We start from the raw sequence: 57,671 nt of genomic DNA on the forward strand, positions 1-57,671 counted from the left end.
GAAATGTTTTTTTTCTGTTGTATCGGTTAAAGCGGGTAAGTTTTGAGTTTGGGCAAAAGCAGAAGAAACAGCAAAGCTCATAGAACAAGCCAAAAAAAGTAGGGAAAGTTTTTTCATTGAAATAATAAAAGAGGTAGAATGAAATCAGATAAATGATAATCATTATTAATATAAAAAACTAGCAATATGCCGCAGAATGGTGCTTTTAAAAAAAGAAAATGTAGAAAAATAACATAGAGTCAATGCTTTGTTTTTTAAAATAATTAAAATAATGCAGTCGACAAGCTTTAATTCATTACCCAAATATTATGCTACTCAAAGTATCAACACTGCTGCTGTTACCTGCATTACTGATCCAAGGTTACCGTGTGAAAAAAAATACCCCACGTTTAGCAGAACCGGTGGGAGAGCGCTGTGGAATGATTGGTCAGGGTAATCGGCCATTATCGCTATTAATACTAGGTGATTCAGCAGCAGCAGGTGTCGGCGTCGAGCATCAGTCGGATGCGTTATTGGGACAATTACTTAAAATTTTATCGCCTGATTATCAAGTTCACTATTGCCTTGAAGCCACAACGGGACATAACAGCCAGCAAATCATCAATGCTTTGGACAATGTCACTACGCAGAACTTTAATGTCGTGATCAGCTCTGTTGGTGTCAATGATGTCACAGCTTTAAAACAGCCAGACCAATGGTTGAAGCTCCAGCAGCGTTTATATCAAGCTGTCGAGGAAAAGTTTCATCCACAGCTATTGATCATTTCAGGTGTGCCACCAATGGATGCGTTTCCAGCTTTACCGTTTCCATTGTCATGGTTGTTTGGACAATATTCACAAAAGATGAATGCGCTGTTAAAAAATTATGTTAACACTCAAGCGAATATGCGGTTAATTGAATACGATTTACAAGAATGTCGTGAGAAAAACTTACAAATGGCCAAAGATGGCTTTCACCCGAGTAAAGAAATTTATCAGTTATGGGCTGAAAAAATAGCTAAACAAATCACTGAACAATTTTCATAGACATTTTATGATTCAACCACTGGGCGAAGTTAAATTTATATGAGCAAAGACATTTCCGACGCGAATCCGCAAATCGAAACGCATCCTTTAGCACCATTTTTGCCATCAAATGGGAAACTATTGATGCTAGGGAGTTTTCCGCCACCTAAAACACGCTGGAAGATGGATTTTTATTATCCAAATTTCCAAAATGACATGTGGAAAATCTTTGGCCTATGTTTTTTTCAGGATAAAAATCATTTTCTCAATCTAGATAGCAAGACTTTTAAAGAACAGCGCATTCGAGATTTTTTAAATCAAAAAGGCATAGGCATTTTTGATACGGCCTATCAAGTGATTCGTTTGAAAGGCAATGCATCAGACAAGTTTTTACAGCTCCATCAGCCAACCGATATTGCGAAGCTGCTTCAAAAAATGCCGAATTGCCACAGTATTATGACGACGGGAGACAAGGCGACTGATACTTTGATGCTCTCGATGCCAGAAAATACTGAAAAACCACACATTGGGCATGCTGTTCGTACCGAATTTGCAGGCAGAGATTTGACTTTATACCGCATGCCATCATCATCTAGGGCTTATCCACTGGCACTGGAAAAAAAAGCCGAAGCCTACCAAAGCTTATTTAAAGATATAGGCTTCCTTTAAGTAAGTTTTCGGATTTATGAAATGCCTTGAATAAAATTTCTTATTTAAACAGGCAAACATTCAATGATTAAAAGGTGGCATCTTATGGATAAACATCAACTCCTTAGCCATCATATTCAACATAATCCCAAAGGTTCAAACGCGCTTTAATTTCTTTGCGAATATGAGGCAGCATAGGTAGTAAAGTGCCATCGATCCATAAACTCAGTGTCTGAGATGAAACTTTTTTGTTTGCATCATCTACAATTTGCGCACCTCTCACGATCACCAAAGTTTCTTCGCTAGCTGCAGTTTCAATGCCTTTAAATAAAAGCTGTAATTCATGACCTGTATCTTGAATTAACCATTCCAACTCAATTTGGATATTGTGATTAGATTTAAGCACAGCTTGGCCTTCAATCATGTCATTGTCAGATAAGCAGTCATGCTCAACCCGAACTTTCGACAAAAACCATTCTTGATGTCCAAGTTCAGGAAGTGTCGTAAAAGGCGTTAAAATATCACTTAAATTAAATTGGCGGCTTAAATCAAAAAATTGCATTAGAAAACTTTAGGAGGAGATAAAACAAAATAAGAGGTGGATGTTAAAGCATCATCAAGTGTGAGTAAAACCTTTGCTTTTATTGAGATATTTTATGTATAAATAGCATTCAGTCTATCTAAATTAAGTCTAAGAAAATGAATTGCGAAAATAATATTCACATAAATGATGTGCACAGCCCCATAGACTTAAAAGATCCAATCGAAGCTAAACAATGGGCTGCTGAAGTCAATCTTAAACGTCCATGGCGTTATGACATCTTTCAAATGTATGTTGACTCTATTTTGGCTTTCAACCCGAATGCGCACGTGCTTGAACTCGGTTCAGGCCCAGGCTATTTGGCTGAGTTTTTAATCAATCATTGTCCAAATATTCACTACACTGCATTTGATTTTTCCGAAGCTATGCATGACTTGGCAAAAGAAAAACTAAGTGCAGCGCAACGCTTAAAATGTAATTTTATAACAGGGGATTTCAAACAATCTAATTGGGAAGAGTCACTTCAGTTTAATCAAAACAGCACCTTTGATGTGATTATTATTCATCAGGCCTTACATGAATTGAGACATAAGGCGTATGCAGCAGAGTTTCATAGGACTGTAAAAACGTTGTTAAATACACAAGGCGTGTATTTTGTATGTGATCATTTATATGCACCACATGCACAGCAAAATCATGAGTTGTATATGTCAGTTGAGGAACATTTAGCCGCGCTGAAAGCAGCCAAATATGGGCAAGTGGAATTTCTTGGCGAAATCAATGGCTTGGTTGTTTTCAAAAGCCAGCACTCATATTAACGAGACTGACTAAGACCGTTTTTGACTTGATCGAACTTATCAGATTATTTCAATAAATAGCCTCGACGAGGGCAATTCAATCATTTATCAGTACGTTGTCATTACATCATCCATTCAATAGGGAGATATGACACTGCTTTTATGCTAAATCTTTGGAATCGTGTTGTTTCAGGTTCATGAGTATAGGTTTTGATTTTTCCATTTTTTTGATGCTCTAACCAAATGATTTCGCCTTTTTCATCCAGTTTTAATTCATATGCAATTTGCGGTAAATACTGGTTTAATGCCGCCGAAATATCGTTTTGTAATCGATCAGATTTAACGACTAGACCAACTTCCGAATTTAAATTTGCGGAACGTGGATCAAAGTTAAACGATCCAATAAACACCATTCCGTCGATATCGAAAAATTTTGCATGCAAACTAGAGGCATTTTTGCCTTTCGCAGGGATGATATTTCCAGTCATGACTTCATACCATGTGCGTTTAGAGCGTTCTATATAGGGTTTAAATTCATATAATTTCACGCCATTTTCGAGTAAGTCTTTGCGATATTTTTGATAAAACGCATGAACGACAGCGACGTCATTGGCTAAAAATGAGTTGGTTAAGACGCGGACTTCTACATTTTTACCTGCAAGGCCTGTCAGAAAGTCAGTCCCTTGTTGCGTGGGAACAAAATAAGCTGAAACCAATTCCATGCGTTCCTTGGGCTGTCCCATTAAGGTCGAAAATTGGTTATAAATTAATTCTTGCTCTTTAGCCTCACCACGAATTTTATTCGGACTATCCGCAATGAAATGTGCTTCGGCCCAGTTCACCGGTCTAAGTTTAAGCTGAGCCGCCAGTTGTTGCTGTGCATAGTTAATGCGCTGTTGATCTTTAGTCAACGTTGTAGAGTTTTCTTGGTACGTTTGTCTTAATTGATTTAAGTCTTCTTTTGTACCTGCACTAATCCATTGCTGAACAGAATAACTTAAATCATCATTCCAAAAGTTCAAAAACACTTGATTGGCTTGTTGAATGGCTTCCCCATAGAAAAGGATATCCAAATCTGTAAATTGAAAACTTTCACTGGCATCAAAATATTCATTACTGATGTTACGACCACCAGTTACGCCTATAAAACCATCGGCAACAATTAATTTATTATGCATACGATGGTTAATATGCTTTAAGCGAAATGCATAATCAATGACACGTAATTTTCTGAATTTATAGGGATTAAACAGTTTGATTGAAATGTTGGGATGAGCTGAAAGGGATTGTAAGGTCGGATCGAGTTTCGTCCCGTTTTGATCATCAATTAGTAGCCTTACTTTTACCCCACGGTCAGCGGCATGCAGTAATTCTTGAAACATCAGATGCCCAATAGCATCATTTTCCCAAATATAATATTGCAAATCGATGGTGTATTTTGCGTTTCGAATCAAATGCAGGCGAGATGCAATACTTAAGAAGGCATCATCTAAGGCTAAATAAGCCGTTTGTTTTTGTTGTAATTTTTCTAAATCCGTAGCAGACGTAATCCATTTTTCTGCATGTGATTGTATAGGGACATCTTTTTTTGACTGATTGCTAGGTAAGCTGCATCCAGTTAATAGGTTGATCGAAACAGTTAAACCGACAGTACAACTTATTTCACGTAATTGTATCATTCGAATAGCATTAATCATTCCTTGAAAAATTCATCATAACATCATGTTTTAAGGTTGTATCTAGGCTTAAAAAGAGGTTACTGTAACTCATCTGTTAATATAAGCCATACAGGATGTTTTTAGACATGAAATCACGTGCAGCCGTTGCTTTTGGACCGGGTCAGCCTTTAGAAATTGTTGAAATTGATGTGGCACCACCTAAAGCAGGTGAGGTTTTAGTCAAAATTAGCCATACAGGTGTGTGTCATACAGATGCATTTACATTGTCAGGTGATGATCCTGAAGGCGTATTTCCAGCAATTTTAGGGCATGAAGGTGCAGGTGTTGTGGTTGAAGTCGGTGAAGGTGTGACTTCAGTGCAACCAGGGGATCATGTTATACCGCTTTATACCGCAGAATGTGGTGAATGTTTATTCTGTAAATCGGGTAAAACGAATCTTTGTGTATCTGTACGAGCAACACAAGGGAAAGGTTTAATGCCGGATGGCACAACACGTTTTTCGTATAATGGTCAGCCGATTTATCACTATATGGGCTGTTCAACATTCTCTGAATATACTGTGGTTGCAGAAGTGTCTTTGGCAAAAATTAACCCTGAAGCGAACCATGAACATGTATGTTTGTTGGGTTGCGGCGTAACTACTGGTTTAGGTGCAGTTAAAAACACCGCTAAAGTTCAGGAAGGTGACTCAGTTGCAGTCTTTGGTTTAGGTGGTATTGGTTTGGCTGTGGTACAAGGTGCTAAAAAAGCCAAAGCAGGTCGTATCATTGCCGTAGATACCAATCCTGACAAATTCAAACTGGCTGAAGAATTTGGCGCTACAGATTTTGTTAATCCAAAAGATTATGAACGTCCTGTACAGGAAGTGATTGTAGAAATGACGGGCTGGGGCGTCGACCATTCATTTGAATGTATTGGCAATACCAATGTGATGCGCTCTGCTTTGGAATGTGCTCACCGTGGTTGGGGTCAATCTGTGATTATTGGTGTGGCAGGTGCAGGTCAAGAAATTTCAACCCGTCCATTCCAATTGGTTACTGGTCGTACTTGGAAAGGCACTGCATTCGGTGGTGTTAAAGGTCGTTCACAATTACCGGGTATGGTAGAAGAAGCCATGTCAGGTGAGATCAAACTTGAACCATTCGTGACCCATACCATGGGGTTGGATAAAATCAATGAAGCGTTTGATTTAATGCATGAAGGTAAATCAATTCGCTCTGTTGTGCATTTTGAAGACTAAACATTGATTTAAATATTATTGATTTATCTACTAATCATTAAATATTAATGCGTTAATTTTCACTGTTTTAAAAACTAGGCTTTGGCCTAGTTTTTTTTATTTGTGTTGTTACGACAAATCAGAACTTCAAATTTGGATTTGCAAAAAGTGACAGATTGTTAGACATAAAATGATAAAAAATGCCAAATGATAGATTTTGTCCCGAATTCACATGGTGGGGAATTAGCACTAAACTTAATGTAAGCATAATTTAAAAAACAAATGTATATTAATGCATTATCCGAGGCAAAAAATGACAACTACAAGTTACAAGCCTGAGTGGATTCGGGAAGATTTTATTGATTTTATTGCAGAAAAATTTGATGTAATTTGGGCCTACAAACGTGTAAAAGCACAATTAGTCAAATCACGTTGTGTGGGGATCGGGTTTTATGAACTGAGTTTTTTAGCGAATCACAACTTTAAAGCAGCAAACTATCGACCAGGCCAATGTATTCTAGTGACAGTGGTCAAAGATGGTGTACGTCATCAACGTAGCTATAGCATCGTCGAAATCAATACATCAGGTCATGTGGTCATCGCAGTCAAACAACAAGGCAAAGTGTCCAACTACCTGACGCAATTAAAAACAGGTGATGTTGTTGAATTATCGCAACCGCAAGGTGAGTTTGGCCTAAAGCTAAATTCGGATCGACCAATTTTACTGCTTGCTTCAGGTAGTGGTATTACCTCAATCATGGCTTTGTTTAAACAAGCGATTCAGCTTGGGCGTACGGTTGACCTGATTTACTTCAATCGAGATGATGCGTATTTGGATGAATTGATTCAACTAGCGAAGCAATCAAACCATGCACACTTACATGCGATTAATACGCTGAAAACCAAATTGCATATCACACCAGAGGTGCTAAATCACATGGTCCCTGATTTTAAGCAGCGATATTGCTATGCCTGTGGTGCAGCGCCAATGATGCAAAGCATTGAGCAACTGTATCGTGAGTTCAAGCTTTCAGAGTATTTAAATACTGAATATTTTCAAATGATTGCTGATGATTCAGTACCTGCTCAACCTGTCACTTTTAGTTTAGCCCAGCAAGATTTTTTGGCAGAGGGTAATTTACTAGAAAGTGCTGAAAAAGCTGGTTTAAAACCTGCGCATGGCTGTCGGATGGGTATTTGTAATACCTGTTCGTGTACCAAATTACAGGGTTCAGTGAAAAACTTACTCACTGGCGAAATTGATCATGCGAATAACACACAAATCAAATTATGTGTCTCTCAGGCAATTTCACCTGTACGCATTCAACTCTAACCCAAGCCGCATAAAAACAAATCAGGGGTATCATCATGAATCAATCGATATATATTAGTTCGAATAGTAAGTCACGTTATTTATCACCCGAACAAACTGCTGAATTTGGCGAAAAAGTTGAGCAAATACGACGTGAAATCATGCAGAGTGTAGGTGAAAAAGATGCAGCGTATATTTATAAAATTCGCAATTTTGTCCGTTATAGCGAGATCGCATCTCGTGGCATGTTGATGTTTGCAGGTTGGATTCCACCAGTGTGGTTACTGGGTACGGGTTTATTGGGTATTTCTAAAATCGTAGAGAACATGGAACTCGGACACAATGTGATGCATGGTCAGTTTGATTGGTTAAATGACCCAAGCTTAAATGGTGCTAATTATGATTGGGATACCATCGCCACGGGCCAAGACTGGAAATATACCCATAACTATGTGCATCACACCTATACCAATATTGTGGGGATGGACCATGATGTCGGTTATGGCTTAATCCGTGTGAGTGAATCGCAAAAGTGGGAGCCACGTTTCCTTTTTAATATTCCACTGGCTGCCCAACTCATGGTTTTCTTTGAGTGGTATGTCGGTATCCAACGTTTACATTTAGAAGATGTTATTGCGTATAAAACCAAAACTTGGAAAGATGTATGGCATGAAGCAGCCGATGTGCGTCAGAAAATTAAGCGCCAAGTGATTAAAGATTATGTATTTTTCCCGCTTATTGCAGGTCCCAATGCGATTCCTGTATTTGCAGGAAATGCTGTAGCCAACGTGATTCGTAGCTTATGGGCTTCCGCTGTCATCTTTAATGGCCATTTTACTGAAGATGCGGAAAACTTTGAGATGGACAATACCGAAAATGAAACTCGAGCAGAGTGGTATCTCCGTCAAATTCGTGGCTCCAGTAATTTTAGTGGAACACAATGGTTGCATATACTCAGTGGTAATTTGAGTCACCAAATTGAACACCATTTATTCCCTGATATGCCTGCAAACCGCTATGCAGAAGCCGCACCTAAAATTAAAGCACTTTGTGAGGAATATGGTATTCACTACAATGAAGCCAGTTTTATCAAACAGTTTGCCAGCGTTTGGGTTCGCCTCGCGAAATGCTCAGTGCCGAATGACTGGAGAGCCGAGCTCAAGGAACGCTCAGCATCACTTCAGCAGCATGTTAAACAAAAAATCATGAAGAAAATCGGGCGTTAAAATACAGTATTGTTTAGCAATATTGCCCTTAATGCTTCCAATGGATGATTTCTAAAGCATTAAATTCGCCAAAGTAGCGTTCATCTACTTTGGCTTTTTTTAGATATATCTAGCGAGCGAGAGTTATTCAACTAATTGCACGCTATTCTGAATGCCACAAGATTCTACAAAATATGCATCATGTGAAACGAGGATCACCGCACCTGTATAATGCTGAATGGCTTGAGCCAATAACATTCTAGACTCTATATCTAAGTGATTTTCAGGTTCATCTAACAATAAAAGCTCAATATTCGGTGTTAAATAATTTAAGCCTAACAAGGTCACTTTTAAACGCTCACCACCACTTAAACAGTGAAATGGCAGTTCCGCTTTTTGACCACGGATTCTAAGTTGACCGAGTTGATTACGCCATTCCGTTGACGAAACCTCAGGATTAAACTTTGCCAAATTGTCCAAAACACTCAGTTCAGGTGATAAATTACTCAAGTTTTGATCTAAATACAGGGTATGCACAGACAAAAACGTTTCATGGCTAGACTGTGATGTGGTCTGACTCAGATACTTTAGAAATGTAGATTTACCAATACCATTTTTTCCTTTTAAATGAATTTTTTCACCTGCCTGTAAGGCCAAGTCAAAAGGCTGGTGCTGAGATATTTTGCTATGAAAATGTTTAACTCTTAAGATTTCTCCAGTTTTTTCAGCGCGATGTTGAAAAACAAATTGCTGCTCTTTGACATGCTCAAGTTGTTGCTGTGATTGAAGCAGTTGGGTTCTCTTTTCTTCCAATTGCTTCTGCTGTTGTGTTTGAACTGTTGCGAGGTTTTGACCGGCTTGTTCCTTTTTGAAATCAAGTAACACTTTGGCTTGGGTGCTTGACTTGCGTAGGACACGCCCTTGTTGTTCTCGTTTTTGCGCTTTCATCTGTGTTTCGTGTTGTTGTAATTTGAGTTGTTTTAACTCACGCTGCTGCTGTAAAGCATTACGCTGTAAGGCTTTATTTTGCAGATCATTTTGTTGAACATAGTCTTCATAGTTGCCAGTAACATGTGTGAGTCCAAACTCATTTAAAGCATAGATATGCTTTACATGTTGCAGCAATTCTCGATCATGACTGACAACAAATGCACCGGCAGGATGGTTTTTTAAACGATCGATGAGCCAGAAACGTGAAGATGCATCTAAATGGTTACTTGGTTCATCCAAAAGTAAATAATGGTCAGTTTTTAAAAATAATGCACACAAAGCCAATTTGGTTTTTTGACCTTCACTCAGCTGAGCGACTGGGAAATTTAAATCTGTTGGAAGTGAAGCCTGCTTAAGTTGTTGCTGCCATAGTGCAGGACGGTGCCATTGGTTTTCAGTCAGCTCAAAGTCTTCAAAACTGGCATTGCCTATTTCGATACGTTGAAATGCGCTATATAAATCTTCCACACCGAGTGCAGAAGCAATCGTGTCAGCTTCTAGTCGAGAAAATTGTGATAAATAGGCATGTGGTACATTCCATGAAATTTCACCTTCATAGGGGAGATCTTTCAGATTTTGCTCATATAAGATTTTAAGGATGCAAGATTTTCCTAAACCATTGCGACCAACACATGCCGAAAGTTGTTGTTGATTGAGGTTAAATTTCAGGTTTTTAAAAAGTGTTTTGGATGGAAATTCCAAGCTTAATTTGGAAATTGTACAAGCCGTTTGAGTCATAGATGCACCTTGCGATAGCAAAGATGCGCAATACAAATAACTAATTTTACTTTATAAAAAAGACAATATTTGAGAAAATGCAGTCGAAGTCATTAGCCATGTGTTTGCACATCAAAAAAATGGATTTGATGATGAAAAAAACAGGGCTTACTTCATTGGCAAATACTCGAATTAAAAATAAATGGAAAAAATCTTAAGACAGCCTAATGTTGTGCAGTCTAATAAATGTTTATTTATTAATCAATACATCAAATTTTAAAAATAGGTCGCAGTAATTGACAGTAGAGTTATTTAATACAACAAAATAGCAAAAAACTATTGTCAAACCGATGAATACAGCGTATTTTAATTTTCAGACAGATACTTTTTGATGAAATCAAGATGTTAAAGCAACCTTTAATCTTAAACGCATATTATTACTTTTGGCAGTTTAGATAATTGCCTGAACGCGTTCGGGCATGAAAAAGGTTGCCCACCAAGTTTATACCTGATCGGCAACCCTGATCAGGTTTTTTTATGTCTTGATTTTTATAATATTTTTGGAGAAATCTCATGTTTACAGTAAATAATTCATATTTTAGCAACGGTTATTGGTTTTACTTTAGTCAGTCTATGTCTAAAGCCCTGAAGTCCCAAAGTCCCATAACGCTCAGATAAAAGATCGGACTGTTTATACGTACAGTCCAAAGGAATAGAACCAATGAATGCGCTAAATACAGCTTTACAACAAACTCAAAATTCAGAAATTCAGAAATCTACACAGTCAAAAGAAACGCTTTTGAGCTTGCCACATCAACTGAAACAACAATTACCTTTATCAGTTCATGCTGCAGAACAAATTGCTGCACATCGTGCAACGATTCAAAATATTTTGACGGGTCAAGACCCGCGTCTAATGATTATTACAGGTCCATGTTCAATCCATGATCCGATTGCTGCTTTGGAATATGCTGAAAAATTAAAACAATTACAGGCACAGGTTTCAGATCAAATTTTTCTTGTGATGCGCGCATATATTGAGAAACCACGTACTACAGTGGGCTGGAAAGGCTATATGTATGACCCAAGTTTAGATGGATCATCTAATATGCAGTTGGGCTTAGAAAAATCACGTGAGCTGTACTTACAAATTATTGAAATGGGTTTGCCGATCGCCTCTGAAATTTTAAGCCCAATGGCGACGGGTTATTTTGATGACCTTTTGGCTTGGGGTGCAATCGGTGCGCGTACCAGCGAATCACAAATTCATCGTGAAATCTCGAGTCATATGCCATACAGTATTGGTTTCAAAAACGGAACAGATGGCTCAATCCAAATTGCTCTAGATGCCATTCAATCTGCGTCCCATCCACACCAGTTCTTAGGTATGAGTCAAGCCGGCTTACCGTGTATTTTAGAATCTGTTGGCAACCCACAAGCACATTTGATTTTACGTGGCTCCAATACAGGTCCAAATTATAGTTTGGCTGAAATAGACAAAATTCGTAGTAAAGTAAAAGGCGATTTACCGGCTTTAGTGATCGATTGTAGTCATGGCAATAGCCATAAAGACCCAATGAAGCAACCTGAAGTATTACGCACAATTGTAGCAGAGCGTGAGCATACTCAAGTGCGTGGCGTGATGTTGGAAAGTCATTTGGTGGATGGTAATCAAAAAATTAGTTGTGACATGACTTATGGTCAATCTGTAACAGATGGATGCTTAGGTTGGGACAAAACCATTGATTTGATTCAACAGGTTGCGAATGAACTTCGTGCATCACAAATCAAACGTAGTGCTTAACAATCAAAAGCATACTCACTCTGAATTGATGTAGCCCAAAGCCTTAGAATATTGATTGTTCTAAGGCTTTTATTTTGAAAAATCCTTTGTTGTTTACTGTGATATAAAAATTGAAAAATGGCATATTTACTAAAATATATACTGATAATTCAGTATTTTATGTTTGAGTGAGTCACACTTTTTATGCACAATAATGTCTAAGCCCAATACAGCGCCAGAAATAATGACAATCTGTGCTTGGGTGTTTGAAATTTTATATTGGGGAAGTTGATGTACACTGCTGAATTGTTGGAAGAAGCACGCCGTTTTATGTTCCACATGTTAACAAAAGTGGTTGAATATGGTGGTTCTGATTTATTTATTACGGCAGATTTTCCACCAAGTATTAAACATCAAGGTATGATGAAACCCTTTGGGCAGCAAGCGCTTGATGCTGAGAAAACAAAGCTTTTCGCCTATAGTTTGATGAATGAGAAGCAGCGCAAAGAATTTGAGAAAGAATTAGAATGTAACTTTGCGATTAGTGTGCCAAACGTTTCGCGTTTTCGTGTCAATGTATTTCAGCAACAGTTACATGTAGGTATGGTCATTCGTACCATTACCGCAGAAATTCCAAATTTTGAAAAACTTAAATTACCGGCTTCGCTTAAGCACGTGATTATGGAAAAACGTGGTTTGGTTTTAGTGGTTGGTGGTACAGGTTCGGGGAAATCAACCTCTTTAGCGGCGCTGATTGATTATCGAAATGAAAATAGTGCAGGCCATATCATCACTGTTGAAGACCCAGTGGAATATGTGCATAAACATAAAAAATCTATGATTACGCATCGTGAAGTTGGTGTAGATAGTCATTCGTGGCATAACGCTTTGAAAAATACACTACGACAAGCGCCAGATGTGATTTTAATCGGTGAAATTCGTGACACCGAGACTATGGAACATGCGATTGCCTTTGCTGAAACAGGGCATTTATGTTTAGGTACGCTACATTCAAATAATGCCAATCAAACCCTAGATCGAATCATTAACTTCTTCCCAGAAGAGCGAAGAAATCAATTGCTTATGGATTTATCGAGCAATATGAAAGCGATTGTTTCGCAGCGTTTAATCCGGACTGAAGATGGTAAAGGACGCCGTGCAGCCGTTGAAATCATGTTAAACACGCCGCTTATTTCAGATTTGATTTTGAAAGGTGAGTTTCATGAATTAAAAGCGATCATGGCAAAATCTCGTGAACTTGGGATGCAAACTTTCGACCAAGCTTTATTTGATTTATATAATGACGGCGCAATTTCTTATGAAGAGGCCTTAAGAAATGCTGATTCAACCAATGAACTACGTTTGCAAATTAAACTAAAAAGTTCACGTGCAAATGGTACTTCAGCGGCTGCGCAATCGTTTAGTATGGTTGAAGAAAAGAAAGAAGAACCTGAAAGCACCGAAGCTTCGGAAGAAATATAAGCTGCATATTCATGCAAATGGTATATAAGCCAATTTAGCTATCAAATTGAAATAAAAAAATCAGCCTGAGGGCTGATTTTTTAGATATTAGAAATATTTACAGACCAGCTTCGTATTGTTCGCTGGTCAATAAAGCATCTACATCAGCCATATTGTCTGGTTTAATTTTATAAATCCAACCTTTGCTATAAGGTGCATCGTTTACAAAATCAGGATCATCTTCAAGGTCTGGATTGACTTCAACAACCACACCAGAAATCGGTGCATGAATATCAGAAGCGGTTTTTACCGACTCGACCACACCCGCTTGTTCACCAGCAGTGATATGTTGGCCCACATCTGGTGCTTCAACATAAACTAAATCACCCAATGCGTCTTGTGCATGATCAGAAATGCCTGTAACAACAAGGTCACCTTCAATTCGCACCCATTCATGTGTACTTGCGTACTTTAAATCTGAAGGATGATTCATTGATAACTCCTTAAATCCATTAAATTCATTTTTGGCATGAGTTATACATGCTTTTTAGGTAAAACAAAAGACTTATAAGTACGGATCTTTACGCCAATTGCTTGGGCTACGACCACTCCAACGCTTAAAAGCACGGCTAAAATTGGCGACATCGCTATAGCCCAATTCATCAGCAATTTGCTCTAAGGTAAAATCAGTCCGTGATAGAAGCGAAGTAGCATGACGGTAGCGAACTTCGTCAACCAATGTTGAAAATGAAGTCCCTTCGGCAGCAAGTTGGCGTTTAAGGGTTCGATCGGACATGTGTAGCCGTTCAGCAACACTTTCAATACTTAAATAGTGCTGCTCAGAGTTGGTTAAAATGTCACGAACGCGCATGGCAATACGGTGGCGTTCGCCCAAAGCAGAAAGTTCAGCTTCACATTGATTAATCGCGATTTGACTGGCAATCGGGTCTGCATGGACCAATTTATTGGTTAAATATTGCTTATCAAAACTAAGTAAGAGATGTGGCTGATCAAATCTAAATTGGTGTCGTGGATATTTGGCAATAAACCGCTCAAAACCTTCAGGTTGAGGGAAATCAAAATCAATTTCTCCCGCAGAATAATCCACACCAGTAATTGCTTTGCCCATGCTGATCATGCCAAAAATTAAGGCAATAGAAATCTCAGTACGTAAAGGCTCAATCGTAACGTCGGTTTGTAGTTGAACAGTAGCTTTGGTTCCAAAAGTTGAGAAAAAAAGCTGTAAAAAGGGCATGCGTAACTGAATAAAACGGTTTGCCAAGACTAAGGCATCAGTTATGTCCTTCGCCGTCATGATGGCATAGCCAATAAAACCATGAATTGAGATGCGCATTTGGTTGCCCAAATGAAAACCTAAAGTGGGCTCACCAGTTAATCGTAGTGCGTGCTCTACCAATTGATTGGCGATGGGTGTTGGAATACGGAAATCTGGTTCAGCCAATTGTTCGCTGTTTAATCCGAAGGGACTAAATAATGTTTCTGCAGTGTAGCCCCATCGAGAGACCACATCTAAAAGGAGCAATCCATACACTCCGGGAATACCCTGATCCTGACGGGAATTAATTGTTTTCATAGCGTTCCGTTGCAATGCGGGTTTTTCTTCTGTTCAAGGTTATATTGGCATGATTCCGTGTTGTATCCCACAAAAATTGTTGGACAAACTGACTAGGCTCAACTATTTATAGCGGCCTACCTTAGCGTTGTAAAGTAGGCCGTTAAGGATTAATTCGGTTTAAAATCTTTGGAAAAGACCACAATTTTGGTCGTAGACATATAAAGAACGTCATTGTGCTGATTGAGCGCTTGCGTAACATAGGTCACAATGCCGCGGTCTGTCTTACTTTTCGACGGAGTAATTGCAGATATTTCAACTTCTACACGAATTTTATCCCCCGGACGTGTTGGGCGCGGCCAACGCAGACTTGATTCAGAGCCAATTAAGCCATAAGCCACAAGGAAACATTCAGTCCATAAGCGCATTGTTACAGCAGCAGTATGCCAACCACTTGCCGCTAGCCCTTGAAAGATCGGGTGCTGTTGGGCTTTGACTTCATCTGTATGAAATTCCTGAGGATCAAAAGCGTTGGCAAATTGCTTGATTTCTTCAACAGTCATTTCATATTCACGACTGCTAAAGTGATCACCAACTTTAAGGTCTTCCAGATACAGCATTTTCATCTTCCTTTGATTCTACTTTATGTTGTTCTATTAAAAATCCACCGGTTTGACGCTGCCACAAGTGTGCATAAATACCATTCAAAGCGACAAGCTCTTCATGGGTGCCTTGCTCAGCAATACGTCCTTGATCCAAGACAATCAATCGATCCATTTGCGCAATTGTTGACAGTCGATGCGCAATGGCAATCACAGTTTTGCCTTGCATCAAATCATCTAAACTCGATTGAATCGCAGCTTCGACTTCTGAATCGAGCGCACTTGTGGCTTCATCTAAAATTAAAATTGGTGCGTCTTTTAAAAATACTCGAGCAATTGCAATACGTTGACGCTGACCGCCAGATAATTTAACACCACGTTCACCAACAAATGCGTCATAGCCACGTTGACCACGTAAATCGATCAATTGAGGAATGAATTCATCAGCTTTCGCTTTGCGTACTGCATCATACATTTCTTCATCAGTCGCATTCGGACGGCCATATTTAATATTTTCTTCAACCGTGCGATGCAATAACGAGGTGTCTTGGGTCACCAAAGCAATATTTTTTCTCAAGCTATCTTGAGTAATATCTTCTATATTTTGGCCATCAATCGAAATACGACCATGATTGATATCATAAAAGTGGAGTAAAAGTTGAATTAATGTCGATTTTCCGGCACCTGAACGCCCGACTATACCGATTTTTTCACCTGGTCGAATGGTTAAATTAAATTGATTGATGACCTTTTTATCATTATAAGCAAAACTGACATCTTCAAATTTAATTTCGCCTTGCTGTACTTTTAAGTCGGTTGCATCAGCTTTATCTTGAATCTGAATTGGGCGGCCCATAGTTTTCATCCCATCTTGAATGGTCCCGACATTTTCAAATAGGGCAGATGTTTGCCACATCATAAACTCGGAAATACTACTGAGTTTTAAAATCATGGCGGTCGCTGCTGCAATGACCCCAAGCTCAGCTTGACCATCCATCCAGAGCCAAACGGCTGTTCCAAGTACGCCACCATATAAAACAATGATCAGCAAATTCGTCGCGATGTTGTATTTTGCAGCAAGTCGCATTTGCTTATACACCGTCACCATAAATTCTTTCATTGAGGCTTTGGCATATTGGCTTTCACGGCCCGCATGGGCAAATAATTTCACTGTTTGAATATTGGTGTAGGCATCGGTGACACGACCAGTCATTACTGCGCGTGCATTGGCTTGTTCATTTGAAATTTTGCTTAATTTTGGGATGAAATAGCATGCAGAACCAATAAATAAAGCCAGCCAAAGTAATAATGGAACAATCAACAGTGGCGATATAGCACCCAAAATCACGGTGATCGAAATCAGGTAAATGAAGACATAGGCCAACATGTCACCAAGAATAATCCAAAACTCACGTACAGCCAGTGAAGTTTGCATGACTTTGGCAGATAAACGACCTGCAAAGTCGTTGTGGAAGAAATCTAAACTTTGTTTCAGTAATAAGTTATGAAATCTCCAACGTAGGCGCATTGGAAAGGTGCTATATAGAATCTGATGTTTAATAATGGTTTGAAGGCAAGAAAAGAAGATATTTGCCAATAAAATAAAGCTTAAAATGGTCAGATTCGTCTGGTGCTGCTGTAAAAAGGTTTCAGGTTGAGACTTACTGATCCAATTGACTAATTCGCCAATTTTGGAATAAAGCAGTGCTTCAAAACTCGCTACACCTGCTGTACAGAGTACCAATAACAATAGGTATTTTTTTACACCCGTCGCAGCTTGCCATACAAAGGGGAAAAATTTTGTCGGCAATGGTTTATTCAAGTCCTGTTCAGGATAAGCGTCAACTAAATTTTCAAACCATTTAAGCATGCAGATAACCTGAGAATTTTGCTGTAATTAATCTTTCTTTCTTCAGCTCTGAGTGTAATGGATTCGCTGGTTTTTCTCCATTTTGATTTGTTTATTTACTTAAAAGCTTGGCTGCAAAAGTTCATAGAATTAAAATGTACAACCCGATTACGACCTTGGCGTTTTGCTTCGTATAGAGCAATATCGGCTTGTTTAATTAACTGATCAAGTTTGGCGTGGTTAGGGTCAATTTTGGAAACACCAATGGAGATCGAAAATTTCACCAATTGACCATCTATATAAAACTGGTATTGTTCCATTTTATGTCTTAACCGTTCAGCAATTTTTAATGCATCTTCTGGGACGGTATAAGGCAAAAGTACAATAAATTCTTCACCCCCAAAACGTGCCAACATATCGTAAAAACGCATTTCTTTACGCGCAATTTCAGCAATTTGGCATAACACTTGGTCGCCGACATCATGTCCATATCGATCATTAATCGCTTTAAAATGATCGACATCAAAAATCAAAAGACTGGTACAGACGGTCATTGGGGTTTCTTGGATTTTTTTATTGGCGGCATGTACAAATTGGCGACGATTGCTTAACTGGGTTAATTCATCCGTATGGGCAATTTTGCGCAGGGTATGAAAGTTCCAGTCATCTAGCAGCGCTCTCAGAAAGGTTTTACGAGAGTTTAGCGTAGAGTTCCAGCAGATATACATACTGAACAACAGCACTGGAATATAAACCAATAAAAATATCGTAAAATCACCAAAATCATTAATACGCCAAGCACCAAAAAGTATCGCTGCCGAGATCATGGCAGAGGTCATGATCGAAGGGCGAAAATGTACATGTATACTCAAATTACCTAATACAATCAAAATAATGGCGGCATATTGATAGCTATGAACCAGTTCATTTTGCGACTGAAGTAATATCTCAAACCAGAGGATTGCAGAAAGGCAAGTCGCGAGTGGTAAAATCAAATCGAGCAATTTAATCTGTCTGATATATTTAAACAGAACATAATTCAGACCAAATGCAGCAATAATGGCAATGATACGGATCACACCTGACAGTACTTCTATGTCAGGCAGAACATAGCGATCTGCCCAAAAATAGATTAAAAATGCCAATTGGGCGAAGTAGTTGACCTGCTTTAAATAGTCTTTTTGGTTGTAGTACAAAAATTTGTAATAAGCATTTTTAAACTGTGCCGGAATACGTGCAATCGGGTCGGATAAAGCACGCTCAATACGGACACGATTCTCTAAGTCACATGCTTCTGCCTGTATGAGCGTATGTTTGGCAGAAGTGCGATTCATTGATTCTATGAGTAATTGTGATTCGTTTTTAACTGATTTCCGAGAAGGTTGATTGGGGCCTTCCATGATCAAGTTCCTATTTTAGAAGCGTTTTTATGCAACTGTTAACAAATAGTATCTAAAAATGTCTACATTTGTATAGTATTTGTTCTGGTTTTTTTAATTATTTTAGCTGTTTCAGATGAATTATATGTTTAAGGAAATATTGCTCTGGGCATTTATCTGGTTCGCTCTCATTCCTTGCAACGCATGATCAATAATCATTTGTGATAGTTGAGTAGGTTTTAAACGAAAGTCCCATATATATTCAACAGCCATTGTGACTTTTTTAATTTACAGAATTTCTACTTCGAATATACATGGGAAGACGAACGTTTAGGCCTTAGATTTTATCGGCATTTGGTTGGATGAGGGCTTTAAAATCGGCACTAGAAGGGGCTTGATAGATTTTAAGTCCAAACTCAGGTGTGATTGCGATCAGATGGTCAAAGATATCCGATTGAATCGCTTCATAATCTTTCCATGCAATAGTTTTACTAAAAGCATAAATCTCTAAAGGAATGCCTTCACTCGTGGGTTGTAACTGACGCACCAAAATCGTTTGGTGTTGGGCAATGCCTGAATGCTGTTGTAAGTAGAATTCTACATAGGCACGAAAGGTCCCAAGATTGGTTAAACGGCGCTGATTATATTGCGACTGATTTGAAAGTTGCTGATTAAACTGAGCAAGCTCTTCATGCTTATGATCAAGATATTGATCTAATAATAAAAATTCTTTGAGTTTATTTTGCTCATCCTGAGTCATGAAATGAATAGAGCTTTGATCGATATAAAGTGAGCGTTTGATACGACGAACACCTGACTGAGCCATACCACGCCAGTTTTTAAAGGTGTCAGTCACCAGTTTATTGGTTGGAATCGTGGTAAAGGTCTTATCAAAGTTCTGCACGGTAATGGTATGTAATGACATATCAATGACATCACCATCTGCATTAAGCGAAGGCATCTCAATCCAGTCACCAATTCGCACCATATCATAAGAAGAAATTTGTACCGAAGCCACCAGTGACAAAATGGTGTTCTGAAAAACCAACATGAGCACGGCCGCCATAGCACCAAAGCCTGCGAGTAATGTAAATACATCTTTTTTCAGAAAAGTACCTAAGATCATTAGGCCACACACCAAAAAAATAATCAATTTGACCAACTGCAAATAGCCTTTAATCGGTTTGTTTCTAGATTTTGGATTACGTTGATAAATCAGATTAAAAATATTTAGTAATTCAGAAATGGCTAAAGCAATGGTCAGGAAGATAAAGGCCTGACAAGCCATTTGAACGATTGAGATAAACTTCACAGATAAATGTGGGACTGTGGTTATGCCATTTAAGATTACAATTGCTGGAACAATGTTAGCAAAGCGTTTAATCACACTATGTTCTGACAAAATTTGACTATGGCTAAAGGCCATTTTAGAAACGAGCTTACGAATTCCACGCACCACGATTTGCTTGGCGATAAAATTTGCAATGATGGCAAAAATAATAATGAGACTGAGCGATGTCAGCATTTCTAACCAAGGGTATTGATCTGACCAATCTTGAATATTTTTAATGAACTGAAATTTTTCCAAAATTATCCTACTCTTATTGAAGTAAATGAAAGGCTTAATGATCAAACTATTGTAATTATTATGATTATATAAGCAATTTTATACTCGTAAACTTTACGGAGTTACGACATGTATAGTCCATAATGTTACTTATTTTGTGCTAAAAATGATTTTTTGAAGGTATAACCTAATTGATGAACTAAAATAAATAAATGTTGAGCTAAAAAAAGCCCCCTAATTAGGAGCTTCATTAGCGATATGAAATGCTTACCACATTAAATCATCAGGAATTACATAAGCTGCATATGGATCTTCTTCATCCGTGGTTTGCTCATTCACTTCAGAATTATTCACAATAATAAAGCCTTCCATTTTCGCATTAATACGGTCGGCTAATTCTTTTGGTAAAAAAGCATAGTTGCTATTTTCACGTGCAATAACAAGACTACCCGCAACAAGGGCATTATAAATTTGCTGATTGATATAAAGCTTTTTGATCTTGGCATCATCGATAAATTGATAGGTCGATTCGCCATCGGTATCACGAATTTTATGCTGATTAATCATTTGCATGATGGCAGCTTTTAATTCTTTTTCTTGCAACACTGCTTTACGATCTTGCTCTAAAGCATGATCTTTAGCCATTTTCTGCTGCTGATCTTGCTCAATTTTCGCCTTGATTTCAGCATCTTTACTTTCACCGGTACGTTTTTCATGTACGGCTTGTTTAGACAATTTTTTTGCCTTTTTATTATCGACCAGACCTGCTTTAAGCAGTTGCGCCTGTAATGCATTTTTAACCATAGTACGTTCCAACTAATCGTGTATATGTCGATAATGAAAATAGATGATCCAATATACTGCGCTCATGACTAAACTGAGTGCGGCAGGAATCAGGAATGCGTTTAATTTTAAATAAGGATAAAGCCAACTGGCAAGTATGCCACCGATGATAAATCCCGCTAAAATTAATAAATGTAAGACCACACGTTTAGACTCAACCGAAAGTCCACGAGCTTTATAACCCAAAGCCAAACCTAAGTCCGTCAAAACACCAGAGAGGTGTGTGGTACGAATAATGGTGCCTTTATAGTGGCTGACCATTGCATTTTGTACACCCATCGCCACGCATGCCCAAAGCAAAGCATAACGTGGAAAATAGGGTAATAGTAGCCAACACAGGACAATAAAAAAAGCCACCAAGCTTAATGGGACGCCATAACGTCTGGTTAAGCTAAAATGACTATTTCCAAGAATAAGCCCACTATAAAATGAGCCAATCACATAACAGAGCAAGACTAAAATCAAATAAATAATCGTAGTTGGCTGCCATGCAATGAAGGCCATGGCTAACATACTGACATTACCGGTCATATGAGATACCGACTGGTGCAAGATGGTCACCAGTCCAAGTACATTAATCATTCCTGCATTCACTGCGAGAAAAAAAGCACCCAGTTGTATCCAAAGCGGTAAAGTCTGAAAAGGCATGGCCTCGCCTTAAAAAGTATCCAATATCAGGATATTATCTTAAACCACGGTCGACTGCAGCTGTAAATAATACGTCAGTCGAAGAGTTTAAGGCTGTTTCAGTTGAATCTTGAAGTACGCTAATGACCATACCAATGGCTACAACTTGCATCGCGATATCACTTGAAATACCAAACAGGCCACAAGCCACTGGAATAAGCAGCAATGAACCACCAGCAACACCTGAAGCACCACATGCAGAAACGGTAGCAACGACTGATAAAATCAACATGGTGCTGAAATCAACAGAAATGCCCAAAGTATGAACTGCTGCTAGAGTGAGGACTGTAATTGTGACTGATGCACCTGCCATATTGACAGTTGCACCTAAAGGAATTGCTACGCTTGCAGTTGACTCTGGTACACCAAGACGCTTTGCAAGGTCTAAGTTAACTGGAATGTTTGCAGCTGAACTACGTGTAAAGAATGCAGTGATACCACTTTCGCGTAGACATTGGAAAACCAATGGGAACGGATTTGAGCGGGTCATAAATGCCACCATTAGTGGATTGACGACCAAGGCAACAAAGAACATGGTACCAATTAAGACCGCAAGTAAGTGTGCATAACTAACAAGCGTTTTTAGACCTGAGTCGGCAAATGTAACAGCAACCAAACCAAAGATACCGACAGGTGCAAAGTTAATCACTAAACGGATTACTTTATTCACTGCATCAGCAGCATCGGATAAGAAAACTTTAGTGGTATCTGATGCATGGCGAAATGCAATACCCAAGGCAACAGCCCAAGCTAAGATCCCAATGAAATTTGCTTCAGAAATTGCTGTAACAGGGTTTGCGACAAAACTTAATAATAAGTTTTTCAAGATTTCAGCAAGACTGCCTGGCGGCACAAGGTTTTCTGCAGCAACATCAAGAATTAATGTACTAGGGAATAAAAGGCTTGCTACTACTGAACTTAAAGCAGCAAGGAACATACCAATAGCGTACATCAACATAATCGGTTTAATGTAAGAATTACTGCTACCCACTTTGAAATTTGCAATGGATGACAGTACAAGTACAAAGACCAGTATCGGTGCTACGGATTTCAATGCCTTAATGAATAAATCACCAAGCAAACTTAAATAGGGTGCAACGCCTGGAGCAACAAAAGCAACCAATACACCTAAAATAATGGCGATAATAATTCGGGTTACTAAACTCAAGCGTGTAAATGCTGAAAACATAGGAGAGCCTTGTCAGAATTACAATGACAAAATGATGAAAATTAGCCCTGTATTTTATACGAAAATGTGGAATGCTTAAAAAATAATTTAATTTAAAAATAAACCTTTGTTTTTTATAATATATTTTTGTGTATTAAAATGTAAACCCTTCAAAACTCACTGTTTATCAAATTCGCATTGATTAAACAGTGAGCTAATAGGCCTTTAAATTTGGTACTCAGAACTGGCTGTCGCAAGCTCTGTAACGGCTTGATAGTGGGTGAGAAAAATTTGACCACTCAAATGCGTGAGTAATTTTGAGTGCTGCAATTTGTCCATGACAGGGCCTTTGACCTCGGAAAAATGCAGTCGAATATCTAATTTTGATAATTCAGCATTTAAATCTTCCAACATTTCCAAGGCACTGAGGTCAATTGAGCTGACGCTTGAGCAATTGATAACAACATGCTCTAGGTCAATATTTTGACTGACTTCATTGATCAGGAAACCTTTAAGCGTATTGGCATTTAAAAACGAGATATTTTCATCTATACGGAGCGAGAGAATATGTGGTGCGGTATAGACATGATGGCGCTGTACATTGCGGAAGTGCTGTGTGCCCTCGACTAAACCGATCACCGCAATATGTGGACGACTGATGCGCCATAACAACAGAATAAAGGTAGAAATGATGCCAATAATGAGACCTGTAGAAATATCGATACACACCACACCGAAAAAGGTCACCCACATCGCAATCCCGTCAGCTTTTGAATAACGCCATGTATCCACAAAAGGTTTAAAGTCGACTAATTTCCAAATGGAAACAATAATTGTGGCCGCCAAGATCACTAAAGGTAAGTCTTGGAAAAAACCAGTGAAGTAGAGACTGACAACGATAATCAGCAATGACGACAACACGCCAGCCATCGGGGTTTTTGCACCTGCATCTGCATTAACCACTGTACGAGATAAGCTACCTGTCACAGGAAAGGCAGAGCTAACACCTGCGCTTAGATTGGCTAAACCTAAAGCGATCAACTCTTGGTTACTATTGAGTTGGCTGCGTTGTTGTAAGGCAGTGGCTTGGGCGATAGACAGTGACTCAACAAAACTGATCATGGCAATCATTGTTGCACCGGGCAGTAAGGTTTGTACCAGTTCCCAGTTCCAATGTGGAAAGCTTAAGGGTGGAAATCCTGAAGGAATTTCACCGACGGTTTTAATCCCGACATTTTGCAGGTCAAATAACATCACCGATGCAATCGAGATCACCACGAGTATCAGTGGCAGTGCTTTACTTAGAAAGGCAGTAGAGCCGAATCGAGATTGAATTGATTGAGTGGCCAACATTTTTGGTACATAGATTAAAAACAGTACGGCCAGCACACCAAAAATGAGTGAAGCGAAGTGAGTCAAACTCAGGTATTCCCACAGACTTAAAACAAACTCAGGGATGTTATTGGCTTTTAGTGGGACATCGACGAGAAACTTAAACTGACCAAGTGCAATGAGCAGTGCCGAAGCAATAATAAAGCTTTTAATGACAGGATGACTGATCAACTGAATTAAAAAACCGAAACGGAGTACACCTAGCAGCAGAGAAATCAGCCCGACCATTAAGGCCAAAAGTGTCGCTGCTTCAATATAAACAGGCGAACCGACTTCAAATAGCGGATTGAGCGTGGCGAAGGTCATCATCGAAATGATTGCCACAGGGCCTATCGATAAGGTTGAGCTTCCACCAATGAGGGCGTAGACAATCATCGGTAAAATACTGGCATATAAACCCATGATTGGAGGTAAACCTGCCAGCATAGAATAGGCCATACCTTGAGGGACTAACATGGCAATCACGATCAGCGAAGCAAGTACATCAGATTTAAATTTCACTGGGCTGTAGTGCTGTAACCACTGCCAAGCAGGAAATTTCTGTAAGAAATGAGGTTTTAAATCTGACATAAACTTATCTAAATCACAATTTCATATATATTATGCATAAAAAATGCTAAGAAGTCTTGTACAATAAATTTTGACCGTTCAATATCGCTGCTTATTTACGGGATATTTAAGAAGCCATCATTTTAAATGAATTAATGAAAAGTATGAGCTGATTTAAAGCTTTGGATATTCGATATAAATATAGATATTTTGAAGAAGTTTGGAGGGTAAATTGAGATATTGAATTGCTGCCCATTGCGATGATTCATCTATAGTGGTGCAAGAACAGCATGTCTGGCTTGAAATTTTAAAATAACTGAATGTTATTTATAAGATTGGTTGCAATACAATTGGTAAAGAGTATTGAGAACTTGAACTAAATTTGCATCTTTAATTGAATAATAAATTTGCTTACCATCACGACGCGTAGTCACAACATCACTTTTACGTAACATCATCAGTTGTTGTGAGAGGGTTGGCTGTTTAATATCAGTGATTTCTTCAATCTGAGACACATTCAATTCTTGCTGTGCTAGATGACATAAAATTAGTAGACGATCCGTATTTGCCAGCGACTTTAAAACGCCCACGACTAATTCGGCAGAATCACGCATAGTAGTGATTTCCAGATCGGTATTCATTGGATATGTCCATACGATTAACAACAGCTCAAGTATACGGATATCACGGCTTAATACATTGAATAAATAAGACAATTTCTATGGTTTTTTATGAAATCAAATATCATTAATTTTTATAAGTTTAAATTTAGTTAATCAGTTAAATTTATTGCTTGATTTTAGTGCAAGCTTTCACAAAATGCACATAAATATAAGACATTAGCTTAAAACATCATGCACACTTTGAAAATAATTGTATCATCTAAAGATCGTATTCAATAAATACACAAGGGATAAATAGTCATGACAACAGATTCAGCTTTTCCAGCAACGAGTAATTTAGGTATCGCAGTATATAGTAATAACGCTGAAGCGATTGGTAATACACCTTTAGTTCGTATTAATCGTGCGATTCAGTCAGAAGCAACGGTCTTGGCTAAAGTTGAAAGCCGTAACCCAGCATTTTCAGTGAAATGTCGTGTAGGTGCAGCTCTCATTGCAGATGCAGAAGAAAAAGGCTTATTAAAACCGGGTATGCATATTGTAGAACCTACAAGTGGTAATACAGGGATTGCTTTAGCATTTGTTGCAGCAGCGAAAGGTTATGCAATTACATTAACCATGCCAGCAAGTATGAGTATCGAACGCCGTAAGGTGTTGAAGTCTTTTGGTGCAAATCTCGTATTGACTGAACCTGCTAAAGGCATGAGAGGTGCGGTCGAAGAAGCACAGCGCCTCGTTGCCGAACATCCTGAAACGTATTATTTACCACAACAGTTTGAAAACCCTGCAAACCCTAAAATTCATGAATTGACCACTGGCCCAGAAATTTGGGAAGCAACTGGTGGTAAAGTGGATATTTTAGTATCGGGTGTAGGTACAGGTGGTACGATTTCTGGCATTTCAAGTTATTTTGAAAAAGTGAAAAATCAGCCGCTTTATTCTGTTGCGGTAGAACCGGCTGAATCTCCGATTATCGCCCAAGCGAAAAAAGGCGAAACACTGACTCCTGGGCCGCATAAAATTCAGGGGATTGGCGCTAACTTTATTCCGGGTAACTTAGATCTAGACCTTGTTGATGAAGTGATCGGTATTGAAAGTGCTGAAGCAATTGAGTGGGCACGTAAAACGGCTACTCATGACGGTATTTTAGTGGGTATCTCTAGCGGTGCTGCTATGGCTGCGGCGGCAAAACTTGCTGCACGTCCTGAGAATGCAGGCAAAACCATTGTGGTCATTTTACCGGATGGTGGTGAACGTTACCTTTCTTCCGTTTTATTTGAAGATATTAGTGCTGACTAATAATTCTGACATGAAAAAAAGCCCGTTCAATTGAATGGGCTTTTTTATTGATGATTTTGCTATTTGTACGTGTCTTAAGCCGCGTCTTGATCATCGTTTTTGGGATTTTGTTGTTTAATTTTTCGTTTAGGCGGTTCATGTCCTAACTTTCGAGCGATGTATTTAAACAGGAAGCCTAAGAGTATGCATATCGTGACAGCAGGGATAACCACTTGAGTGAGCCAAACATCAATATGATCTTGACTCCAACTTAAAATTAAAAATAAAAAAGCACACAAATATGCGCAGTTAAAGCAAATGTTCGACAGTTTGTACATGCGAAAGAGAGTAATTCGTTTGGTGGTCACGAATCTCTATCTTACTGAATAATGAGGAAAGGTGTAGTTTTAATATCAGAAAAATAAACTAATTGAATAATCATTATTCAATATTATTGATTATGTTTTTAAATCTTCGCAATTCTTTATACCTTAAAGAAAAGCCTTGCTGTGAGTCAGAAAAACTTGACCTTCCCATTGTGGTAAAGTTTAAGCTATAGCCTAAAACAAGCACATATGATTGGGATGTTGCCATGACAGATTCGACAGAACGCAAACTTTTTGATGGCACACTTGCTATTGAAGGGATGACCTGTGCTTCTTGTGTGGCACGGGTGGAAAAAGCCTTAAAAAAAGTCGATGGCATCACTGATGCTCAAGTGAATTTAGCCACTGAAACAGCACATGTTCAGAGTGATAAAAATGTGGATTATTCTGCTGTAATTCAGGCCGTTGAAAAGGCAGGTTTTGGCGTTGCACAAAAGCAGCTTGAACTTGAAATTGAAGGGATGACTTGCGCATCGTGTGTTGCACGTGTTGAAAAAGCCTTAAAGATAGTTCCAGAAGTCATCGATGCAAAAGTGAATTTGGCAACTGAAAAAGCCACGATTACGGCATTGGCATCTGTTGAAAATTCTGCATTGGCGAAGTCTGTAGAAAAAGCAGGTTTTCATATTGTACAGCCCAATATTGAATTAAATATTGATGGAATGACCTGTGCTTCATGTGTGGCACGGGTTGAAAAAGCCTTAAACGCTGTAGACGGTGTCAATAAAGCAACGGTAAATTTAGCCAGTGAAAAAGCCTTTGTTCAGGCTCACGCTTCAAAAACACAAGAATTGATCGCGGCAGTTAAAAAAGCGGGATACAGTGCTAGCATTGCTACGCAGCAACAACCGACAATGGCAGAAAAAAAAGCCGACGAAGCTCGGTTACTCAAACGTGATTTAATCATCGCATTGGTACTCGCTGTTCCTGTTTTTATCTTGGAGATGGGATCACACATGATTCCAGCTTTTCATCATTTTATTGCGCATAATTTAGGGACACAAAATAGTTGGTATATTCAGTTTATATTAACCACTTTGGTGTTAATCCTACCCGGAAGACGCTTTTATCAGCACGGCATACCAGCACTTGCGCGACTTGCCCCGGATATGAATTCTTTGGTCGCAGTCGGGACTTTATCTGCTTATAGTTTTTCTTGTGTTGCAACATTTGCTCCGCAATTATTACCGCAAGGTACGGTTCATGTGTACTTTGAAGCAGCCGCAGTAATTGTGGCGTTGATTCTGTTGGGGCGTTATATGGAGGCGAAAGCCAAAGGTAAAACATCGCAAGCTATTCAATACTTAGTCGGCATGCAACCTAAAACTGCACGTGTAGAGCAATCTGGTAGCTATATAGATTTGCCGATTAGTGATGTTGAAACAGGTATGTTGATTGAAATACGGCCTGGTGAACGTTGCCCAGTCGATGGTGCTGTAGTGTCTGGGAACAGTTATATTGATGAATCCATGATCAGTGGAGAGCCGATTCCTGTCGAGAAAAAAGCCGGTGATCAAGTTGTCGGTGGAACGATTAACCAAAATGGGGCCTTGAAAATACAAGCCACTGCGGTAGGTCAAGATACTGTTTTGGCACAAATTATCCATATGGTCGAACAGGCTCAGGGTTCAAAATTACCGATTCAAGCTTTGGTGGATAAAGTCACGTTGTGGTTTGTACCGGTGGTGATGGCGTTGGCCTTGATCACCTTTTTAGTTTGGTATGTAGTTGGACCTGAACCGAGTTTAACCTATGCCTTAGTCAATGCTGTAGCAGTACTGATCATCGCATGCCCATGTGCAATGGGTTTGGCAACGCCAACATCTATCATGGTCGGTACAGGGCGAGGTGCAGAACTTGGAGTTTTGTTCCGTAAAGGTGAAGCCTTACAACAACTCAAAAATACACAAGTGGTTGCAGTTGATAAAACAGGGACATTGACGGAAGGTAAACCGAAACTAACTGATTTTGAAGTCACTGAAGCTTTTGATAAAGATCGCGTATTTCAGTTATTGGCCTCTGTAGAGCAGAAATCTGAGCATCCGATTGCCTATGCCATCGTTCACGCTGCAAAAGAGATGCAAGTGCAACTTTTAGAGGTTGAACAGTTTGACTCCGTGACTGGTGCTGGGATTCAGGCGGTTGTTGAAGGACAAAGCATTTATATTGGTGCAGATCATTTGATGCATAAACTCGGTTTAGAAACACAAGTCTTTTCAGCATTTGCAGAACGCATGGGCAATGAAGGGAAAACCCCGCTCTATGTCTCGATCGATCAACAGCTTGCTGCCATTGTTGCTGTAGCCGACCCGATCAAAGCCACAACCTTCGCAGCCATTCAAGCTTTGCATGATTTAGGGCTGAAAGTTGCCATGATTACAGGCGATAACCGACATACTGCTTCTGCCATAGCACGACAGTTGAAAATTGATCATGTGATCGCTGAAGTGATGCCAGATCAAAAAGTGCAATCTGTACAACAGTTGCAAAAAGAACATGGTGTTGTTTGTTTTGTCGGCGATGGTATTAATGATGCGCCTGCACTTGCGCAAGCAGATGTGGGCATGGCGATTGGTACAGGGACAGATGTGGCGATAGAGGCTGCGGACGTTGTGCTCATGTCGGGTAATTTACAAATGGTGCCGACAGCAATCGCACTGAGCACAGCGACGATGAATAATATTCGCCAAAACCTATTTTGGGCATTTATTTACAATGCAGCATTGATTCCTGTCGCTGCAGGTGTGTTATATCCATTCTTTGGCATATTGCTTTCACCTATGTTCGCAGCAGGTGCAATGGCACTTTCATCGGTGTTTGTTGTGTCGAATGCCTTACGTTTAAAAGCATTTAAAGGGCCAGTTTTTCAGGAGTCTTGAGATGAATATTGGACAAGCAGCAAAAGCTTCGGGCATTTCTGCAAAAATGATCCGCTATTATGAATCGATTGGGCTGTTAAATAATGCGCAGCGCACTGATGCAGGCTATCGAATTTATTCAGAAGCCGATATTAAAACCTTGAGTTTCTTAAGACATGCGCGCGATTTGGGTTTTTCTTCTGAACAAATGAAAGATTTACTTGGGCTTTGGAAAAATCAAAGTCGGCAAAGTGTAGAAGTTAAAGCATTGGCGTTAAAACATATCCAGACCTTAAATCAAAAAATCGCAGACTTACAGGCCATGGTTGAGATCTTGCAACAGTCTGTCGATGGGTGTGCCGGTAATGATCAAGCCGACTGTACGATTTTAAATCAAATCGAAACGGGCATGGCTGAGTGCTGCCATACAGCAAAGATTTAAACCCGCTTGACCTTACAATCGTGGCAAGGTTTATAGTGTTGTTATTAGAAAAGAAGGATGAACAGCATGAAATTTCGTATTGATAATATGACATGTGGTGGTTGCGCACGTAGCGTGACAGCAACGATTAAAGACTTAGATGAAAATGCAACGGTCACTATTGATGTAGCCACTAAATTAGTTGAGGTTGAATCCAGTGCTAGTGCAGAGCAATTGATTAGCGCTTTAACCGAAGATGGTTTCCCACCTGTGATTGCATAACTTAGATATTGTGCAATATATAAAAAAGCCGAAAAGTTGTTCGGCTTTTTTATTTCTCAATCAATTTTATACGGCTGAAATTTTATCTGGCGTCATCAGCGCCTGATTAATATATAGCTTGATTAAACGTTCACGTGAACCGATTGATTTTTGATAATGCGTCGAATTAAGGAGTAGGGATGCACCATAAGTGACCGTCCAAATATAGGATAAATAATCACGTATCGACATTGCGCTTTCAAGTGATTTTAAATAATCACTGGTCATGTCCTTAATTTCAATAATACGTTCTTCACGGACACGATAGAGCTCTTCAAATAACTCTTTTAATTTACGTTCATTATTGGTTAGACGTTCTTCAATGACATGTAATAATATAGTTCGATTAGAATTCAACATATTATAAAGCATATATTGTGAAACATAAGTTTTAATATCATGATTATATTTTTTTGAAATTTCTAATAATCGTTTTTCATTTAAGATAATCAGTTCTAAATATAATTGGTTTTTACTTTTAAAATGTTTATAAATCGTGCCTTTGGCAATATCTAGTTCACAAGCTAACTCACTTAAGGTGATGTCTTGATTATTATCTAATAGCAGGGTTTCTGCCATGGCTAAAATTTTTTCCTTGCGAAGGAGAAAATTTTGTTGGCGTACTGAACTCATGATAACTGTTCCATAAACATCTTGAGGGTGAACAAGCCTAGCTTAAGCTAAATCTTGTGAATCTTACATTCCACTATGGTCTCAAATATTACATAAATTGGTTTAAAAATAAACACATTAGTAGAGTGCGTAAAACATATAGAATTCATAGCATAAAATTAATGTCAATAAAACTGAACCCTTGAGGTCATTTTTTTGAAATAAAATTCCATTTTTATTTTTTTTAATTTATTGTCTTTTCGCTTTTACAACAAAAGCAGCATTTAACAAAACGGTCTTGGTTGTTATGTTATTAATCCAACCTAAATTAAACATGATTATAGGTACTATTATGTTTGGTTTTAATCAATTACCAATTATAAATTTAGTCAATTCAATAAATTTATTTAATTGTAATAAAATAATGCTGCTCAAAATATCAGGTGGTTATTTTCCACTTGTCGGTAAAAACACATTATCTATATCCATTTTAGATATCTATCTGAAAAAACAGATCTTTAAAAAATCCACACAAAATTGATTTGATGATTTTGTGCGGGAGCGTGCAACTTTAAAAAAGTACTTTGTCAAAGACGCTGACAAAGCCTGTAGAAAAGGAAAGTACAATGCCAATATACAATGCGCCGTTAAAGGACATGGACTTCATCTTAAATGATGTATTCAATGCAGATGAGTTCTGGCAGTCAAATGAAAACTTAGCTCATATTGATATGGCGACTGCAAATGCCATTTTAGAAGAAATGGCTAAGTTTTCTAAAAACGTTATTCTAGACTTGAACCGTACTGCAGATGAAGAAGGTGGTGCGCAGTTTAGTAATGGTGTTGTTACTACGCCTACAGGGTTTAAAGACGCTTTTAAACAATTCGCTGAAGGTGGTTGGGTTGGTTTAGGCGCTTCTGAAGAATGGGGCGGCCAAAACATGCCGAAAATGTTGACAGTACTTGCTGACGAAATGATTTGGAGTACCAATCCATCATTTATGTTGTATCCACTACTGACTGTGGGTGCAGGTATGGCGATTAATGACCGTGCTTCGCAAGAGCAAAAAGAAACCTATCTTCCAAAATTTTATACGGGTGAATGGTCAGGCACTATGTGTTTAACTGAACCACATTCAGGGACTGATTTGGGGATCATTAAAACCAAAGCAGAGCCGAATGAAGATGGTTCATTTAATATTACAGGCACGAAAATTTTCATCACCAGTGGTGAACATGATCTGTGTGAAAACATCATCCATCTTGTGTTAGCAAAAACGCCAAATGCACCTGCGGGTTCACGTGGTATTTCATTGTTTATCGTTCCAAAATTCCATGTCAATGCCGATGGCTCAGTCGGTGAACGTAATGCTGTTTCAGCGGGTTCAATTGAACACAAGATGGGTATTAAAGGTTCTGCAACGTGTGTTATGAACTTTGATGGTGCCAAAGGTTATATCGTTGGTAAAGAAAACGAAGGTCTTGCGGCGATGTTTGTCATGATGAACTATGAACGTTTATCGATGGGTATCCAAGGGATTGGCGCTGCAGAATTTGCTTACCAAAATGCTGCACAGTATGCGACTGATCGTCTACAAGGTCGTTCTGCGACAGGTGTGAAATCTCCTGAAAAACCAGCAGACTCTATTTTAGTACATGGTGATGTACGTCGTATGTTGTTGAATGTACGCGCCAACAACGAAGCATCTCGTGCATTTGCTGTGTATGTTGGCCAGCAACTGGATATTACAAAATATTCAACTGACGAAGCTGCTGTGAAAAAAGCCAATGACCGCGTGGCTTTATTGACACCTATTGCAAAAGCCTACCTAACAGATACAGCCCTACAAGCTACTTTAGAAGCGCAAATGTGTTTTGGTGGTCATGGCTATATCCGTGAATGGGGTATGGAGCAATGCATTCGTGACTTACGTATTTCACAGATTTACGAAGGCACAAATGGCGTACAAGCGATTGATTTAATTGGACGTAAAACCACGAAATGTAATGGTGCATTTATTGCCGAATACATTACTGAAATTCGTGACTTTGCTGCAACCATGGCTGATTCAAAAGTTAAATCTGCAGCATTGCAAGTTTCTGACGAAGTTGAAGCATTAACGCAATTCATTATTGAACAATCTAAGACCACCCCAGACTTTAGCAGTTCGGTGGCAGTCGATTACCTGCACGCTGTTGGTTTACTCAGCTTTGTGTATATGTTTGCGCGTATTAGCAAAGCTGCTGCTGCAAAACCAGAGAGCTTCTTCCAAAACAAACTGGTACTCGCAGATTTCTATGTTGAGAAAGTTCTACCTGACCTTGCTGCCCGTGCTCAACGCATTAAAGCAGGTTCTGAACTTATCATGCAGCTATCTGAAGAATACTTCACCGCTCAATCTTAAGGTTTCATCGAAACCACTGTGAAAAACATTAAGATGGAAAATCTGAGGAACCAGTCATGGTTCCTTGGGGTTAAAAGATTTAAAACAGGATGAAATAAGAAATGATTGTTATTGTAGATGGCGTACGTACAGCGATGGGTGGTTTTCAGGGTTCACTTTCATCTTGTACAGCCCCAGACTTAGGTGCTGCGGCGATTCAGGCTGTTGTTGCACGTGCAGGTTTAGAACCTACAGATATTGACGAAGTTATTTTTGGCTGTGTATTACCGGCTGGTCTTAAACAAGGTCCTGCACGCCAAGCGATGCGTCAAGCAGGCTTACCAGATACAACGGGTGCCACCACGATTAATAAAATCTGTGGTTCAGGCATGAAGGCGGTGATGCAAGCAGCTGATGCGATTAAAGCTGGTTCTGCCAATATTGTGGTTGCTGGTGGTATGGAGTCGATGTCAAATGCGCCATATTTACTTGAAAAAGCGCGTTCAGGCTATCGTATGGGGCATGGTAAAACCACAGACCACATGTTTCAAGAAGGCTTAGAAGATGCTGAGACAGGTTTATCGATGGGTATTCTGGCACAAGATATGGCAGATAAAAAAGGCTATACCCGTGAACAGCAAGATGCTTTTGCCATCAACTCACTCAATAAAGCCGTTGCAGCGATTCAAGGCGGTTTCTTCAAAAATGAAATCGTGCCGGTTACCGTTAAAAGCCGTAAAGGTGACGTCGTTGTTGACACAGATGAACAGCCTTTAAGTGCTAAGCCTGAAAAAATCCCTACACTGCGTCCTGCATTCAAAAAAGACGGCACGATCACAGCTGCCAATGCCAGCTCAATTTCTGACGGTGCATCTGCTTTGGTGGTTACATCAGAAGAAACGGCTCAAGCACGTGGTTTAAAACCACTAGCAAAAGTCGTTGCTTATGCCACAAATTCACAGCATCCGTCAGAGTTCACGATTGCTCCAGTCGGTGCTATTGAGAAAGTGCTTGCACAAGCGGGTTGGGATGCACAAGAGGTTGACCTGTGGGAAGTCAATGAAGCATTTGCTATGGTTACAATGCTGGCGATTGATGGATTTAACTTAGATGAAGCAAAAGTGAACATTCATGGTGGTGCTTGCTCACTTGGTCACCCACTAGGTTCATCAGGTTCACGTATTATTGTGACGCTGATTCATGCCTTAAAACGCACTGGCGGTAAAAAAGGTGTCGCAGCACTGTGTATTGGTGGCGGTGAAGCAACTGCAATTGCGGTTGAACTGATTTAATTTGCCTCAATTTATATAAGTAAGCTTTTAGATAAGTACGTTTTTAGATAAGCAATAACAAACGCTATCTCAGTTCGCTGGGATGGCGAAAAAAGATGTTTATTTTGAGATATTTATTTTTTGAGATTTAATTATGAATGGTTTAGATCGCATTCGCTTACTCTCCCTTCGCGACAAAGTAATGTCTGCTGAAAAAGCGATTGAGTTAATTCAAGATGGTTCAGTGGTTGGTTTAAGTGGTTTTGGTGGTGCAGGTGAGGCAAAGACGGTTCCATTGGCACTTGCAGATCATGCAGTTTCACATCCTCTTCGTATCACGTTGGCAACGGGTGCTAGTTTAGGAAATAGTATCGATGGTCGCCTCAATGCGGCGCATGCGATAGAACGTCGTTATCCGTATCAGGCAGATCCTGGTTTACGTAAAGCCATTAACGCTGGCGAGGTCATGTATATTGACCAACACTTGTCTGAAATGGCCGATAATATTCGTCATCATAATTTACCGCGCATTAATGTGGCCGTTATTGCAGCGACTGCAATTACCGAAGATGGTCAAATTATTCCGACAGGTTCATGTGGTAACTCAGCCAATTTCATTGAAATGGCAGATCATGTGATTATTGAAATTGATAATACGATTAACCCAGTGCTCGAAGGTGTACATGATATTTATGTGCCGAAAGCGCGACCAAACCGTGGGCCAATTCCACTGACTCAGGTCGGTGAACGTATTGGTACAATTGGGATCAATGTCAGCCCCGATAAGATTTCAGCTATTGTGTTGAATGATCTGCCAGATACCCAGTTTAAAATGGATGAACCTGATGCTGAAACCCTAGCGATTGCTCAGCACCTGATTGATTTCTTTGAAGGTGAAGTGGCAGCAGGGCGTTTGCCTGAAAATTTAGGCCCGCTACAGTCAGGTGTGGGTTCGATTGCCAATGCTGTATTTGCTGGTTTTGAGCATTCTAATTTCCATGATTTGGAAATGTATTCAGAAGTACTACAAGACTGTACCTTCCAGCTGATTGATTCTGGAAAAATGAATTTTGCTTCAGGCTGTTCAATGACGCTGTCTGAGCCGTGTGCACAGCATGTAATGAATAATTTTGATCAGTACAAAGACAAAATTGTGTTACGTCCACAAGAACTATCCAATAACCCTGAAATCATTCGACGTTTAGGCATTATCGCGATTAATACGGCGCTTGAGTTTGATATTTACGGAAACGTAAATTCGACCCATGTGACGGGTACCAAAATGATGAACGGTATTGGTGGTTCAGGAGACTTTACTCGTCATGCGCACATTGCCATTTTTGTAACCAAGTCGATTGCAAAAGGCGGTGCAATTTCATCGGTCGTACCAATGGTGAGCCATACCGACCATACTGACCATGACGTTGATATCGTGGTTACAGAGCAGGGCTTGGCAGATTTACGTGGTCTTTCACCACGTGAGCGTGCACGTAAAGTCATTGAAATCTGTGCGCATCCAGATTATCGCGCAGCATTGTTGAGCTACTTTGAACGCGCATGTGAGCGTGGTGGTCAAACGCCGCATATTTTAAAAGAGGCTTTATCTTGGCATGCCACTTTTGAAGAAACTGGTTCAATGCGTCAAATCGTATAAATCTAAAGATTGAAAATATTTAAATAAGCCCACGATTAAGTGGGCTTATTTATTATGAAAGACTACAAATGTTTCAAAACATGACAAAAGAAAAACAGCAGCACTTTGTTTGAAACTTTTGCACAACACGAACGGTCTAAAGTTCTCTTCAAGGCTTTCTATAATGCAAAATTCATTGACAAAGAAGGTCAGTATTTTGAAAAAGATTCAATTATTTTCTGCGATGTTGCTCGCAGTTCTCCTCACGGCATGTAAACAAAGCCCAGCGCCTGATTATGCTGGAACATGGCAAAATACCGCAGTAGATCCGCAGCTTGAAAATGCGTTGATTATTAGTAAAAATGGTGAAAACTATTTCATTACCAATACTTTAAAAGATAAACAAAGTGGTAAATCTGAAAAGAAAAATCCTGTACCTGCATCTGTTGCTGAATCTGGTCTACTCGCTGTAAACTCTGGTACAGGTGCAGTTGAATTTGCGATTGACGAAAAAACTGGAAATTTAGTCGGGTCTGGATCAATTTATAAAAAAGTAAAATAGATCAATTATATATTGATGCCAAAATATCAAAAGCAGCCTCTAAATTGGGCTGCTTTTTTAACTTTTAAGCGAACGTTTATTTACTTTAACTCAGTTCAAAACCGAAGAGAAATCATGGATAAAATAATCCGCTTTATTTTTGATTTGCTCAATTTCGTGTTCTGAATATGCATCATACACGGCAACGACTTCAATACCCGCAGCATTTGCGGCTTCTACACCAATGAGTGAATCTTCAAAAATTAAACATTCTTCAGGTTGAACTGCAAAATGTTCAATCGCCTGTAAATAGACTTCAGGATGCGGCTTAATATTTTTGACATTTTCACGGGTCAGGATCAGATCAAAACTATTTTCAAAATGCAGCTTTGGATAAATGTTAATATTTTTTTGATATCGATAAATATTTTGCAGGCTGGTCGTGGTGGTAATTGCCACCTGAATGCCTTGCTGAATGAGCTGTTGAACAAATAACGCTGCATGTGGTTTAAGCAAGATGATATGTTCTAAAAAATGTTGTGAAATGGCATATCGTTGCTGTTTGATTTGATCAGCCGTGTGTTGTTCAATTTTATAAGTATCTTTTAGATAGTTACAGTACATTAAGTAAGGGTCTGGTGTGTTTTTAAATAATTGCAGCTGAATGTCACGTTCACGTTGAATGAAATCCAATTGGATGGTTTGTCCAGTTAACTGTTGAATCAAATCTGCATCGACCTGATTCCACACGCCAACAGAGTCGATAAGTGTGCCATCTAAATCAAAACAAACCAGTTTTTTTCCTTGAAGCATGTTGATATCCAAATTCGAGCTATGTCTATTATGCTGACTGATTGGAGTGTTGAAAAGCCAAATGCAACTGAGCAGGCTAAACTGGCGTTTCATCTGCAATAAAAGTAATATTTCGTTATTGGCTTTTTGTATAATTCAGCAGATGATGCACAGCATAACTTGCAATATTTAATTAGGGACTAAATCTTTCGTGTTTGAATTGGACTGTAAACTTCTTAGCATTTTTTTTCATGTTTATAAGTACAAAAATGTGTCGCAAGCTGCTGAACACTTGCAGATGAGTCAGCCTACAGTCAGTAATATTTTAAATAAAATACGACAGCATTATAACGACCCCTTATTTTTACGTATCGGCAATGAAATGGTGCCTACGGAGTTATCGCGTCAATTATTTCCTTTAGTCAGCGAAGCCTTGAGTAAAGTCGAAGCCATTAATAATTTTACGATTAATTTTGATCAAGCCATTTCAGATCAACAATTTACTCTAGCCATGACCGATGTTTCTCATTTGGTTTTATTGCCTAAAATCAGCCAATATCTAAAAAAACACGCGCCACAAATACGTCTAAATGTACGACCGATTACCACTGAAACCAGTTATCAAATGGCGAATGGTGAAATTGATTTAGCACTGGGGTTTTTACCGCATTTGGAAAGCGGCTTTTATCAGCAAAAATTGTTTGAGCAATATTATGTGGTGATTGCAGCTAAGGATCATCCACGATTAACGGGTGACACTATTACAACTGAGCAATATTTGTCAGAGTCGCATATTGATATTGATGCAGGGATGGGGCACTACCATATTGAAAATGAGCTGCTTAACCTTGATTTAAAACGTGATATTTTAATGCGATTACCTAGTTATTTAGGTGTAGGCTTAGTCGTGCAAGACACTGATGCGATTGCTACTGTGCCGTACTACTTGAGTGAAGTATTGCTTTCACGCGGTAACTTAAAAATATTTGATGCGCCGATTGCGTTTCCAACCTATGGCGTGAAGCAATATTGGCATATGTCCTGCCATCATAAAACCAGCCATCAATGGCTGCGTCATATGTTCCATGAGATATTGGTGAAATAATTTTTATGCATTACATAAAGCCCAAAAATGATTTTAGGCTTTTTTTTGCAACTTTTGCAGCAATTTTGTGCATGGGCTGCACCCGATTTGGTCATGCTATAGCTCAATACTATAAAAAAAGTCTAATAAATAGCAGTATTACGTTTATGTAAATTGGTAATACTAAATTGGCACAGCCTTTGCATTTCTACATACATCATAAAGTGATCTAGGGTTCCGATACATTTCTATGTATGACCGCGACCGAGAGTTCACGGCTTCGTTTTAATTCAAAGCAAAGCTGCACGGAGGGATAAAAGCCCGGGAGGTAAACAGTTAAGAATTAGGCAGAGGCTGCAATGAGCACAATACATTATCATGACGATAAAGCACTATGGACTGAACTTTTACCGGGTGGACACCACTGGTCAGCGCGTATTCAGCGTGGGGCAGTATTACAGCTTAAATCGCTAGGGCAAAATGCCAATGTGGCACTGTACTGTGTAAATAGTGAAGATAAGCTTGAACGCTACAACATGCCAGATAGTCTTAAAGGGCAGCACACGGCATATTTAAGTACGGGTCATATTTTGGCATCGGATTTAGGCCGTGCCATGATCTCGATTGTGAAAGATGATCATGCTTGGAATGATGCGTTCTGTGCGCCAAGCACCGCACAGCAAATCGAAAAACAGTTCGGCACGCAAACCTTTCAAGATGCCCGTAATGACATGTACCGAAGTGGCAAAGATAGTCTATTGCTAGAAATGACCAAATTCGGCTTATCAGCAACAGACCTCAGTAGTACTTTAAATCTCTTTTCCAAAGTACAGCCAGATGACAATGGCAAGCTCAGCTATGTGGCGTCTGACAATACTGATCAAGTGATTGAATTACGTTTTGAAATGGATTGCTTGGTGTTCTTATCATCCGCACCACATGCATTAGATAACAGCACGGAATATGCACCTGCCGATGTTCAATTGTATTTATACAAAGCACTTCCTTTACTTGATACCGATGTATGTCGTGATTCATGCCCGCAAAATCAACGTGCTTTTCAAAATAATAAACGCTATTACGCTTTAACGGCTTGAGGGGGATGATCATGACTGCATTAGTAAACCCAACACAAAATTTTGAAAAATCAGTGTTAAGCGAAGTATGTCCTGCTGGTGAAGCATGGATGTGCGAAGTCAAAAAAGGGCAATATTTTCGTATCGTTGACCTCGAAGGTAATCAAGCTGTCGATACCTTATTTATTTCAAGCCTAAACCGTGAAGAGCGTTATAGCGCAACCGATACATTGGCTATTAATCAACAAATCTATTTAGAAAAAGGCACAGCTCTATACACCAACTTTGGCAATAAAATTGCCACCATCCATGACGATAACTGTGGTCGTCATGACACCTTAGGCGGTGCATGTTCATGTGAAAGCAACACTGTTCGCTATGCACATGACAAATTTCCAATGCACAGTTGCCGTAATAATTTCATGATTGCTCTGTCGCAACATCCGATTGCCAAAAAACATGGCTTAAATGTGCGCCATATCGGCCCAAATATTAACTTCTTTATGAATGTGCCTGTGACCGCTGAGGGACATTTGAAATTTGATGATGGTATTTCTGCACCGGGTAAATATGTTGAAATTAAAGCTGAAATGGATCTCATTGTCCTCATTTCCAATTGTCCACAACTGAATAACCCATGTAATGCCTATAACCCAACAAAAATTCAACTGATCATCCGTGAAGGTGAGGAGTAATAGCATGTTTAATAAAGTCCTCATTGCCAACCGTGGTGCAATCGCGTGTCGTGTGATCCGTACACTGAAAAAATTAGGCATTCAGTCCGTTGCAGTGTATTCCGAAGCAGACCGTGATTCTTTGCATGTGACCTTAGCTGATGAAGCGGTATTTATTGGTGATAGTCCTGCCAGCCAAAGTTATTTAAATGTCGATAAAATGTTAGAAGTCGCGAAACAAACAGGCGCAGAAGCGATTCATCCGGGCTATGGCTTCTTGTCTGAAAATGCAGAATTTTGTGATCTGTGTGAAGCGCAAGGCATTGTATTTTTAGGGCCAAATTCGGCGCAAATGAAATCCTTTGGCTTAAAACATACCGCGCGTCAACTCGCGATTCAAGCCAATGTACCACTTCTTCCGGGCAGTCAGCTTTTGGCAGATGAAGCTGAAGCACTGCTTGAAGCCAATCGTATTGGTTATCCTGTGATGCTGAAAAGTACCGCGGGCGGTGGCGGTATTGGTATGCGTTTGGTGTGGAATGAAGAAGAGCTGAAAGATGCTTATTCTACAGTGTCATATCTTGCCCAAGCCAACTTTAAAGACGCAGGTTTATATTTAGAGAAATTTGTACAAAATGCCCGTCATATCGAAGTGCAAATTTTTGGTGATGGCAATGGCTTAGTTTTAGCACTTGGCGAGCGAGATTGTTCGGTACAGCGCCGTAATCAAAAAGTCGTGGAAGAAACCCCAGCACCACATATCAATGATGATCAACGTGCTTATATTCAATCGATTGCGATTGGGCTGATGCAGTCGGTGAGTTACCGTTCGGCAGGTACAGTTGAGTTTGTGATGGATACCGACACACAGGAATTCTATTTCTTAGAAGTGAATACCCGCCTGCAAGTTGAACATGGTGTGACAGAGCAAGTGTTTGGTGTAGACCTTGTGGAATGGATGGTGACTCTCGGTAGTGGGGATTGGATTGCACCAACAGCACAACTTGAATCGAAAGGTCATTCAATTCAAGTACGTTTATATGCAGAAGACCCAATTAAAAACTTCCAACCGAGTGCAGGGCTGTTGACCTATGTCGATTTTGATCCGCAGGCACGCAATGAAACTTGGGTAGAAACCGGTTCAAATGTCTCATCATTTTATGACCCGATGATTGCGAAAATCATTGTCACAGCGGATGATCGTGACTCTGCAATTGCTGCAATGACCGAAACACTCGCCAAAACATCGGTTGCAGGCATTGAAACTAATCTTGAATATCTACAAAATATTATCAACTGCGATGTATTTAAAGCCGGTACGCAAACCACACGATTCTTAAATACATTTGAGTGGAAAACCCAAAAAATTGAAGTGTTGCAATCAGGCATTCAAACTTCTGTGCAAGATGTCACAGGTCGTTTGGGCTATTGGGATGTGGGTGTGCCACCATCAGGTGCGATTGATCCGCTGTCACTTAATGTTGCGAATCAATTGTTAGGCAATGCATATAACACGGCAGGGCTTGAATGCACTTTGCAAGGCCCAAGTTTAAAATTCCACTGTGATAGCCAAATTGTATTGGCGGGTGGTGATATGCCATCAACGCTTGATGGTATGTCTGTACCAATGTGGCAAACCGTGAATGTGCGTAAAGGTCAGATTTTAAAATGTGGAAAAATCGCCACAGGTTGCCGTACCTATATCGGCATTAAAGGCGGTTTGAATGTACCTGAATATTTAGGCTCACAAGCAACCTTTACCCTTGGTCAGTTTGGTGGTCATGCTGGTCGTAATTTATTGATTGGAGATATGTTGCCAATCATGGCATTTACATCTGAACAAGTGACAGCGCTTGCGCCTGAACAAGTGCCAACGTTTAGTCATGAATGGGAAATTGCGGTGATGTACGGCCCGCATGGTGCACCAGACTTCTTTACTAAAAAAGACATTGATACCTTCTTTGCCAATACTTTTGAGATTCACTTTAACTCAAGCCGTACAGGTATTCGTTTGATTGGTCCAAAACCTGAATGGGCACGTGAGGATGGTGGTGAAGCCGGTTTGCATCCATCGAATATTCATGACAATGCTTATGCCATTGGTGCTATCGACTTTACGGGTGATATGCCGATTATTTTGGGTCCAGATGGTCCAAGTTTAGGAGGCTTTGTTTGTCCTGCCGTGGTGATTAATTCTGAGCTTTGGAAGCTTGGTCAATTGAAAGCAGGAGACAAAGTCAGATTTATACCTGTGAGTTATCATCAAGCGAAACTTTTAAATGAAAAATATCATGTGCAATTAGAAGCATCTGATACGCAGGCTGTGGCATTTGATGAGTCATTTTTTCCTGAACTTTCCACCTTAAAAAATGCGGTGCTTGATACTTTAAAAGGTCAGAATGGATTGCCGGATGTGGTGTATCGTCCTGCGGGCAATAACTACATGTTGGTGGAATATGGTGAGTTAGTTTTAGATCTGAACTTACGTTTCCGTATTCATGCACTCATGCAATGGGTTCAAAAGCAAAATATCACAGGGATTATTGACCTGACACCGGGCATTCGTTCGCTACAAATCCATTTTGATTCGATCAAGCTTGATCAATTGGATTTATTGCGTTTGCTACAAGTCGCTGAAGCTGAACTGCCTGATGTGACCCAAATGCAAGTACCGTCACGGACTGTGTATTTACCACTGGCTTGGGAGGATTCACAAACTCAGCTTGCGACAGAGCGTTATATGCAAACGGTACGTCCAGATGCACCATGGTGTCCTGACAATATTGAATTTATCCGTCGTATTAATGGTTTAAAAGACAAACAAGCCGTCAAAGATGTGGTTTATGACGCAAGTTATTTGGTCATGGGTTTAGGTGATGTTTACCTTGGAGCACCTGTGGCAACACCACTTGATCCTCGTCAGCGCTTAGTGACGACTAAATACAATCCTGCGCGTACTTGGACGCCTGAAAATGCTGTCGGTATTGGCGGTGCGTATATGTGCGTGTACGGTATGGAAGGTCCTGGGGGTTATCAGTTTGTGGGTCGTACCACGCAAATGTGGTCTCGTTACCGTAAAAACCCTGACTTTGAGCAAGGTATGCCGTGGTTACTACGCTTCTTTGACCAAATCAAGTTTTATGAAGTCTCTGAAACTGAACTCATGCAAATGCGTGAGGACTTTAAAGCAGGTCGTTTAAAACTGCGTGTGGAAGAAGGTATACTGAACCTAAAAGAATACAATGACTTCCTAACTGAAAACCAAGCATCCATTTCTGCATTTAAGTCTGTACAACAAGCCAATTTTGATGAAGAACATCGTCGTTGGCATGAAGCTGGGCTTGCAGAGTATGTTTCTGAAAGCTTAGATGCTGTAACTGATGATAGTGATGTTCAAATTCCAGACGGTGGTTGTGCTGTGGAATCACACATGCCGGGAAGTATTTGGAAAATTGAATGCAAGTCAGGTGATATTGTTGAAGAAGGTGCAACGCTTGCGGTGATTGAAGCGATGAAGATTGAGATTCCAATTATCGCACCTGAACGTATGAAGGTTTCTGAAATTACTATTGAGAAAGGGCAGACGGTGAAAACGGGGCAGGTGTTGTTTACGTTGGCACCTGTGGCTTGATGAGAGAGAAGTAAAAAGACCGTCCATAAGGGCGGTTTTTTAAATTGACAAATATAAGTAATTGAAATAGTTTTATCTTTTTCAAAAAATGAACTTTATTATATGACAAATAATAATGAGGATTGTATACGTTGGCATCCTTGTATAAAAAAGATTATCAACAGTTTCATGAGTTCAGGAAAATGGATATTTAGTTTATATCCTATTGAAACAATTAAGGCAGATATCACTGCTCGAGAAATGCTACATGATAGTATGCGAACAACTGCAAATTGTAGGTATAAAGCATCAGAAAGACTGAGATTCCAAAATACATTCTCTTTATTCACTGCTACATATTTATCACTTGGTCTTATATTAATACCACTCATTCAAAACACAGATATTCATCTGAACTTTTATCCTAAAGTTCTTAATTTGATGCAGGTTTTTCTCGCTGTTGCTGTACTGGTTTATTCTACAATTAATGCAACAGCAAGATATGATGCTAGATCGATAGCCTTAAACGACTGTGGTGACAAAGTCAAAGACATTATTAGAACTCTCAGGGGATTACCACAAACACAAACTAATTTTAGTGACATACAAGAAAAATATAATGATGCAGTTAAAGATTCAGAGAATCATATCCGACTAGATTATCTAAAAGTAATGTTGGAGCGACCAAAAGAGTTTAAAATAACAGATCTAGTCAGATTATATTATATTTTCAAAGCATTAATGCTTTCTAGTTTTCCTTATTTAATTCCAACTACTATGATTATTATCGAAAGTATTTTTATTCTTGATATGGTTGGCGTCACCAATATTTTGCCTCAATATTTGGGTGGAGTTCCAATAAGAAAATGATTTCACATAAAGCCCGTTTTGAGAATTTAATAGCATTTACAGACATTTTCTTCCAAAATCACTGGAGTGTAGAAAAATTGGGGTTACCTCCTAGTTGGTCATCTATACACAAAGACTTCCGAAAAATCCCGAATTACGATAAACAAGGGGTCTATGCTTTTGTCAAAGATGATGAAATTACTTATATAGGTGTCGGTACTTCTCGGGGTGGTGGTTTGTATCGTGGAAATGGATTAAGTGCTAGAGTTATGAAATATTGTCGTTGGATTGATAAATCTAAAAATATTTATGGGCCTATTGATGCAAGACTAAAAGAAGCAGGGGCAATTGTAACTATTGGTTTTGAACAAGATTATGCTTACCTTGCAAATGCTTTGGAAATCTATTTAATCTCACGACTGCAACCAAAATATAATTACATTAAAACAGGAATGTAAAATTTTAAAAGACCGAGAAACAGGTCTTTTAAAAGGTCTCTAAATTGGTCATTATTTGTATGTTATTTGCATATCTAGGACATTACCAATATGAACAATATTATTCATTCACGCTTTGTTACTATTTTTACCGATATCTCTCAACAAAATAGAATTCGATGATGGGTAAAAAACTTGAAGACCTCATCAGGGATCGTAGTTCTGAAAGTCAAAACCGAATTTTGGAAAATGCACAAACAATGTTGAATGATTGTCTTTCGGAAGATGTGCATTTAGCAGAAAAAGTTAAAGGGCAAAAAACGATAAAGATCACTTTAGACGGCCTACGAGCTCGGGTTCATAAAAAACGCGCTTAAAATTTCGCTTATTTATCCAAATGTTCTCTCAAAATGCGTCGTAACTCTAAAATGGCATCTGGAGACTCATGGATGGAATGTCCACCATTGAATATCTTTTCAGACACCGCACCATCTAAATGAGAACTTGTATAGGGAACAATGCCATCCGACATTTTGCTCGGTTCAGTACTTTGCGTCTGATTCCCCATAATAGAATGATAAGGAATATCTTTATTTGGCATGATGTCAGCAGACAACAGCATAAAACGTGATTTTTGACTTAAATCTGCTGGCCCAGACTTAATCAGGCCCATAGTTGAATTTTTTGCATTCGGAATTTCAACATTGACATCATTTAAAAAACTTAAAGGCAATACCACGATTTTTTTCGCCAAATTGGTAAACCAGCGGTCTGCATAGTCAGTACCATGATGCGGTGCGGCAATGAAAATTGCACGACTAACTGGCTTCAAGGCTTTAAAGACAAAACGATCGCGGATAATTGGATGACGTTGTAACTGTGTATTTTGTTCATAGTTCATGAGTGGAATAGCTTGAGCGGAAATATCTGCATCACTAACCAATAAACGACTGATGATGCCGCCCATACTATGTCCGATAATTACAGCATCTTGAGCCGAAGGCGTATTGGGCTGAACAGTTGCAAATGCCTGTTTGAGTAAGGCATTGATTTGAAAACGACTCTCAAATATTGGCATATTGGTTGAGTAAAACACTTGCCAAACTTGGTAATGATCACGTAGTTTTTGATCCCCCATAATGTTATTGGTCAGGCCGATCCAAGTTTCAGGACTGCTGGCTAATCCGTGAACCATGACAATAATCTTTTTATGGGGTTGATACGGCTCTAACATAAACACATGTGGCATGCGCAAATGTTCTTCCTTATTTAGGAGTGTCCAATAGCCAGATTGTCCTAATTTATTTTCGGCTAACCAAAGTCCATAAGGCACAGAATAATTGGCCGTTAGCGTGTAGGACTGGGATTCAATTTTTGCCTTTTTAAATTGATAGGGATTAAATAATTCAACCTTAAAATCTGATTGTGGCGATAAAATTTCGCTAATGCTGTTATTGGTCTTGGCAGGCTCTGCGATCGCACTGACAGATAAATACCGTGCAGTATGGATATTGGGGTTGGGTTTAATTGAATAATACTGTTCAGGATCTAGTACAAAAGGCTGAGCAGTAGAAAGATCCGTAGCTTTTTTGACTAAGACAAATTCAGAGCCTATGCCTTCCTGACGGTTAATGGTTTTTAAGCCTGAAAAATTAAAATTATAGCTCGACAGTAATTTATCAATGTCCGCATTTTTGATTTCTGGATAATGCTCATAGTTAAAATGATAAAGTGATGAACCTAACATTAAACTTTCAGGCATTTGCTGATAGTCAAAGCGGGTGAATGATGAGGTGATCAGACGTGATAAAGCCACATTATAAAAGGTGCGGACTTGTCCCTGACGCAAATCAAATAAGCGTTCTTCTGGGGCTTGAGCGGATTTAAATAGATAGACATAGCTGTAACGCAGACTGAAATCAAAGTCTGCAAGCTGCTGATCCATACACATTTTAATTTTGCTTGATGCGAGTTTTCCGCTGTGTTGTTTTAAGCTTTTTTTGCATTGTGGATTTTGATCGGCGCTTAAAGCACGTGCCATGTACAGCTCACTTGCTGCTGCATAGACTTGAGCAATATCTAAAGTTTCATTGTTACGCATTTTGTGAATACAGCTTTCAAGCGCATTTAAACAAGATTGGTCGCTTTCATTCACCATTAACAGGATTTGATGGCTAAATGTACTGAGCTTTTGATGGGTTAATATGCTGTCTGTTTTATTATTTAGTGACGCACTGAGTTGATTTTCTTGTAATTTGACCAATTGGCATCCACTGAGCAAACTCAGGCTGATGATACACATGAAACGAGCAGGTAAATGCGTGGAAGGCATCATTGGAAAGGTCACAGGCATCTATTTTTTGTTATTTTAACCTTTATAAAATAGTAAAAATAGGGCAGGTGTTACAGCGCTCAATCCTAGAAAATTACTACGTATGTATCCTTTCAAACTAAGCTAATGTTCGAATGCTGTGATACCAAAAAGTTGATTTGAGATTCAAACACTGTCACGTGTTAAATTTAATCTAATTGTGCTGCTGATTTTTTAAGGTCATATTGAGCAATTTATGATGAATGAATCTAAGTTTATCCAATACCGGATTCGACAACGTAAATGGATAAGCATCATCTAAGCCCATGCTGCGGTTCAACGCATTTAAATTAAAGGTCAAGGTCATCCAGTGTTGCAGCAATAGGTCAAAATCCTGAGCGCCAATCGGGTTCTCTTTCAGTTCTAAATTATTCAAATCTGACTTATTGGTTTTGACCACTAATCCTGCATAGTAGGCGGTTTCAAGAGTGTCCATCATGTGCAAATAATGCGCCCATGTTTCCGCCCAATCTTCCCAAGGATGCGTACTGGCATAGGAACTAACATAGTAATCCGCCCAATTTTGCGGAGCACCGTCATTATAATGACGTTTCAAAGCTTCACTATAATCTTGTCGTTCATCACCAAACAGTTCTCGAAATTCCTCAATCAGTTCAGGGTGTAAATGTTTGATCAAATCAAAATAATAATGACCGCTTTCATGTCTAAAATGACCTAGAAGTGTACGGTAGTTTTCACCCATTTTTATACGCGTTGTTTCGCGGTAAATCACATCTGCTTCACTGGCATTTAAGGTAATAATGCCATTGGCATGACCGGTCATGACAGGTGTATTTTCTGTTGGCATGAGAAAGTCAAAACGCAATCCAAAACGGTCATCTTGACTGCGTTTAGGACGAGGCATGGTATTGAGCTGCTGCATCAAATATAAAAAACGTCGTTTGGCATGTTCCAATCGCGCCCAGTACACAATATGGTCTGGGTTATCTAAGTTGGGAATGGTATGTGTCAGTAGGCAAGATTCACAATAAATTTCTTCACTGTCGGCAGACACCATCCAGTTACATACCTGATGATGCTGATAATTATGACAAGGTTTAAAGCGTTTTCCCTTTATTTCAGGATTTAACGCAAGCCATAACGTACTGCTGTGCTTTTCAAAACAGCCCATTTGCTTTTCAGAGGCAATATAACCCAGCGCAGTCTGACAATTGACACAGTGTGAATTGGCAAAAAAGATTTGGTTAGAACATACCGCGCAGCTGAAATACTTCATAGGCGTTGAGTGATGAATAGAAAGATCAATCAGTATAAATGATGTTCAATGTTGATGAAATAAATTGAACTTCGAGTTTGTTACATGTCGGACAATGGTCTTGGTTAATAAGACCAATAAGTTTTAGAAATAGTCCATCATCAAATGAACCATTGCAGCAATAGTGCAAAGAGGTCTTTACGAGTGCATGCATTGCACAAATAATGAACAATAAAATCTAAAAGAAAGTTAAAAGAACAAAATAATCGATCATTTTTTGTATTTCTCACTTGGCACAGATTCTGCATTTCTATCGATATTACGAAATAAATATTTTGTATTACTCAAACAGGAGATGCATATGAACCGCCATCAATCTGCAACATTTCTGCATCAATTAAAGCAGTTTTTTATTGAGCTACTAAGCGCCCGCGCGGGTTTCTATATTCAGCAAAAAAAATAAGGAAAAACAGTGCCTAAACAAAAGCTGGCGCGTATCAGTATTACAGTGCCTGAAAAAACAGTCGATGCTTTGGATCAAAAAATTGTCGATCAGCATTATGAAAGCCGTTCTCAGGCCATTGTCGACATGATCAATAAGCATCTGATTGCTGATCAGGAGCAGCGCAACGAAGTGATGGTTGGCACATTTACCTTACTTTATGACGCAAGTAGTACGGCGCTACGTATTCAGCTTTTAGATTTACAGCAGCAGTTTTTAGAACAAGTGGTGAGCTCGCTGCATATTCAACTCGATGACCACAAAATTTTAGAAGTCATGATTCTGCAAGGCGTCAGTTCAGAGCTCAAAGTTATCAGTCAGCATTTTTCAGCACTTAAAGGTGTGATTAAAGGACATTTGGAGTTGATGGACGCTGTAATGCCGCCAATTCCGCAAAATGCAAAGAATTAAGGAGTTTTAAAATGGGCCAATTATATCGATCGCAAGGTCAGTTTAAAGACCGAATCACAGACCAACAGCAAGCACATGCTAATGCAGGTAACCAAAGACCAAATCGTGCAAAGCACAATGCTCAATCTGTCAGCAATCCGAATACACCATCGTTTTTGTACACCAATACCAAATTTAACTGTAATGCCATCGGAGAAATCGCACTATGATCAAAAAAGCCTGCTTATCTGCATCCGTTGTGACCGCTATCTTACTAGGTGGCTGTGACAATACGGCCAAAACACCTGAACCAAACGCGCAAGCAGAAGGCACAGTCAATACAAAAGCCATTACGATCGGCTATAGCGACTGGCCTGGTTTTGTCGCATGGCAAGTTGCTATTGAAAAAGGCTGGTTAAAAGAAGCCGGTGTCAATGTGGACTTTAAATGGTTTGATTATTCAGCTTCACTATCTGCATTTGCGGCAAATCAGTTGGATGCTGTTTTGGTCACCAATGGCGACAACTTGGTCACGGGTTCTGGCGGCACGAAAGGCGTTATGATTATGGCGACGGACTATTCTGCGGGTAATGATGTCATCATTGCTAAAGATGGCATCAATAGCCTTGCCGATTTAAAAGGTAAAAGTGTCGCGACAGAAAAAGGTTTGGTTGATCATTTGCTTTTGGCTACAGCTTTAGATGATGCAAAAATTCAAGCCTCTGAAGTAAAGTTAGTCAACACCATGACCAATGAGCTACCACAAGTATTTGCGAGTCCTGATATTGCAGCGATTGCCGTGTGGCAACCGGTCGCAAATCAAGCGCTGAAAGCGGTAGCAGGTTCTAAAATCATTTATACATCGAAAGATAAACCCGGTCTGATTTACGACACATTAACCGTCAATATGACGCATTTATCTGCCAACAAAGAAGAATGGAAAAAAATCATTCAAGTTTGGGATAAAACGGTTAAATACATCAACGACCCTGCAACGCATGCCGATGCAGTGAAAATCATGTCGACCCGTGTTGGTGTTGATCCTGCGCAATATGAACAGTTTATTGGCGGGACACATTTACTGGATTTAGCTGCCAACAAACAAGTCTTTAAAAAAGGAACTGGTTTTGACTCGATTTATGGTTCTAGCTACCACGTGAATAAATTTAATGTTGCCAATGGCATTTATAAAACCGAAATGGATGTAGATGGATCAATCTATCCAGCTCTGGTTGAAGAACTAAAATAACTGATGTTACGCAGTAACATCAGAAGCTAGTTTGCTTCAAATAAAAGAATGATACGCGGTAAAGTCATCTGCAAGTGTTTGAGACAGGGCTACTTTTAATCAAAAATGTTTTTGCGATACTTTGAATAATTCGACGGTAGTGAACGAGTTTTACGGATGACAATGGTTTTGGGTACTTTTGCCGAAACAAAAGTACCTCCAGCCGAAGGCTAATCCCTTTATTCAAACCCTAGATGTAAGACTCCATCGAATCGGCTTAAAAATCATTTTTTAAATGCAAAATTACTTTTATGTGCATAACATCAGTAAAATAAGTTGAATATAGCTAAAAAAGCCTTGAATAATGTAAATACTTCAGGGCTTAACAACATCAAATTAATATCAATGAAAGATAGCGAAGTGCAGAACTTAAGCTTCCTCATCCATCGCATTGGAATAAAACTTCACCCCTAATTTTATTCGGTCACGGCCTTGGCTCATGCGCCAGCGATTGGTATCGCGCAGTGAATAGACACAGCCGCAGTATTCCTGCTGATAAAATTCTTCTTTTTTACTGATTTCCAGCATACGTACAGCACCGCCATTTTTACGCCAGTTATAGTCCCAATAGGTTATTCCGTCATAATGTGAAGCTGAACGATGCCCGCAGTCATTAATCTGCTGCATATTTTTCCAGCGTGAAATACCCAATGAACTGCTGATTAGGCTAAAGCCATGTTCTGCCGCATATAATGCAGTACGTTCAAAGCGCATATCAAAACACATGGTACAGCGGAGGCCTTTCTCAGGTTCATTTTCCATGCCTTTGGCGCGTTCAAACCAGTTGTCTGTGTCGTAGTCACAGTCTATAAACGGAATGTTGTGTTTTTCTGCAAAGCGGATATTTTCCTCTTTACGGATTTCATATTCTTTGACTGGATGAATATTGGGATTGTAGAAAAAGATCGAAAAATCAATACCTGATTCAATTAAAGTTTCCATGACTTCGCCAGAACAGGGCGCACAGCAAGAGTGTAATAAAAGCTTGTCATGACCTGCTGGGAGAGTCAGTTTTTGACGTTCAAGTTTGTTTGACATGGTGGTAGGGTTTAATTCTAGACCTTGTATTTTAACAATCGAATACCCTTGCCAGGCTGATATTCTCTCATGTCGAGATGAATGATTCTCAATGTTTAGTTTGATGAATTAAATTCATTTTTTTGTGATGAAATATCATTTTACTCATATAGTAGTGTAAGTATAAATTGCGCTGACGCAATGTTATTAGAACTTAGACTCATCACTTTGAATGAAATAAAAATTTCGAATGTTTAAATTGAGAGATAAAAATCGTTTTCTTCCGAAATGCTAAAAATATCCCATCAATTTAAATGTTTAAATTGTGCTGAAAGTCATCAAAAATTAAACCAAGTTCTAAAAATATTTCGTTCAGTGTATATCTAAGCCGTCATCATTTTTTTATAAATATGAATGAGAAGCGTCTTATTTATATCTTTTGATTTTTTATCGAAATGATGATGGTCTTTCATGGAATATGTAGAACACAAAACATCCACGGTCAATCCAAATTCTAAAACACGTGTATTATTTGCAAGTCTAGTGGGTACAACAATCGAGTTTTTCGACTTTTATATTTATGCTACGGCAGCCGTACTGGTTTTCCCGCATTTATTTTTCCCAGAAAGCAGTGGCAGTGCAGCATTACTGCAGTCTTTAGCTACTTTTTCAATTGCGTTTGTCGCACGTCCAATTGGCGCTGTTATTTTTGGACATCTTGGGGATCGAATTGGCCGTAAAGCGACGCTCGTAACCGCATTATTATTAATGGGAATTTCAACGGTGTGTATTGGATTATTGCCGACCCATGCGCAAATTGGAGTGGCCGCACCCATATTGTTAGCATTGTGCCGTTTGGGGCAAGGGCTTGGTTTGAGCGGCGAGTGGAGCGGTGCAGTGTTATTTGCAACTGAAAACGCGCCAAAGGGTAAACGTGCATGGTATGGCATGTTCCCGCAGCTTGGTTCTCCAATCGGCTTTATTCTTGCTGCCAGTTCATTTTTATTATTAGGCGCTTTTTTATCAGATGAAGCCTTCATGGCATGGGGTTGGCGAATCCCTTTCATTGCAAGTGCATTGCTTGTATTTGTTGGGTTATATATCCGCCTAAAACTACACGAATCTCCAGCTTTTCAAAATGTTTTGGATAAGCAAACTGCAGCTAAAGTACCCTTTAAAGATGTCGTGACAAAACACATGGGTAAAGTGGTATTAGGCACTTTTGCAACTGTGTGTACCTTGGTTGTATTTTATCTAATGACTATATTTGCATTAAATTGGGGGACAACGGCACTAGGTTATAGCCGTGACGCTTTTCTGAAAATGCAACTCTTTGCGACAGTCTGCTTTGGCCTGTGCATTCCTATTTCGGCAATGTCTGCTGAGAAATTTGGCCGAAAAATTACATCCATTGCCATTTGTATTATTACCATGATTTTTGGATTATTTTTCTCAAGGTTTTTTGTTGCGGATAATGAAGTTTCAGTATTGGTATTTTTGTGTCTTGGTTTAAGTATTATGGGCTTAACTTATGGACCGCTTGGAACAATCTTATCGGAAATTTTCCCTGTTTCAGTCCGCTATACAGGAACAGCCTTAGCTTATAATTTTGGCAGTATTTTGGGAGCGTCATTTGCACCTTTAATTGCCACTAAGTTAGCGCAAACTTATGATTTGTACGCTGTTGGTTATTATTTATCTATCGCAGCATGTGTATCGCTATTTGCTTTCATTTGTATTCGTGAAACGAAAAATGACAATATTATGAGCTGATTGCTTTATTGCGCACGATGCTTTATTTCGGGCTTATTCAATCAGATTTTGCAGATTAAATAAGCCGACACCTTAAATTTATCTTCTGCTCATTGATTTACTTATCTTTGTTATACTTATCATAAAATTCTCATCAGCTTTCCTGATCCTTTGATGCGTTCAATTTGTATTGAAACACATCTAGAGCGATCGCTTTCAATACAGTTTACGGATACTGCCAACAAAGTTATGGGCGGTTAAAACTTTTAACATGAGTTTTATTCAGCTTATATTGAATTTATATCGTTTTACTCATTATTTAATTCACGCTTAAATAAAGCCATACAGAAATTAGCTTTTTATAAAATTTTTAGGTGGCAATCTCCATGAGTAATAAATTTGCATGTTCAATCAAACGCATCCGCTTTGATGAAAACTATAAGCCAGCAGACAATACACGTCTAACAACGAACTTTGCTAACTTGGCGCGCGGTGAGCACCGTGAAGAAAATTTACGCCGTACTTTGGCAATGATTAATAACCGCTTCAACACTTTGGCCAGCTGTGATAACCCAAATGCGGATCGTTATTCACTTGAAATTGACATTATTTCTGCTGAGCTGGATGTAGAAGGCAACGGTCAAACTTTCCCGTTTATTGAAACTTTAAAAAGTACCATCATCGACCATAAAACCAATGAACGCATTGAAGGCATGATCGGCAACAGTTTTTCATCGTATGTGCGTGACTATGACTTCAGCGTAGTATTACCAGCACTCGGTTGCAAATTCAATGAAAAACCTGAAGATTTTGGCGATTTACACGGCAAGCTATATCAACACTTGATCAATTCAGACGTATTCAAAGCTGAATTCAAAAAACAACCTGTGATTTGCTTAAGTGTTTCAACGACAAAAACTTATTACCGTACTGCAAATGTACATCCGATCTTAGGTGTGGAATACACCAATGATGACCATTCACGTACCGATGACTATTTTGCAAAAATGGGCTTAAGCGTTCGTTACTTCAAACCTGAAAATGCGACTGCACCATTGGCATTCTATTCAGCAAATAACTTGCTCAGCGACTATACAGATTTCGAACTGATCAGCGCGATCAGCACCATGGAAAGCTTCCAAAAAATCTACCGTCCTGAAATTTACAATACCAATGCGACAGCAGGTTTAGTGTATCAACCAAGCTTAAGCTTTGGCGATTACTCATTAACCCGTATTGTGTATGACCGTGTCGAACGTGGTCAGTTGGCGGTTAAACAGGGCAAATGGACCGAAGAGAACTTTATCCAGCCATATCAAGACATTTTGAATGAGTGGGCTGCTAATTTTAGCATTGAAAATGCAGACGCAGCTTAATTTTAAAATACGTAAATAGATGAAAACGCGGGTGTAAACCACCCGTTTTAAAGAAAATAGAGATAGAAGATCGAATATGGCCATTTTACTCCCAACTTCAACTGCTGGCAGCTTACCTAAACCGTCTTGGCTGGCTGAACCTGAAAAATTGTGGTCAGCATGGAAACTTGAAGGCGAAGAATTATTAGTTGCAAAACGTGATGCGTTGAAATTATCTTTGCATGAACAAATCCATACAGGCATTGATATTGTCAGTGATGGCGAACAAACCCGTCAGCATTTTGTGACTACGTTTATTGAACATCTTGAAGGGGTAGATTTCGAAAAGCGTGAAACGATGCGTATTCGAAATCGTTATGATGCAAGTGTACCGTCAGTTGTGGGTGAAGTATCTCGTAAGAAAGCAGTTTTTGTGGATGATGCGAAATTCTTACGCAGCCAAACCAATCAGCCGATCAAATGGGCACTGCCTGGCCCAATGACGATGATTGATACTTTGTATGATGGCCATTACAAGAGCCGTGAAAAATTGGCTTGGGAATTTGCTAAAATCCTGAATCAAGAAGCGTTAGAGCTTGAAGCGGCAGGCGTGGATATTATTCAATTTGATGAGCCTGCGTTTAACGTATTTTTTGATGAAGTCAATGACTGGGGTATTGCGACATTAGAGCGTGCGCTTGAAGGTTTGAAATGCGAAACAGCCGTTCATATTTGCTATGGTTATGGCATTAAAGCCAATACCGATTGGAAACAAAGCTTGGGTAATGAATGGCGCCAATACGAAGAATCATTCCCGAAACTGCAGCAATCGAAGCTCGATATCATCTCGCTTGAATGCCAAAACTCTCGTGTACCGATGGATTTAATCGAACTCATCCGCGGTAAAAAAGTGATGGTTGGCGCCATTGATGTAGCAACCAATCAGGTTGAAACAGCAGAAGAAGTAGCAAATACATTACGCAAAGCGCTTCAGTTTGTAGATGCCGACAAGCTATATCCTTCAACAAACTGCGGTATGGCGCCTTTACCTCGCCAAGTGGCGCAAGGCAAACTAAATGCGTTAAGCGCAGGCGCTGCCATTATTCGCCAAGAATTGACCGCATAAATTCGAGCTGACTCGGTTTCATGTAAGGGCAATAAGGAAATTAAATTTGCTATTGCCCAAACCTGAGAAAGAGATAAGCCATATAGACCATTGAGATTGAAGAGATGATTGAAGCAACTGATTTTAGAAATGCAATGTCTTTATTGACGACTGCAGTCAACGTGATTACGACTGAGGGTGAAGCAGGCATGCATGGATTTACAGCATCAGCAGTATGCAGTGTGACAGATACACCGCCAACTTTGCTGGTTTGTATGAATCAATCATCTCGTTCTCATGCGCATTTTCTTGAAAATAAAGTTCTGTCTGTCAATGTTTTGGGCGCACAGCATGAACACATTTCCAATGCATTTGCTTCAAGCAAATTAAACTCTGAAGAGCGTTTTAAATTGGGTTCTTGGACTGTATTAGAAACAGGTTCACCAATACTCAAAGATGCTTTAGTTAGTTTTGACTGTCAGATTGAACAGATTCAAGAAGTGGGTACGCACAGTGTGTTTATGTGCCGTGTGGTTGCAATCAAGCAAAGTCAGCAGGAGGAAAGTTTGGTGTATTTCAACCGTGCTTATCATGCTGTGGGTCAAGTGGAGTTGGCTTAAACCAGTCAACTTCTTCAATACATCTCTTTAAAAGTATCTATTTCGTGGAACTCATTACTTTCTTAATTATTGGCGCATTTGCTGGTTTTGCTGCAGGGCTGTTTGGCGTTGGCGGCGGTACCATCATTGTGCCATTGCTCTATATTGTTTTTAGCCAAATGGGCTATAGCCCCGATGTGATTATGCATTTGGCGCTCGGCACATCTTTGGCTACGATTGTTGTGACATCGATCAGCTCC

At 39.3% G+C, this 57,671-nt stretch carries 51 protein-coding genes, 1 pseudogene and 1 riboswitch (2 of these 53 cut by a window edge); of the genes and pseudogenes, 32 read left to right on the forward strand and 20 right to left on the reverse strand.

Going from position 1 to position 57,671, the window contains the following annotated elements; translation table 11 throughout:
• A protein-coding gene (locus tag FTV38_RS05180) for an alpha/beta fold hydrolase (RefSeq protein ID WP_180021750.1) crosses the window boundary here: on the reverse strand, positions 1-81 show its start. The gene continues 1,284 nt to the left of window position 1, outside the view; the window shows 81 of its 1,365 coding nt (coding positions 1-81); its start codon is at positions 79-81; the stop codon falls past the left edge of the window.
• Positions 82-308: 227 nt separating this feature from the next.
• Between FTV38_RS05180 and FTV38_RS05185 the strand changes: the two genes are divergently transcribed.
• Together FTV38_RS05185 and FTV38_RS05190 are read left to right on the forward strand one after the other, a co-directional pair.
• Positions 309-1,025 (forward strand): SGNH/GDSL hydrolase family protein, encoded by a 717-nt coding sequence (locus FTV38_RS05185; RefSeq protein WP_180021752.1) that lies wholly within the window; start codon positions 309-311, stop codon positions 1,023-1,025.
• Positions 1,026-1,064: 39 nt separating this feature from the next.
• Entirely contained in the window at positions 1,065-1,673 is a 609-nt protein-coding gene (locus FTV38_RS05190) for a uracil-DNA glycosylase family protein (RefSeq protein ID WP_180021754.1), read from the forward strand.
• A gap of 103 nt (positions 1,674-1,776) precedes the next feature.
• Here FTV38_RS05190 and FTV38_RS05195 read toward each other — a convergent pair whose 3' ends face one another.
• Positions 1,777-2,214 (reverse strand): hypothetical protein, encoded by a 438-nt coding sequence (locus FTV38_RS05195; protein WP_180021756.1) that lies wholly within the window; start codon positions 2,212-2,214, stop codon positions 1,777-1,779.
• Between the two features lie 161 nt (positions 2,215-2,375).
• Between FTV38_RS05195 and FTV38_RS05200 the strand changes: the two genes are divergently transcribed.
• Entirely contained in the window at positions 2,376-3,011 is a 636-nt protein-coding gene (locus tag FTV38_RS05200) for a class I SAM-dependent methyltransferase (protein ID WP_180021897.1), read from the forward strand.
• A gap of 101 nt (positions 3,012-3,112) precedes the next feature.
• Here FTV38_RS05200 and FTV38_RS05205 read toward each other — a convergent pair whose 3' ends face one another.
• Positions 3,113-4,669, reverse strand: a complete 1,557-nt coding sequence (locus tag FTV38_RS05205) for a phospholipase D family protein (RefSeq protein ID WP_180021758.1) — start codon at positions 4,667-4,669, stop codon at positions 3,113-3,115.
• 125 nt (positions 4,670-4,794) lie between these two features.
• Between FTV38_RS05205 and FTV38_RS05210 the strand changes: the two genes are divergently transcribed.
• From FTV38_RS05210 to FTV38_RS05220, 3 genes are all read left to right on the forward strand, one after another.
• Positions 4,795-5,910, forward strand: coding sequence for an S-(hydroxymethyl)glutathione dehydrogenase/class III alcohol dehydrogenase (locus FTV38_RS05210; protein ID WP_168377538.1), 1,116 nt, complete (start codon positions 4,795-4,797; stop codon positions 5,908-5,910).
• Positions 5,911-6,202: 292 nt separating this feature from the next.
• On the forward strand, positions 6,203-7,222 hold the full coding sequence (locus FTV38_RS05215; protein ID WP_180021760.1) for a flavin reductase family protein: 1,020 nt from the start codon (positions 6,203-6,205) through the stop codon (positions 7,220-7,222).
• 35 nt (positions 7,223-7,257) lie between these two features.
• Entirely contained in the window at positions 7,258-8,427 is a 1,170-nt protein-coding gene (locus FTV38_RS05220) for an acyl-CoA desaturase (protein ID WP_180021762.1), read from the forward strand.
• Positions 8,428-8,550: 123 nt separating this feature from the next.
• On the opposite strand, the gene FTV38_RS05225 is transcribed toward FTV38_RS05220, so the two are convergent.
• Complete coding sequence (locus FTV38_RS05225; RefSeq protein WP_180021764.1) at positions 8,551-10,134, reverse strand: ATP-binding cassette domain-containing protein; 1,584 nt, start codon at positions 10,132-10,134, stop codon at positions 8,551-8,553.
• Positions 10,135-10,834: 700 nt separating this feature from the next.
• Here FTV38_RS05225 and FTV38_RS05230 point away from each other — a divergent pair.
• Positions 10,835-11,917 (forward strand): 3-deoxy-7-phosphoheptulonate synthase, encoded by a 1,083-nt coding sequence (locus FTV38_RS05230; protein ID WP_180021766.1) that lies wholly within the window; start codon positions 10,835-10,837, stop codon positions 11,915-11,917.
• A 270-nt stretch (positions 11,918-12,187) separates the two neighbouring features.
• A complete protein-coding gene (locus FTV38_RS05235) occupies positions 12,188-13,378 on the forward strand; it encodes a PilT/PilU family type 4a pilus ATPase (protein WP_180021768.1) in 1,191 nt (396 codons plus the stop codon).
• A 97-nt stretch (positions 13,379-13,475) separates the two neighbouring features.
• On the opposite strand, the gene gcvH is transcribed toward FTV38_RS05235, so the two are convergent.
• The 11 genes from gcvH to FTV38_RS05290 form a co-directional block, all read right to left on the reverse strand.
• Positions 13,476-13,850 (reverse strand): glycine cleavage system protein GcvH, encoded by a 375-nt coding sequence (gene gcvH / locus FTV38_RS05240; RefSeq protein WP_180008881.1) that lies wholly within the window; start codon positions 13,848-13,850, stop codon positions 13,476-13,478.
• Positions 13,851-13,922: 72 nt separating this feature from the next.
• The gene (locus FTV38_RS05245; RefSeq protein WP_078190954.1) at positions 13,923-14,951 is read right to left on the reverse strand and encodes an AraC family transcriptional regulator; all 1,029 of its coding nucleotides are present in this window, start codon (positions 14,949-14,951) and stop codon (positions 13,923-13,925) included.
• A gap of 149 nt (positions 14,952-15,100) precedes the next feature.
• A complete protein-coding gene (locus FTV38_RS05250) occupies positions 15,101-15,550 on the reverse strand; it encodes a MaoC family dehydratase (protein ID WP_180008877.1) in 450 nt (149 codons plus the stop codon).
• Entirely contained in the window at positions 15,528-17,402 is a 1,875-nt protein-coding gene (locus tag FTV38_RS05255; protein ID WP_180021770.1) for an ABC transporter ATP-binding protein, read from the reverse strand. The genes FTV38_RS05250 and FTV38_RS05255 overlap by 23 nt, the downstream gene beginning before the upstream one ends.
• A 95-nt stretch (positions 17,403-17,497) precedes the next feature.
• The gene (locus FTV38_RS05260; RefSeq protein WP_257228656.1) at positions 17,498-18,781 is read right to left on the reverse strand and encodes a GGDEF domain-containing protein; all 1,284 of its coding nucleotides are present in this window, start codon (positions 18,779-18,781) and stop codon (positions 17,498-17,500) included.
• Between the two features lie 316 nt (positions 18,782-19,097).
• Complete coding sequence (locus FTV38_RS05265; protein WP_180021772.1) at positions 19,098-20,348, reverse strand: mechanosensitive ion channel family protein; 1,251 nt, start codon at positions 20,346-20,348, stop codon at positions 19,098-19,100.
• 246 nt (positions 20,349-20,594) lie between these two features.
• Complete coding sequence (locus FTV38_RS05270; protein ID WP_168377529.1) at positions 20,595-21,131, reverse strand: DUF2058 domain-containing protein; 537 nt, start codon at positions 21,129-21,131, stop codon at positions 20,595-20,597.
• Positions 21,132-21,143: 12 nt separating this feature from the next.
• Positions 21,144-21,818, reverse strand: coding sequence for a YoaK family protein (locus tag FTV38_RS05275; protein ID WP_180021774.1), 675 nt, complete (start codon positions 21,816-21,818; stop codon positions 21,144-21,146).
• A 34-nt stretch (positions 21,819-21,852) separates the two neighbouring features.
• Positions 21,853-23,046, reverse strand: a complete 1,194-nt coding sequence (sstT, locus tag FTV38_RS05280; RefSeq protein WP_180021776.1) for a serine/threonine transporter SstT — start codon at positions 23,044-23,046, stop codon at positions 21,853-21,855.
• 204 nt (positions 23,047-23,250) lie between these two features.
• The gene (locus tag FTV38_RS05285; protein ID WP_180021778.1) at positions 23,251-24,987 is read right to left on the reverse strand and encodes a SulP family inorganic anion transporter; all 1,737 of its coding nucleotides are present in this window, start codon (positions 24,985-24,987) and stop codon (positions 23,251-23,253) included.
• Between the two features lie 302 nt (positions 24,988-25,289).
• A complete protein-coding gene (locus FTV38_RS05290; RefSeq protein WP_078193801.1) occupies positions 25,290-25,607 on the reverse strand; it encodes a helix-turn-helix transcriptional regulator in 318 nt (105 codons plus the stop codon).
• A gap of 282 nt (positions 25,608-25,889) precedes the next feature.
• On the opposite strand from FTV38_RS05290, the gene cysK reads away from it, so the two are divergent.
• The 5 genes and pseudogenes from cysK to FTV38_RS05310 all read left to right on the forward strand — a co-directional run bounded on the left by cysK (position 25,890) and on the right by FTV38_RS05310 (position 30,814).
• Positions 25,890-26,888 carry a cysteine synthase A gene (gene cysK / locus FTV38_RS05295; protein WP_180011715.1) on the forward strand — a complete coding sequence of 333 codons (999 nt, stop codon included), beginning with the start codon at positions 25,890-25,892 and terminating at the stop codon, positions 26,886-26,888.
• Positions 26,889-27,459: 571 nt separating this feature from the next.
• Positions 27,460-27,669 (forward strand): annotated as a pseudogene (locus FTV38_RS18365) (heavy metal-associated domain-containing protein); the annotation flags it as partial.
• Complete coding sequence (locus FTV38_RS05300) at positions 27,649-30,132, forward strand: copper-translocating P-type ATPase (protein WP_373887006.1); 2,484 nt, start codon at positions 27,649-27,651, stop codon at positions 30,130-30,132. The pseudogene FTV38_RS18365 and the gene FTV38_RS05300, both read left to right, overlap by 21 nt.
• Before the next feature lies 1 nt (position 30,133).
• On the forward strand, positions 30,134-30,553 hold the full coding sequence (gene cueR, locus FTV38_RS05305; protein ID WP_180003682.1) for a Cu(I)-responsive transcriptional regulator: 420 nt from the start codon (positions 30,134-30,136) through the stop codon (positions 30,551-30,553).
• 66 nt (positions 30,554-30,619) lie between these two features.
• Positions 30,620-30,814 carry a heavy-metal-associated domain-containing protein gene (locus FTV38_RS05310; RefSeq protein WP_180003680.1) on the forward strand — a complete coding sequence of 65 codons (195 nt, stop codon included), beginning with the start codon at positions 30,620-30,622 and terminating at the stop codon, positions 30,812-30,814.
• Positions 30,815-30,880: 66 nt separating this feature from the next.
• Here FTV38_RS05310 and FTV38_RS05315 read toward each other — a convergent pair whose 3' ends face one another.
• Complete coding sequence (locus tag FTV38_RS05315) at positions 30,881-31,486, reverse strand: TetR/AcrR family transcriptional regulator (RefSeq protein ID WP_180021782.1); 606 nt, start codon at positions 31,484-31,486, stop codon at positions 30,881-30,883.
• Between the two features lie 605 nt (positions 31,487-32,091).
• Between FTV38_RS05315 and FTV38_RS05320 the strand changes: the two genes are divergently transcribed.
• The 4 genes from FTV38_RS05320 to FTV38_RS05335 all read left to right on the forward strand — a co-directional run bounded on the left by FTV38_RS05320 (position 32,092) and on the right by FTV38_RS05335 (position 37,315).
• A complete protein-coding gene (locus FTV38_RS05320; RefSeq protein WP_078193796.1) occupies positions 32,092-33,870 on the forward strand; it encodes an acyl-CoA dehydrogenase C-terminal domain-containing protein in 1,779 nt (592 codons plus the stop codon).
• Between the two features lie 101 nt (positions 33,871-33,971).
• Positions 33,972-35,141 (forward strand): thiolase family protein, encoded by a 1,170-nt coding sequence (locus FTV38_RS05325; RefSeq protein ID WP_180008861.1) that lies wholly within the window; start codon positions 33,972-33,974, stop codon positions 35,139-35,141.
• Between the two features lie 133 nt (positions 35,142-35,274).
• Positions 35,275-36,774: a succinate CoA transferase gene (locus FTV38_RS05330; protein WP_171262652.1), complete on the forward strand. Its 1,500-nt coding sequence runs from the start codon at positions 35,275-35,277 to the stop codon at positions 36,772-36,774.
• Between the two features lie 223 nt (positions 36,775-36,997).
• Positions 36,998-37,315 (forward strand): hypothetical protein, encoded by a 318-nt coding sequence (locus FTV38_RS05335; RefSeq protein ID WP_373685855.1) that lies wholly within the window; start codon positions 36,998-37,000, stop codon positions 37,313-37,315.
• A 90-nt stretch (positions 37,316-37,405) separates the two neighbouring features.
• Here FTV38_RS05335 and FTV38_RS05340 read toward each other — a convergent pair whose 3' ends face one another.
• A complete protein-coding gene (locus tag FTV38_RS05340) occupies positions 37,406-38,107 on the reverse strand; it encodes an HAD family phosphatase (RefSeq protein ID WP_180021784.1) in 702 nt (233 codons plus the stop codon).
• A gap of 190 nt (positions 38,108-38,297) precedes the next feature.
• Here FTV38_RS05340 and FTV38_RS05345 point away from each other — a divergent pair, with 190 nt between their 5' ends.
• The 7 genes from FTV38_RS05345 (at position 38,298) to FTV38_RS05375 (ending at position 46,193) form a co-directional block, all read left to right on the forward strand.
• Positions 38,298-39,191 (forward strand): LysR substrate-binding domain-containing protein, encoded by an 894-nt coding sequence (locus FTV38_RS05345; RefSeq protein WP_078190935.1) that lies wholly within the window; start codon positions 38,298-38,300, stop codon positions 39,189-39,191.
• Between the two features lie 197 nt (positions 39,192-39,388).
• Positions 39,389-39,500, forward strand: a riboswitch (guanidine-I (ykkC/yxkD leader).
• Positions 39,501-39,529: 29 nt separating this feature from the next.
• Positions 39,530-40,267, forward strand: a complete 738-nt coding sequence (locus tag FTV38_RS05350; protein WP_180021786.1) for an urea amidolyase associated protein UAAP1 — start codon at positions 39,530-39,532, stop codon at positions 40,265-40,267.
• Between the two features lie 11 nt (positions 40,268-40,278).
• Positions 40,279-40,941 (forward strand): urea amidolyase associated protein UAAP2, encoded by a 663-nt coding sequence (locus tag FTV38_RS05355; protein WP_180021788.1) that lies wholly within the window; start codon positions 40,279-40,281, stop codon positions 40,939-40,941.
• Between the two features lie 4 nt (positions 40,942-40,945).
• Positions 40,946-44,551, forward strand: coding sequence for an urea carboxylase (gene uca / locus FTV38_RS05360; protein WP_180021790.1), 3,606 nt, complete (start codon positions 40,946-40,948; stop codon positions 44,549-44,551).
• Between the two features lie 102 nt (positions 44,552-44,653).
• Positions 44,654-45,400 (forward strand): SLATT domain-containing protein, encoded by a 747-nt coding sequence (locus tag FTV38_RS05365; protein WP_218950247.1) that lies wholly within the window; start codon positions 44,654-44,656, stop codon positions 45,398-45,400.
• The gene (locus FTV38_RS05370) at positions 45,397-45,837 is read left to right on the forward strand and encodes a GIY-YIG nuclease family protein (RefSeq protein ID WP_180021792.1); all 441 of its coding nucleotides are present in this window, start codon (positions 45,397-45,399) and stop codon (positions 45,835-45,837) included. The genes FTV38_RS05365 and FTV38_RS05370 overlap by 4 nt, the downstream gene beginning before the upstream one ends.
• Positions 45,838-45,998: 161 nt before the next feature.
• Positions 45,999-46,193: a hypothetical protein gene (locus FTV38_RS05375; protein WP_180021794.1), complete on the forward strand. Its 195-nt coding sequence runs from the start codon at positions 45,999-46,001 to the stop codon at positions 46,191-46,193.
• Between the two features lie 8 nt (positions 46,194-46,201).
• Here the strand turns inward: FTV38_RS05375 and FTV38_RS05380 are convergent, their stop codons facing one another.
• On the reverse strand, positions 46,202-48,151 hold the full coding sequence (locus FTV38_RS05380) for an alpha/beta fold hydrolase (RefSeq protein WP_180021796.1): 1,950 nt from the start codon (positions 48,149-48,151) through the stop codon (positions 46,202-46,204).
• A gap of 190 nt (positions 48,152-48,341) precedes the next feature.
• The gene (locus tag FTV38_RS05385) at positions 48,342-49,424 is read right to left on the reverse strand and encodes a putative zinc-binding metallopeptidase (RefSeq protein WP_180021798.1); all 1,083 of its coding nucleotides are present in this window, start codon (positions 49,422-49,424) and stop codon (positions 48,342-48,344) included.
• Between the two features lie 451 nt (positions 49,425-49,875).
• Here FTV38_RS05385 and FTV38_RS05390 point away from each other — a divergent pair, with 451 nt between their 5' ends.
• From FTV38_RS05390 to FTV38_RS05400, 3 genes are read left to right on the forward strand one after another with little or no spacing between them, the layout of a single operon-like run.
• Positions 49,876-50,316, forward strand: coding sequence for a CopG family ribbon-helix-helix protein (locus FTV38_RS05390; protein WP_078190923.1), 441 nt, complete (start codon positions 49,876-49,878; stop codon positions 50,314-50,316).
• An 11-nt stretch (positions 50,317-50,327) separates the two neighbouring features.
• Entirely contained in the window at positions 50,328-50,525 is a 198-nt protein-coding gene (locus FTV38_RS05395) for a hypothetical protein (RefSeq protein ID WP_168377511.1), read from the forward strand.
• Positions 50,522-51,544: an ABC transporter substrate-binding protein gene (locus FTV38_RS05400; protein WP_180021800.1), complete on the forward strand. Its 1,023-nt coding sequence runs from the start codon at positions 50,522-50,524 to the stop codon at positions 51,542-51,544. The genes FTV38_RS05395 and FTV38_RS05400 overlap by 4 nt, the downstream gene beginning before the upstream one ends.
• Positions 51,545-51,952: 408 nt before the next feature.
• Here FTV38_RS05400 and FTV38_RS05405 read toward each other — a convergent pair whose 3' ends face one another.
• Positions 51,953-52,621: an epoxyqueuosine reductase QueH gene (locus FTV38_RS05405; protein ID WP_180011145.1), complete on the reverse strand. Its 669-nt coding sequence runs from the start codon at positions 52,619-52,621 to the stop codon at positions 51,953-51,955.
• Positions 52,622-53,071: 450 nt separating this feature from the next.
• On the opposite strand from FTV38_RS05405, the gene FTV38_RS05410 reads away from it, so the two are divergent.
• The 5 genes from FTV38_RS05410 to FTV38_RS05430 form a co-directional block, all read left to right on the forward strand.
• On the forward strand, positions 53,072-54,373 hold the full coding sequence (locus FTV38_RS05410) for an MFS transporter (protein WP_180021802.1): 1,302 nt from the start codon (positions 53,072-53,074) through the stop codon (positions 54,371-54,373).
• A gap of 365 nt (positions 54,374-54,738) precedes the next feature.
• On the forward strand, positions 54,739-55,728 hold the full coding sequence (locus FTV38_RS05415; protein WP_168377507.1) for a putative oxygenase MesX: 990 nt from the start codon (positions 54,739-54,741) through the stop codon (positions 55,726-55,728).
• Positions 55,729-55,804: 76 nt separating this feature from the next.
• Positions 55,805-56,833 carry a methionine synthase gene (locus tag FTV38_RS05420; protein WP_180021804.1) on the forward strand — a complete coding sequence of 343 codons (1,029 nt, stop codon included), beginning with the start codon at positions 55,805-55,807 and terminating at the stop codon, positions 56,831-56,833.
• Between the two features lie 104 nt (positions 56,834-56,937).
• Entirely contained in the window at positions 56,938-57,432 is a 495-nt protein-coding gene (locus FTV38_RS05425; RefSeq protein WP_180021806.1) for a flavin reductase, read from the forward strand.
• Positions 57,433-57,476: 44 nt separating this feature from the next.
• Positions 57,477-57,671, forward strand: the 5' end (the start) of a protein-coding gene (locus FTV38_RS05430; RefSeq protein ID WP_180021809.1) for a sulfite exporter TauE/SafE family protein. The gene runs 606 nt beyond the window's last position; 195 of the gene's 801 nt are visible here — the first part of the coding sequence; the start codon lies at positions 57,477-57,479; its stop codon lies off the right edge, out of view.

It is taken from the genome of Acinetobacter sp. YH16044 (genome assembly GCF_013417145.1).
Lineage (GTDB): Bacteria > Pseudomonadota > Gammaproteobacteria > Pseudomonadales > Moraxellaceae > Acinetobacter > Acinetobacter amyesii.

Bases quoted from the DNA above. Each gene is read 5' to 3' on its own strand.
- FTV38_RS05185 (WP_180021752.1), top strand. From the start codon at position 309: ATGCTACTCAAAGTATCAACACTGCTGCTGTTACCTGCATTACTGATC.
- FTV38_RS05190 (WP_180021754.1), top strand. From the start codon at position 1,065: ATGAGCAAAGACATTTCCGACGCGAATCCGCAAATCGAAACGCATCCT.
- FTV38_RS05195 (WP_180021756.1), bottom strand. From the start codon at position 2,214: ATGCAATTTTTTGATTTAAGCCGCCAATTTAATTTAAGTGATATTTTA.
- FTV38_RS05205 (WP_180021758.1), bottom strand. From the start codon at position 4,669: ATGATACAATTACGTGAAATAAGTTGTACTGTCGGTTTAACTGTTTCG.
- FTV38_RS05210 (WP_168377538.1), top strand. From the start codon at position 4,795: ATGAAATCACGTGCAGCCGTTGCTTTTGGACCGGGTCAGCCTTTAGAA.
- FTV38_RS05215 (WP_180021760.1), top strand. From the start codon at position 6,203: ATGACAACTACAAGTTACAAGCCTGAGTGGATTCGGGAAGATTTTATT.
- FTV38_RS05220 (WP_180021762.1), top strand. From the start codon at position 7,258: ATGAATCAATCGATATATATTAGTTCGAATAGTAAGTCACGTTATTTA.
- FTV38_RS05225 (WP_180021764.1), bottom strand. From the start codon at position 10,134: ATGACTCAAACGGCTTGTACAATTTCCAAATTAAGCTTGGAATTTCCA.
- FTV38_RS05230 (WP_180021766.1), top strand. From the start codon at position 10,835: ATGAATGCGCTAAATACAGCTTTACAACAAACTCAAAATTCAGAAATT.
- FTV38_RS05235 (WP_180021768.1), top strand. From the start codon at position 12,188: ATGTACACTGCTGAATTGTTGGAAGAAGCACGCCGTTTTATGTTCCAC.
- gcvH (WP_180008881.1), bottom strand. From the start codon at position 13,850: ATGAATCATCCTTCAGATTTAAAGTACGCAAGTACACATGAATGGGTG.
- FTV38_RS05245 (WP_078190954.1), bottom strand. From the start codon at position 14,951: ATGAAAACAATTAATTCCCGTCAGGATCAGGGTATTCCCGGAGTGTAT.
- FTV38_RS05250 (WP_180008877.1), bottom strand. From the start codon at position 15,550: ATGCTGTATCTGGAAGACCTTAAAGTTGGTGATCACTTTAGCAGTCGT.
- FTV38_RS05255 (WP_180021770.1), bottom strand. From the start codon at position 17,402: ATGCTTAAATGGTTTGAAAATTTAGTTGACGCTTATCCTGAACAGGAC.
- FTV38_RS05260 (WP_257228656.1), bottom strand. From the start codon at position 18,781: ATGGAAGGCCCCAATCAACCTTCTCGGAAATCAGTTAAAAACGAATCA.
- FTV38_RS05270 (WP_168377529.1), bottom strand. From the start codon at position 21,131: ATGGTTAAAAATGCATTACAGGCGCAACTGCTTAAAGCAGGTCTGGTC.
- FTV38_RS05275 (WP_180021774.1), bottom strand. From the start codon at position 21,818: ATGCCTTTTCAGACTTTACCGCTTTGGATACAACTGGGTGCTTTTTTT.
- sstT (WP_180021776.1), bottom strand. From the start codon at position 23,046: ATGTTTTCAGCATTTACACGCTTGAGTTTAGTAACCCGAATTATTATC.
- FTV38_RS05285 (WP_180021778.1), bottom strand. From the start codon at position 24,987: ATGTCAGATTTAAAACCTCATTTCTTACAGAAATTTCCTGCTTGGCAG.
- FTV38_RS05290 (WP_078193801.1), bottom strand. From the start codon at position 25,607: ATGAATACCGATCTGGAAATCACTACTATGCGTGATTCTGCCGAATTA.
- cysK (WP_180011715.1), top strand. From the start codon at position 25,890: ATGACAACAGATTCAGCTTTTCCAGCAACGAGTAATTTAGGTATCGCA.
- cueR (WP_180003682.1), top strand. From the start codon at position 30,134: ATGAATATTGGACAAGCAGCAAAAGCTTCGGGCATTTCTGCAAAAATG.
- FTV38_RS05310 (WP_180003680.1), top strand. From the start codon at position 30,620: ATGAAATTTCGTATTGATAATATGACATGTGGTGGTTGCGCACGTAGC.
- FTV38_RS05315 (WP_180021782.1), bottom strand. From the start codon at position 31,486: ATGAGTTCAGTACGCCAACAAAATTTTCTCCTTCGCAAGGAAAAAATT.
- FTV38_RS05320 (WP_078193796.1), top strand. From the start codon at position 32,092: ATGCCAATATACAATGCGCCGTTAAAGGACATGGACTTCATCTTAAAT.
- FTV38_RS05325 (WP_180008861.1), top strand. From the start codon at position 33,972: ATGATTGTTATTGTAGATGGCGTACGTACAGCGATGGGTGGTTTTCAG.
- FTV38_RS05330 (WP_171262652.1), top strand. From the start codon at position 35,275: ATGAATGGTTTAGATCGCATTCGCTTACTCTCCCTTCGCGACAAAGTA.
- FTV38_RS05335 (WP_373685855.1), top strand. From the start codon at position 36,998: ATGTTGCTCGCAGTTCTCCTCACGGCATGTAAACAAAGCCCAGCGCCT.
- FTV38_RS05340 (WP_180021784.1), bottom strand. From the start codon at position 38,107: ATGCTTCAAGGAAAAAAACTGGTTTGTTTTGATTTAGATGGCACACTT.
- FTV38_RS05350 (WP_180021786.1), top strand. From the start codon at position 39,530: ATGAGCACAATACATTATCATGACGATAAAGCACTATGGACTGAACTT.
- FTV38_RS05355 (WP_180021788.1), top strand. From the start codon at position 40,279: ATGACTGCATTAGTAAACCCAACACAAAATTTTGAAAAATCAGTGTTA.
- uca (WP_180021790.1), top strand. From the start codon at position 40,946: ATGTTTAATAAAGTCCTCATTGCCAACCGTGGTGCAATCGCGTGTCGT.
- FTV38_RS05365 (WP_218950247.1), top strand. From the start codon at position 44,654: ATGACAAATAATAATGAGGATTGTATACGTTGGCATCCTTGTATAAAA.
- FTV38_RS05370 (WP_180021792.1), top strand. From the start codon at position 45,397: ATGATTTCACATAAAGCCCGTTTTGAGAATTTAATAGCATTTACAGAC.
- FTV38_RS05375 (WP_180021794.1), top strand. From the start codon at position 45,999: ATGGGTAAAAAACTTGAAGACCTCATCAGGGATCGTAGTTCTGAAAGT.
- FTV38_RS05380 (WP_180021796.1), bottom strand. From the start codon at position 48,151: ATGATGCCTTCCACGCATTTACCTGCTCGTTTCATGTGTATCATCAGC.
- FTV38_RS05385 (WP_180021798.1), bottom strand. From the start codon at position 49,424: ATGAAGTATTTCAGCTGCGCGGTATGTTCTAACCAAATCTTTTTTGCC.
- FTV38_RS05395 (WP_168377511.1), top strand. From the start codon at position 50,328: ATGGGCCAATTATATCGATCGCAAGGTCAGTTTAAAGACCGAATCACA.
- FTV38_RS05400 (WP_180021800.1), top strand. From the start codon at position 50,522: ATGATCAAAAAAGCCTGCTTATCTGCATCCGTTGTGACCGCTATCTTA.
- FTV38_RS05405 (WP_180011145.1), bottom strand. From the start codon at position 52,621: ATGTCAAACAAACTTGAACGTCAAAAACTGACTCTCCCAGCAGGTCAT.
- FTV38_RS05410 (WP_180021802.1), top strand. From the start codon at position 53,072: ATGGAATATGTAGAACACAAAACATCCACGGTCAATCCAAATTCTAAA.
- FTV38_RS05415 (WP_168377507.1), top strand. From the start codon at position 54,739: ATGAGTAATAAATTTGCATGTTCAATCAAACGCATCCGCTTTGATGAA.
- FTV38_RS05420 (WP_180021804.1), top strand. From the start codon at position 55,805: ATGGCCATTTTACTCCCAACTTCAACTGCTGGCAGCTTACCTAAACCG.
- FTV38_RS05425 (WP_180021806.1), top strand. From the start codon at position 56,938: ATGATTGAAGCAACTGATTTTAGAAATGCAATGTCTTTATTGACGACT.